The sequence below is a fragment of the Pseudomonas fluorescens genome, assembly GCF_002837185.1.
Classification (GTDB): domain Bacteria; phylum Pseudomonadota; class Gammaproteobacteria; order Pseudomonadales; family Pseudomonadaceae; genus Aquipseudomonas; species Aquipseudomonas fluorescens_AM.
The window spans coordinates 47,933-104,969 of record NZ_KZ477989.1 but is presented as its reverse complement, the minus strand read 5'-3'; the positions used below and the strand labels follow the sequence as shown (position 1 = coordinate 104,969).

48 protein-coding genes and 1 pseudogene are annotated in these 57,037 nt (G+C 61.1%); 30 read left to right on the top strand and 19 right to left on the bottom strand.

Annotated features, from left to right (window positions below; translation table 11 throughout):
• The first annotated feature begins 25 nt into the window (after positions 1 to 25).
• On the top strand, positions 26 to 304 hold the full coding sequence (locus CIB54_RS06500; RefSeq protein ID WP_065950521.1) for a hypothetical protein: 279 nt from the start codon (positions 26 to 28) through the stop codon (positions 302 to 304).
• On the opposite strand, the gene CIB54_RS06495 is transcribed toward CIB54_RS06500, so the two are convergent.
• Positions 301 to 774: a cyclic nucleotide-binding domain-containing protein gene (locus CIB54_RS06495; protein ID WP_065950520.1), complete on the bottom strand. Its 474-nt coding sequence runs from the start codon at positions 772 to 774 to the stop codon at positions 301 to 303. The two genes, CIB54_RS06500 and CIB54_RS06495, sit on opposite strands and share 4 nt — an antisense overlap.
• Positions 775 to 842: 68 nt before the next feature.
• On the bottom strand, positions 843 to 2,885 hold the full coding sequence (locus CIB54_RS06490; protein WP_101219150.1) for a S9 family peptidase: 2,043 nt from the start codon (positions 2,883 to 2,885) through the stop codon (positions 843 to 845).
• A 24-nt stretch (positions 2,886 to 2,909) separates the two neighbouring features.
• Here CIB54_RS06490 and CIB54_RS06485 point away from each other — a divergent pair, with 24 nt between their 5' ends.
• From CIB54_RS06485 to CIB54_RS06475, 3 genes are read left to right on the top strand one after another with little or no spacing between them, the layout of a single operon-like run.
• Complete coding sequence (locus CIB54_RS06485) at positions 2,910 to 3,437, top strand: MFS transporter (RefSeq protein WP_065950518.1); 528 nt, start codon at positions 2,910 to 2,912, stop codon at positions 3,435 to 3,437.
• Positions 3,438 to 3,467: 30 nt separating this feature from the next.
• Complete coding sequence (locus tag CIB54_RS06480) at positions 3,468 to 4,244, top strand: class II glutamine amidotransferase (protein ID WP_101219148.1); 777 nt, start codon at positions 3,468 to 3,470, stop codon at positions 4,242 to 4,244.
• A gap of 10 nt (positions 4,245 to 4,254) precedes the next feature.
• Entirely contained in the window at positions 4,255 to 4,797 is a 543-nt protein-coding gene (locus CIB54_RS06475) for a DUF2937 family protein (RefSeq protein ID WP_101219146.1), read from the top strand.
• A gap of 119 nt (positions 4,798 to 4,916) precedes the next feature.
• Here CIB54_RS06475 and CIB54_RS06470 read toward each other — a convergent pair whose 3' ends face one another.
• Positions 4,917 to 5,828, bottom strand: coding sequence for a LysR family transcriptional regulator (locus tag CIB54_RS06470; protein WP_101219144.1), 912 nt, complete (start codon positions 5,826 to 5,828; stop codon positions 4,917 to 4,919).
• A 177-nt stretch (positions 5,829 to 6,005) separates the two neighbouring features.
• On the opposite strand from CIB54_RS06470, the gene CIB54_RS06465 reads away from it, so the two are divergent.
• The 4 genes from CIB54_RS06465 to CIB54_RS06450 all read left to right on the top strand — a co-directional run bounded on the left by CIB54_RS06465 (position 6,006) and on the right by CIB54_RS06450 (position 9,040).
• The gene (locus CIB54_RS06465; protein ID WP_101219142.1) at positions 6,006 to 6,746 is read left to right on the top strand and encodes a 5-oxoprolinase subunit PxpA; all 741 of its coding nucleotides are present in this window, start codon (positions 6,006 to 6,008) and stop codon (positions 6,744 to 6,746) included.
• Entirely contained in the window at positions 6,743 to 7,447 is a 705-nt protein-coding gene (locus CIB54_RS06460; protein ID WP_065950513.1) for a 5-oxoprolinase subunit B family protein, read from the top strand. Before CIB54_RS06465 ends, CIB54_RS06460 begins: the two co-directional genes overlap by 4 nt.
• Positions 7,444 to 8,352 (top strand): 5-oxoprolinase subunit C family protein, encoded by a 909-nt coding sequence (locus tag CIB54_RS06455; protein WP_101219140.1) that lies wholly within the window; start codon positions 7,444 to 7,446, stop codon positions 8,350 to 8,352. Before CIB54_RS06460 ends, CIB54_RS06455 begins: the two co-directional genes overlap by 4 nt.
• Positions 8,353 to 8,500: 148 nt before the next feature.
• A complete protein-coding gene (locus CIB54_RS06450; RefSeq protein WP_065950511.1) occupies positions 8,501 to 9,040 on the top strand; it encodes a hypothetical protein in 540 nt (179 codons plus the stop codon).
• A 43-nt stretch (positions 9,041 to 9,083) separates the two neighbouring features.
• Here CIB54_RS06450 and CIB54_RS06445 read toward each other — a convergent pair whose 3' ends face one another.
• From CIB54_RS06445 to CIB54_RS06435, 3 genes are all read right to left on the bottom strand, one after another.
• Positions 9,084 to 10,262 carry a vWA domain-containing protein gene (locus CIB54_RS06445; protein WP_101219138.1) on the bottom strand — a complete coding sequence of 393 codons (1,179 nt, stop codon included), beginning with the start codon at positions 10,260 to 10,262 and terminating at the stop codon, positions 9,084 to 9,086.
• Positions 10,262 to 11,107: an AAA family ATPase gene (locus CIB54_RS06440; RefSeq protein WP_003189627.1), complete on the bottom strand. Its 846-nt coding sequence runs from the start codon at positions 11,105 to 11,107 to the stop codon at positions 10,262 to 10,264. Before CIB54_RS06440 ends, CIB54_RS06445 begins: the two co-directional genes overlap by 1 nt.
• Positions 11,108 to 11,318: 211 nt before the next feature.
• Positions 11,319 to 12,395: a DUF748 domain-containing protein gene (locus CIB54_RS06435; protein ID WP_065950509.1), complete on the bottom strand. Its 1,077-nt coding sequence runs from the start codon at positions 12,393 to 12,395 to the stop codon at positions 11,319 to 11,321.
• A gap of 125 nt (positions 12,396 to 12,520) precedes the next feature.
• On the opposite strand from CIB54_RS06435, the gene cysK reads away from it, so the two are divergent.
• Positions 12,521 to 13,495 (top strand): cysteine synthase A, encoded by a 975-nt coding sequence (gene cysK, locus CIB54_RS06430; RefSeq protein ID WP_065950508.1) that lies wholly within the window; start codon positions 12,521 to 12,523, stop codon positions 13,493 to 13,495.
• A 250-nt stretch (positions 13,496 to 13,745) separates the two neighbouring features.
• Positions 13,746 to 14,684, top strand: coding sequence for an aspartyl/asparaginyl beta-hydroxylase domain-containing protein (locus CIB54_RS06425; protein ID WP_101219136.1), 939 nt, complete (start codon positions 13,746 to 13,748; stop codon positions 14,682 to 14,684).
• 69 nt (positions 14,685 to 14,753) lie between these two features.
• Here CIB54_RS06425 and acnA read toward each other — a convergent pair whose 3' ends face one another.
• Entirely contained in the window at positions 14,754 to 17,495 is a 2,742-nt protein-coding gene (gene acnA / locus CIB54_RS06420) for an aconitate hydratase AcnA (RefSeq protein WP_101219134.1), read from the bottom strand.
• A gap of 191 nt (positions 17,496 to 17,686) precedes the next feature.
• Here acnA and rlmM point away from each other — a divergent pair, with 191 nt between their 5' ends.
• Both rlmM and tusA read left to right on the top strand, forming a co-directional pair.
• Entirely contained in the window at positions 17,687 to 18,763 is a 1,077-nt protein-coding gene (rlmM, locus tag CIB54_RS06415) for a 23S rRNA (cytidine(2498)-2'-O)-methyltransferase RlmM (RefSeq protein WP_101219132.1), read from the top strand.
• 125 nt (positions 18,764 to 18,888) lie between these two features.
• On the top strand, positions 18,889 to 19,143 hold the full coding sequence (tusA, locus tag CIB54_RS06405) for a sulfurtransferase TusA (protein ID WP_101219130.1): 255 nt from the start codon (positions 18,889 to 18,891) through the stop codon (positions 19,141 to 19,143).
• A 90-nt stretch (positions 19,144 to 19,233) separates the two neighbouring features.
• Here the strand turns inward: tusA and CIB54_RS06400 are convergent, their stop codons facing one another.
• Entirely contained in the window at positions 19,234 to 20,637 is a 1,404-nt protein-coding gene (locus CIB54_RS06400) for an MATE family efflux transporter (protein ID WP_065950503.1), read from the bottom strand.
• Positions 20,638 to 20,849: 212 nt separating this feature from the next.
• On the opposite strand from CIB54_RS06400, the gene pdxB reads away from it, so the two are divergent.
• A complete protein-coding gene (gene pdxB / locus CIB54_RS06395; protein ID WP_101219128.1) occupies positions 20,850 to 21,992 on the top strand; it encodes a 4-phosphoerythronate dehydrogenase PdxB in 1,143 nt (380 codons plus the stop codon).
• Between the two features lie 54 nt (positions 21,993 to 22,046).
• Here pdxB and CIB54_RS27425 read toward each other — a convergent pair whose 3' ends face one another.
• A complete protein-coding gene (locus CIB54_RS27425; protein WP_175413266.1) occupies positions 22,047 to 22,220 on the bottom strand; it encodes a PA1571 family protein in 174 nt (57 codons plus the stop codon).
• A 244-nt stretch (positions 22,221 to 22,464) separates the two neighbouring features.
• Between CIB54_RS27425 and CIB54_RS06390 the strand changes: the two genes are divergently transcribed.
• Positions 22,465 to 24,231 (top strand): ABC transporter transmembrane domain-containing protein, encoded by a 1,767-nt coding sequence (locus tag CIB54_RS06390; protein WP_101219126.1) that lies wholly within the window; start codon positions 22,465 to 22,467, stop codon positions 24,229 to 24,231.
• A 64-nt stretch (positions 24,232 to 24,295) separates the two neighbouring features.
• Positions 24,296 to 25,051 (top strand): annotated as a pseudogene (locus CIB54_RS06385) (Fic family protein); the annotation flags it as partial.
• 86 nt (positions 25,052 to 25,137) lie between these two features.
• Here the strand turns inward: CIB54_RS06385 and CIB54_RS06380 are convergent.
• Positions 25,138 to 27,066 (bottom strand): transglycosylase SLT domain-containing protein, encoded by a 1,929-nt coding sequence (locus tag CIB54_RS06380; RefSeq protein WP_101219124.1) that lies wholly within the window; start codon positions 27,064 to 27,066, stop codon positions 25,138 to 25,140.
• A 213-nt stretch (positions 27,067 to 27,279) separates the two neighbouring features.
• Between CIB54_RS06380 and CIB54_RS06375 the strand changes: the two genes are divergently transcribed.
• Entirely contained in the window at positions 27,280 to 29,199 is a 1,920-nt protein-coding gene (locus CIB54_RS06375) for an ATP-binding cassette domain-containing protein (protein ID WP_101219122.1), read from the top strand.
• 181 nt (positions 29,200 to 29,380) lie between these two features.
• Here the strand turns inward: CIB54_RS06375 and CIB54_RS06370 are convergent, their stop codons facing one another.
• Positions 29,381 to 29,821: a universal stress protein gene (locus tag CIB54_RS06370; protein WP_065950497.1), complete on the bottom strand. Its 441-nt coding sequence runs from the start codon at positions 29,819 to 29,821 to the stop codon at positions 29,381 to 29,383.
• A gap of 106 nt (positions 29,822 to 29,927) precedes the next feature.
• On the opposite strand from CIB54_RS06370, the gene CIB54_RS06365 reads away from it, so the two are divergent.
• The 7 genes from CIB54_RS06365 to CIB54_RS06335 all read left to right on the top strand — a co-directional run bounded on the left by CIB54_RS06365 (position 29,928) and on the right by CIB54_RS06335 (position 38,371).
• Positions 29,928 to 30,365 carry a hypothetical protein gene (locus CIB54_RS06365; RefSeq protein ID WP_101219121.1) on the top strand — a complete coding sequence of 146 codons (438 nt, stop codon included), beginning with the start codon at positions 29,928 to 29,930 and terminating at the stop codon, positions 30,363 to 30,365.
• A gap of 572 nt (positions 30,366 to 30,937) precedes the next feature.
• Positions 30,938 to 33,085, top strand: coding sequence for a fatty acid oxidation complex subunit alpha FadB (gene fadB, locus CIB54_RS06360; RefSeq protein WP_065950495.1), 2,148 nt, complete (start codon positions 30,938 to 30,940; stop codon positions 33,083 to 33,085).
• 29 nt (positions 33,086 to 33,114) lie between these two features.
• Positions 33,115 to 34,290: an acetyl-CoA C-acyltransferase FadA gene (gene fadA, locus CIB54_RS06355; RefSeq protein WP_024074080.1), complete on the top strand. Its 1,176-nt coding sequence runs from the start codon at positions 33,115 to 33,117 to the stop codon at positions 34,288 to 34,290.
• 98 nt (positions 34,291 to 34,388) lie between these two features.
• A complete protein-coding gene (locus tag CIB54_RS06350) occupies positions 34,389 to 34,625 on the top strand; it encodes a DUF1653 domain-containing protein (protein ID WP_065886336.1) in 237 nt (78 codons plus the stop codon).
• A 114-nt stretch (positions 34,626 to 34,739) separates the two neighbouring features.
• Entirely contained in the window at positions 34,740 to 37,361 is a 2,622-nt protein-coding gene (gene topA / locus CIB54_RS06345) for a type I DNA topoisomerase (RefSeq protein ID WP_053136569.1), read from the top strand.
• Between the two features lie 191 nt (positions 37,362 to 37,552).
• Positions 37,553 to 38,074: a DUF6586 family protein gene (locus tag CIB54_RS06340; protein WP_065950494.1), complete on the top strand. Its 522-nt coding sequence runs from the start codon at positions 37,553 to 37,555 to the stop codon at positions 38,072 to 38,074.
• Between the two features lie 63 nt (positions 38,075 to 38,137).
• The gene (locus CIB54_RS06335; RefSeq protein ID WP_065950493.1) at positions 38,138 to 38,371 is read left to right on the top strand and encodes a hypothetical protein; all 234 of its coding nucleotides are present in this window, start codon (positions 38,138 to 38,140) and stop codon (positions 38,369 to 38,371) included.
• A gap of 21 nt (positions 38,372 to 38,392) precedes the next feature.
• Here the strand turns inward: CIB54_RS06335 and sulA are convergent, their stop codons facing one another.
• Both sulA and lexA read right to left on the bottom strand, forming a co-directional pair.
• Entirely contained in the window at positions 38,393 to 38,866 is a 474-nt protein-coding gene (gene sulA, locus CIB54_RS06330) for an SOS-induced cell division inhibitor SulA (protein ID WP_101219119.1), read from the bottom strand.
• A gap of 10 nt (positions 38,867 to 38,876) precedes the next feature.
• Positions 38,877 to 39,485, bottom strand: coding sequence for a transcriptional repressor LexA (gene lexA, locus CIB54_RS06325; RefSeq protein WP_017137423.1), 609 nt, complete (start codon positions 39,483 to 39,485; stop codon positions 38,877 to 38,879).
• A 263-nt stretch (positions 39,486 to 39,748) separates the two neighbouring features.
• On the opposite strand from lexA, the gene CIB54_RS06320 reads away from it, so the two are divergent.
• Positions 39,749 to 40,456, top strand: a complete 708-nt coding sequence (locus CIB54_RS06320) for a TetR/AcrR family transcriptional regulator (RefSeq protein WP_065950491.1) — start codon at positions 39,749 to 39,751, stop codon at positions 40,454 to 40,456.
• Positions 40,457 to 40,591: 135 nt separating this feature from the next.
• Positions 40,592 to 41,602, top strand: coding sequence for a beta-N-acetylhexosaminidase (gene nagZ, locus CIB54_RS06315; protein ID WP_101219117.1), 1,011 nt, complete (start codon positions 40,592 to 40,594; stop codon positions 41,600 to 41,602).
• Positions 41,603 to 41,703: 101 nt separating this feature from the next.
• Here the strand turns inward: nagZ and CIB54_RS06310 are convergent, their stop codons facing one another.
• The 3 genes from CIB54_RS06310 to mfd are packed head-to-tail and all read right to left on the bottom strand — an operon-like array spanning position 41,704 to position 48,428.
• The gene (locus tag CIB54_RS06310) at positions 41,704 to 44,391 is read right to left on the bottom strand and encodes a DEAD/DEAH box helicase (protein WP_101219115.1); all 2,688 of its coding nucleotides are present in this window, start codon (positions 44,389 to 44,391) and stop codon (positions 41,704 to 41,706) included.
• A 9-nt stretch (positions 44,392 to 44,400) separates the two neighbouring features.
• Positions 44,401 to 44,967, bottom strand: a complete 567-nt coding sequence (locus tag CIB54_RS06305; RefSeq protein WP_101219113.1) for a CsiV family protein — start codon at positions 44,965 to 44,967, stop codon at positions 44,401 to 44,403.
• Between the two features lie 11 nt (positions 44,968 to 44,978).
• Positions 44,979 to 48,428, bottom strand: a complete 3,450-nt coding sequence (mfd, locus tag CIB54_RS06300) for a transcription-repair coupling factor (protein ID WP_101219111.1) — start codon at positions 48,426 to 48,428, stop codon at positions 44,979 to 44,981.
• 340 nt (positions 48,429 to 48,768) lie between these two features.
• On the opposite strand from mfd, the gene CIB54_RS06295 reads away from it, so the two are divergent.
• On the top strand, positions 48,769 to 50,232 hold the full coding sequence (locus tag CIB54_RS06295) for a glyceraldehyde-3-phosphate dehydrogenase (RefSeq protein WP_101219109.1): 1,464 nt from the start codon (positions 48,769 to 48,771) through the stop codon (positions 50,230 to 50,232).
• 173 nt (positions 50,233 to 50,405) lie between these two features.
• Here CIB54_RS06295 and CIB54_RS06290 read toward each other — a convergent pair whose 3' ends face one another.
• A complete protein-coding gene (locus CIB54_RS06290) occupies positions 50,406 to 50,939 on the bottom strand; it encodes a chalcone isomerase family protein (protein WP_101219107.1) in 534 nt (177 codons plus the stop codon).
• Between the two features lie 215 nt (positions 50,940 to 51,154).
• On the opposite strand from CIB54_RS06290, the gene sthA reads away from it, so the two are divergent.
• Positions 51,155 to 52,549: a Si-specific NAD(P)(+) transhydrogenase gene (gene sthA / locus CIB54_RS06285; protein ID WP_065950484.1), complete on the top strand. Its 1,395-nt coding sequence runs from the start codon at positions 51,155 to 51,157 to the stop codon at positions 52,547 to 52,549.
• Between the two features lie 42 nt (positions 52,550 to 52,591).
• Here sthA and CIB54_RS06280 read toward each other — a convergent pair whose 3' ends face one another.
• Positions 52,592 to 53,314: a glycerophosphodiester phosphodiesterase gene (locus CIB54_RS06280; protein WP_101219105.1), complete on the bottom strand. Its 723-nt coding sequence runs from the start codon at positions 53,312 to 53,314 to the stop codon at positions 52,592 to 52,594.
• A 44-nt stretch (positions 53,315 to 53,358) separates the two neighbouring features.
• On the bottom strand, positions 53,359 to 53,937 hold the full coding sequence (locus CIB54_RS06275) for a PilZ domain-containing protein (RefSeq protein WP_101219103.1): 579 nt from the start codon (positions 53,935 to 53,937) through the stop codon (positions 53,359 to 53,361).
• A gap of 94 nt (positions 53,938 to 54,031) precedes the next feature.
• Here CIB54_RS06275 and CIB54_RS06270 point away from each other — a divergent pair, with 94 nt between their 5' ends.
• The 3 genes from CIB54_RS06270 to CIB54_RS06260 form a co-directional block, all read left to right on the top strand.
• Positions 54,032 to 55,282, top strand: a complete 1,251-nt coding sequence (locus tag CIB54_RS06270; protein ID WP_101219101.1) for a lipoprotein-releasing ABC transporter permease subunit — start codon at positions 54,032 to 54,034, stop codon at positions 55,280 to 55,282.
• A gap of 7 nt (positions 55,283 to 55,289) precedes the next feature.
• Positions 55,290 to 55,973: a lipoprotein-releasing ABC transporter ATP-binding protein LolD gene (gene lolD, locus CIB54_RS06265; RefSeq protein WP_198557186.1), complete on the top strand. Its 684-nt coding sequence runs from the start codon at positions 55,290 to 55,292 to the stop codon at positions 55,971 to 55,973.
• 61 nt (positions 55,974 to 56,034) lie between these two features.
• The coding region (locus CIB54_RS06260; protein ID WP_101219097.1) for a lipoprotein-releasing ABC transporter permease subunit at positions 56,035 to 57,037 on the top strand (1,003 nt) is incomplete at its 3' end.

Sequence of the window (57,037 nt, the reverse complement as noted above, 5' to 3'; positions counted from 1 at the left end):
TTCCGGTCAGGCCATGGAGCCATCGATGAAGTGCAGCATTCTAACGGTCATTGTGCTTGGCGCGCTCACATTGGGTGCGGCGCAGGCGCAGGAGTTGCAAACCGTGCCGGTCGCACCCGCGCCAACTCCCGGCGCGCCGGGTACGCCAACGCCCACGTTGTACCCGCAGGTCACGCCGCCCGTCGTGCCCAAGACCAACGGCTCGCCGCCCCTGGCGCCGATCGTGCTGCCGGCGCCGCCAAAGGACCAGACTGTCCCGGGCCTGCAGCAGAACGACAGCAAGCCGAAGACGCCCGGCGGTTAAAACTGTTGCGACAGTAATTGCCCATCCGCCATGCGCAAGCGCCTGGACAGGGCAATGGCAATCGCTCGGATGATCTTGGCCGCGACCCTGGGCGCTTCGTTGAGCATTTTTTCCAGGGCGTCCTTGCCCAGGTTCAGCAGCACGCAATCGGTGGCCGCAATGCAACTGGCCGATCGCCGTTCGCCGTCGAGCACCGCCATCTCCCCAAAGGCCCGGCCGCTGCGCAGGGTGGCGATGGTCAGGCGTTGACCGGCGGGGTTGGTTTTCTGCACCGCCACCTGGCCGCTGTGGAGGATGCACATAAAGGTTCCAGCATCGCCCTCGAGGAAAATCACCTCTCCCCCGGCAATGCTGCTGATATTGAAATAGCCCGCGGCAATATGAAAATCTTCCGGCAGCAGCGGGTCGAACAAACCGCAGTCCATGAGCATGTCGCGGATTTCGTCGTTAAGCAGGGTAGGTTGTGACATGGCGGCAATCTTGGTCCATCAATCCGGTAGGCGGTCCTGTGTTCAGACAGGGCCGCCTGACTAAGTTCTCAAATCAAGCCCAGCGCCTTGAACACAAATGCATATTCGAGCGCTACGTCACGTAATCCCTGGTAACGACCGCTCATGCCCCCGTGACCGGCGCCCAGCTCCGTCTTGAGCAGCAGCAGGTTATCGTCCGTCTTCGTGTCGCGCAGTTTGGCCACCCACTTGGCCGCTTCCCAGTACTGCACGCGGCTGTCGTTGTAACCGGCGATCACCAGCAGGTGCGGGTAGGCCTGGGCACCCACGTTTTCGTACGGCGCATACGCCTTGATGCGCGCGTACACCTCGGGCTCCTGCGGGTTGCCCCATTCGTCGTACTCGGTGATGGTCAGCGGCAGTTCGGGGTCGAGCATGGTGTTGAGCACATCGACAAACGGCACTTCGGCGATCGCCGCCTGGAACAGCTCCGGCCGTTGGTTGAGTACCGCACCGATCAACAAGCCGCCGGCGCTGCCGCCGCTGATCGCCAACTGGTTGGCGGTGGTCAGGCCCTGGGCGATGAGGTGTTCGGCGCAGGCGATAAAGTCGCTGAACGTGTTCTGTTTGTGTTCCTGCTTGCCGTTGCGGTACCAGGCTTCACCCAGCTCGCCACCGCCGCGCACATGCGCGATGGCAAACGCCACGCCTCGGTCCAGCAGGCTCAGGCGCGCGTGGGAGAACCACGGGTCCAGGCTCGATCCATACGCGCCGTAGCCATACAGGTACAGCGGCGTCGGCTTGCCGAGCTGGTCACGCTTGACCACCAGGCTGATCGGCACCTGGGTGCCGTCGGCGGACGTGGCCCACAGGCGCTGGCTGACATAATCGTCAGCGTTGAACACACCGAGTACCGGGGTTTGCTTGAGCACCTGCTGTGCACCGCTGGCCAGTTCCAACTGACGCACCTGGGCCGGACGGTTCAGTGCTTCATAGCGCAGGCGAATCCTGTCGCTGGCAAATTCCAGGCTGTTCTGTACGTAGAGGCTGTAAGCCGCGTCAGGCAGTTCCACGCGATAGGCGGCCACACCTTCAGGATGCACTTCGATCACCGGCAGGCCGCCGATGCGCAGGCTCAAGGTCATGGCACTGGCGTTGAGGCTGACGCCGTCGAGCATCACCTCGTCGCTGTGGGGGATCAGGTTCTGCCAGTCGGCTTCGGTGGGTACCGTGCCGGTGTCAGGCGCGACGAACAGCGCGTAGTTGATACCCTCGCGGTTGCTGCGGATAAACCAGGTCCATGCGCCATTCAGTTGGCCATGGTCGACATCGTATTCGTGGTCCTCGACCCGTGGCGCCAGGCAGGTGAAATCCAGGTGCGGCTGGTCGGCGTCGAGTGCCCAGATCTCGCTGGTGGTCTTGCTGCCCAGGGCCAACAGCAACTGGCGCTCGGAGCTGGAGCGGTAGCAATGCAGGAAGAAGCGTCCGTCGGGTTCGTGGAACACTTCCTGCGCCGCCGTGCCGTCCAGGCGGTAGCGGTAAAGCTTGTGCGGTCGGTGAGTGTCGTCCAGTTCGCCGAAAAACAGCGTGAGACTGTCGTTGGCCCAGGTCATGCTGCCGTCGCAGTTGTCGAATACCAGCTCACTGACCTTGTCGCTCGCCAATTCCTTCACGTACAGGGTGTAGATCTCTTCACCGGTGGTGTCGAGGCTGTAGGCCAGGCGCTGATGGTCGGGGCTGATGCTGAACGCGCCGAGGGAAAAAAAGCCGCCATTGGCCAGCACGTTCGGGTCCAGCAGCAATTCTTCGCTGCTGTCATCCACCTGGTTGCTGTCATCGGCCGGGCGCCGGCAACGGTAGTGACGCGCATATTCGTCACCGGCGGTGGTGCGTGTGTAGTACAGGTACGGGCCCCAGGGGGAGGGCAGCGACAGGTCGGTTTCCAGGATTCGGCCCTTGATCTCTTCGAACAGGGTGTCGCGCAGTGCCTGCTGGTCGGCGAGTCGGGCGTCTTGCCAGGCGTTCTCTGCCTTGAGGTAATCGAGGACCTCGCTGCTGTCACGTTCTTGCAGCCAGGCGTACGGGTCCGGGCCTGGGGCCTTGCGGGCGATCGGTGCGGTGGAAATAGGCATGGATAATTCTCTATCTGGCAGACGGTGGCCGGCATTGCAGCCGCGACACGCAAAAGCCGTTATCATAGCCGCCTCTTTGCCAGCCTTGCCATGGACACCATGACCGAGAACGACTATCTGACCGCTTGGGGCCTTTACGCCTTTGCTGCTTTGGGCTGCCTGTTGGTGTGGTGGCGCATGACCCGCTGGGTCTGGCGCTGGCTGCGCGAGCCGTTGCAGTTACTGATGGCGGTGCTGCTGCTCAGCCCCACCATCGTCGACCCGATCAAGACCCAGTTCGCGCCTGCGGTGGCGATTACCGCCCTGGACCTGCTGCTCAAGGTCGGCAACAACGCCTGGCGCGCGATCTCCGACCTGTTCATGTACACGATGATCGTATGTGCGCTGTACATCGTATTCGTGCTGATCCGCTGGCCCATCGAGCGCGCCGCCAAGGCGCGCCGTGAGCGCAAGGCGGCCACGGATGCGGCGCTGGCCGCCGAGCCGGAGGAAGACGAACCGTTCCGTCGCCCGGCCCCCGTCGGGGGCATGCGGGTCGAACCGCGTCTTTAACGTTGTCCGCCCTGCAGCGAGAGCCCTGGCATGTGTGAATTATTGGGCATGAGTGCCAACGTCCCCACCGATATCGTGTTCAGCTTCACCGGGCTGATGCAGCGGGGCGGGCGAACCGGCCCCCACCGCGACGGTTGGGGCATCGCCTTCTACGAAGGCCGTGGCCTGCGGTTGTTCCAGGACCCGGCCGCGAGCAGCGAGTCGGAAGTCGCCCTGCTGGTGCAGCGCTATCCCATCAAGAGCGAAGTGGTGATCGGCCATATCCGCCAGGCCAACGTAGGCAAGGTGAGCCTGGCCAATACCCACCCGTTCGTGCGCGAACTGTGGGGGCGCAACTGGTGTTTTGCGCACAATGGCCAACTGGCGGACTTCAACCCCCGCGCCACCTTCTACCGACCGGTGGGCGACACCGACAGTGAAGCGGCGTTCTGCGACTTGCTCAACCGCGTGCGCGAAGCCTTCCCGGAACCGGTGGATATCGAGCAGATGCTGCCGGACCTGATCGCCGCCTGCGCCGAATACCGCAGCAAAGGTGTGTTCAACTGCCTGCTCAGCGATGGCGACTGGCTGTTTTGCTACTGCTCGACCAAACTGGCGCAGATTACCCGGCGCGCGCCATTTGGTCCGGCCCGCTTGAAAGATGTCGACGTGATCGTCGATTTTCAGGCCGAAACCACCCCCAATGACGTGGTAACGGTCATCGCCACCGAACCTTTGACCGACAACGAAAACTGGACCCGCTACGAACCGGGCCAATGGAGCCTGTGGCGACGCGGTGAATGCGTCAGCCAGGGCGTTACCCAATAAGGAATCGACCATGTTGCTCAGCTATCTGCGGTTGGTGCTGTTTGCCATAGGCTTGTTGGTCGGCGTGCAAGTGCCGGGGTTCATCAACGATTACGCCAAGCGCGTCGAAGCCCACTTGATCGAGGCCCAGACAGGCCTGCGCGGGTTCGAGTCCACCGCGCAGCAGTTCTTCAACGGTGACATGCAAGCCCTGGTGGCGCATTACCGTGCCAGTGATGACCCGGTATTCCAGAGCGACGCCAGCAGCCTGGGCGCGATGCTCGACCGTCAGTTGGCATTGGACAAGCAATTCCAGGCCATGCAGGGCCCCTGGTACATTCGCGTCCTGCAAGTGGCGGTGGCGGCTGATCCGGATATTCGCCTGGAAACCTGGAACGGCTACAGCTACCAGATCCTGCTGACGCCCGAGGCCATGGGCTGGGGCCTGGGCGGGGCGATGTTGCTGTCGTTCGGTATCGAATGCCTGTACCGCCTGATCGACTGGGTGGTGCTGGGCGGCCGGCGCCTGCGCCAGAGCCGGCCGATTGAAGAGCGGGACCTCAAGGGGCTCTAAGTCCTGACACACATCCAATGTGGGAGGGGGCTTGCCCCCGATAGCGGTGGGCCAGCTAAACCTATGTTGGCTGACACACTGCCATCGGGGGCAAGCCCCCTCCCACATTTTGACCCGGTTTAACTCAGCACCATCCGCTCTTTACCGACCTGCTCGGCATAGCGAGCCACGACCTTCTGGCACAACCCCACAATCTCCTCCACCAACTCCACCCCCACGCGCCACGACACCACCACTTGCAGATTCGGCAGTTGCTGCGCCATCGGCAGCATTACCAGATCCCCCCGTGCCAGCTCTTCACTGACCAGCACCGGCGGCAGCGCGCCAATGCCAAACCCGTCGCGCAGTAACCGGGTGATGGCTGATACCGAGTTGACGCAGTTCATGCGCGGTGCGGCGACGCCGTTGGCCTGCATCAAACTCAACACATCCTGATGGGGGCAGGAGTTTTTCGAGTAGGTGATGATGCGTTCCTGGGCCAATTCGGCGAGGGAGGCGTAATCGCGGTTATAAATCGACTGGCTGGCGACAATCCAGGCCATGGGGTGACTGCCCAGTTCCAGGCTGCGCACGCTTTCCAGGCGCAGCAGGTCGGTCTGCAGGATCAGGTCAAGGAAGCCTTTTTGCAGCTGATCGCTGAGGTTCAACGCAGTATCGGCGACCAATTCGATTTCCACCCGCGGGAACAGGCTCATCAACTCGGCGACCAACGGGCTGAGCCAGGTGTGGATCACCGTGTCCATTGCGCCGATCCGAATCCGTCCGACCTTGCTGCTGGTGGTTTCCAGGGACTGCTTCAAGCCCTGCAGGGTCACCATCATCTGCTCGGCATAATCGAGCACCTTCAAGCCTTCCGGGGTCAGGCTCACGCCGCGCGAATCGCGCAGGAACAGCTTCACCCCCAACTCGCTCTCCAGCACTGCAATGCGGCTGGAGATCGACGCCTGGGTGGTGAACAGCTTTTCGGCGGTCAGGCGGAAACTCTTGAGCTTGGCCACCCAGACGAAGGTTTCGAGGAACTTCAAATTCATGGGATCAACTTTTTCTTATGCATGGATCGGTTTTTATTAGTTGGACGCCGCAGCGTGCCGGCGCCAAAAATCGAGCCGTTCCACGATAAGCGTCGTTGGGTTTCAGGACAACATCGTTGCGAGATGTTGGTAAAAGATCCCACACTACAAAAAAACAAAGCCTACAGGAGCGACCCCGTGAGCCGCCTGCTATTGAATTGCGACATCGGCGAGAGCTTCGGCAACTGGACCCTGGGTCTGGACGCCGAAGTCATGCCGTTCATCGACTGCGCCAACGTGGCGTGCGGCTTCCATGCCGGCGACCCGAGCATCATGCGCAAGACCGTCAGCCTGGCGCTCAAGCATGGCGTGCAAGTAGGCGCACACCCGGCCTATCAGGACCTGCAAGGTTTCGGCCGACGCTCCATGCAGTACACCCCTCAGGAAATCCAGGACTTGTTGCATTACCAGATCGGTGCGCTGGAGGGCATCTGCCGCGCCCAAGGCGGGCGCGTCAGCTACGTGAAACCGCATGGCGCCATGTACAACGACATGATGGCCAACCCCGCACAGCTGCGCGCGGTGCTGCAGGCCGTGGCTGCTTACGGCGACCTGCCGCTGATGCTGCTGGCCACGCGCGACAACAGCGCGGCCCAGGCCCTGGGCGATGAATACGGCGTGACCCTGTGGTTCGAAGCCTTTGCCGACCGTGCCTATGACAGCCAGGGCCATCTGGTTTCGCGCCAGTTGCCGGGCGCGGTGCATCATGACGCCGACACCATCGTCCAACAGGCCCTGACCCTTTCCCGTGGTGAGGCGCTGACTGCCAGTGACGGCAGCCCGCTGGTCCTGCAGGCCAATACGCTGTGCGTACACGGTGATAACGCCAGCTCGATGGCCGCGGTGCAGCGTATCCGCGAGGCGTTGAGGCCAGCATGAAGCCACGGATTGAAGTGGTGGCCATCGACTGCCTGATGGTGCGTTTGTTTGACGTGATTGCCGAAGCCAACATGCCCTGGATGCTTGCCGCCACCCAACGTCTGCGCAGCGGGTTCGGCAGCGCGCTGGTTGACCTGGTGCCGTCCTACACCACTTTGATGGTGCATTACGATCTCACCCTCCTGACCCCGGCCCAGGCACGGGCGTTGATCGACCAGGCCCTGACCGACCTGCAGCCCCAGGCCCAGGGCGGCGGCCGTTGCCATGTGCTGCCGGTATGGTACGACCTCAGCGTCGGGCCGGAGCTGAGCTTGCTGTCGCAGCGCAGCGGGCTGGCGGTCGCTGAGGTGATTCGTCGCCACAGCGACCACCTGTATCAGGTGTTCGCCCTGGGTTTCGCCCCCGGTTTTGCCTTTATGGGGCTGGTGGACGACATCCTCGCCACGCCGCGTCTCAACACCCCGCGCAAACGCGTAGCGGCCGGCAGCGTGGGTATCGCCGAGCGGCAAACCGCCGCCTATCCAGTGGTATCCCCCGGCGGCTGGAACCTGATCGGGCGCACCCCGGCCACACTCTTCGACCGCGAACGCGACGGCTACAGCTTGATGCAGCCCGGCGACACGGTGCGTTTCGAGGCGGTCAGCCACGCTGAGTTCGTCAACCTGGGTGGTGATGACGCGCCTCTGGAGGCGCACGCATGAGCCGCTTGATGATTGAGGCCAGCACACCGCTGTGCCTGTTGCAGGACGCCGGGCGTTTCGGCGTACGCCACCTGGGCGTGACCCAGGGCGGGGCGCTGGACTGGGTGTCGATGTCATGGGCCAATTGGCTGCTGGACAATGCCCTGGATGCGCCGGTAATAGAAATTACCCTGGGCGGTTTTACCGTGCAGGCCGAGGACTACTGCTTGTTGGCGCTGGCCGGTGCGGACCTGGGCGCCTGTATCGACGAGCGGGCCATCAGCCCCGGGCGCAGCTTTATCCTGCAAAAGGGCCAGCGCCTGCGCTTCACCCAACCGTTCAGTGGAGCACGGGCTTATCTGGCCGCGCCCGGTGGGTTTGATGCGCAGGCAGTGCTCGGCAGTTGTGCCACCGTAGTGCGTGAGGCATTGGGCGGGGTGGACGGGTATGGCAAGGCATTGGCCGAGGGCGGGCGGTTGACCTATTCCGGTACCGGGGGCGCGATGAAAGTGCTGGCTAACCCGGATTTGCCATCCGCTTCATCGCTGGACGTAATCCTGGGGGCGCAGATCGGCCAGTTCAGCGGGCAGAGTTTATTCGACGCCTTCAACACCGAGTGGGCTCTGGACAGCCGCGCCGACCGCATGGGCATGCGCTTGCTGGGCACACCCCTGCAGTACCAGGGGCCGTCGTTGATTTCCGAAGGCATTCCGTTGGGCGCGATCCAGGTGCCACCGGATGGGCAGCCGATTGTGTTGCTCAATGACCGGCAGACGATTGGTGGGTATCCGCGTCTAGGTGCGTTGACGCCGTTGGCGCTGGCGCGCCTGGCGCAATGCTTGCCCGGTGAGAAGCTACGGTTGGCGCCGATGGTTCAGGAGACTGCGCATCGGCAGCAGGTAGAATTCTTGCGCCGACTCATTTGAGCCGGGCGCGATGGGTTCCTGCGAAACCTGTGTTTCAAAAAGTGCGTTGCAATTTTCGGAAAAGTCTCATGATGATAGGGGGTTTGTCGTATGGCCCTACCGATGACGCAGTGAAAAGCTGGTGTTCCATTCGATACTGAGTTTTAACATGCGCTATTTGAAAATTTACGCACAAGACGTGCTTGATGATGATGTTCCGGACGTGGTGTATCTGGAGTTCCATGACGATACGCGTACGCCGACAATTTCCCACAGCGCCACGGCCTTTGATATTACCGATGATGGAAAGCTGGATTGGATAATTGCCGATGATGTGAATCAGGATGGCGTCATTGACGCGGTCGATAGGGCCCAAGCGATCGAACTGGCCCAGTTGTTTCTTGAGTTCAACTGGTACAGCCTGGATGAGCCGTTCGATAAATATCTGCAGGTGTTTGCTCGAGACTTTGACGACAACGGCGTGCCGGACACCGTGCGCCTGCATTTTCATCAGGGTGCGGGCGCGCCGTGCGATGAAAGCCTGGTCTACACCGCCGCATTGTATGCCGACGGGAATGGTCAGGGCGCGACGGCGATCTACCAGGACGTTAACAATGACCAGAAGGTCGACAAAAGGGACGCTGAACTGGTCAAGAAGTTTTCCACGCTGTTCCTGGCATTCGGCTGGATAGACGCCGAGCACTGCTGAAAACGGGCCCGCACACTACGCGGTGCGGGTCACTGGCTGAAGGCTATTTTGATAAAAAGCGCATGCCTTCTTCCAATCCGCGCAGTGTCAGCGGATACATCTGATCTTCGACCAACTCCCGCACAATCCCCGTTGACGCTGTATAACCCCAGGTATCCTTTGGGTACGGGTTAATCCAGATCAACTTCTTGTACTTGGCCATGAAGCGCTGCATCCACACGTAGCCAGCCTCTTCGTTCCAATGCTCGACGCTGCCGCCGGCCTGGGTGATTTCATAGGGCGCCATGGCCGCATCGCCGATAAAAATCACTTTGTAGTCGGCGCCGTATTTGTGCAGCAGGTCCTGGGTGGAGGTGCGTTCGGACGTGCGCCGCTGGTTGTTCTTCCATACCGACTCGTACACGAAGTTATGGAAGTAGAAGTACTCCAGGTGCTTGAACTCGGTTTTGCACGCTGAGAACAGTTCTTCGCAGGTCTTCACGTGGGCGTCCATCGAGCCGCCGATGTCAAACAGCAACAGCAGCTTGATGGTGTTGCGCCGTTCAGGACGCATCTGGATATTCAGCAGCCCGGCGTCGCGTGCGGTGTGGTCGATGGTGCCGTCGATGTCCAGCTCTTCAGCGGCGCCCTGGCGGGCAAACTTGCGCAGGCGGCGCAGGGCGATCTTGATATTGCGCGTGCCCAACTCAACCTGGTCGTCGAGGTTCTTGTACTCGCGCTGGTCCCAGACTTTGACCGCCTTGCCCTGGCGCTTGCCGGCATCACCCACGCGGATGCCTTCGGGGTTGTAGCCGCCGGAACCAAAGGGGCTGGTGCCGCCGGTACCAATCCACTTGTTGCCGCCGGCGTGGCGTTCCTTCTGTTCCTCCAGGCGCTTCTTGAATGCCTCGATCAGCTTGTCGAGGCCGCCGAGGGACTGGATCTGCGCGCGTTCCTCATCGCTCAGCGAGCGTTCGAACTCCTTGCGCAGCCAGTCTTCCGGGATCAGCGCCTGCAAGTGGTCATCGAGCTTTTCCAGGCCGTTGAAGTAGGCGCCAAAAGCCCGGTCGAACTTGTCGAAGTGCCGCTCGTCCTTGACCAGGATCGCCCGCGCCAGGTAGTAGAACTCGTCCATGTCGGCGAAGGTCACGCGCTGTTTCAGCGCGTTGATCAGGTCGAGCAGTTCGCGTACCGAGACCGGCACCTTGGCGGCACGCATTTCATTGAACAGGTTGAGCAACATTATCGATTACCGCGACGGCTCATGAATGCCAGACGTTCCAGGAGTTGCACGTCTTGCTCGTTCTTCACCAGGGCCCCGGCCAGTGGAGGGATGGCCTTGGTCGGGTCGCGTTCGCGCAATACCGCTTCGCCGATGTTGTCGGCCATCAGCAGCTTGAGCCAATCGACCAGTTCGGAGGTGGAGGGTTTTTTCTTCAGGCCTGGCACCTTGCGCACGTCAAAGAACACATCCAGCGCTTCGCTGACCAGGTCTTTCTTGATGTCCGGATAGTGCACATCGACGATTTTCTGCAGGGTCGTGCGGTCGGGGAAGGCGATGTAGTGGAAGAAGCAGCGGCGCAGGAACGCGTCCGGCAGCTCTTTCTCGTTGTTGGAAGTAATGATGATGATCGGGCGTTTCTTGGCCTTGATGGTCTCGTCGATTTCGTAGACGTAGAACTCCATCTTGTCGAGTTCCTGCAACAGGTCGTTGGGGAACTCGATGTCGGCCTTGTCGATTTCGTCGATCAGCAGGATCACTCGCTCTTCGGACTCGAAAGCCTCCCACAGCTTGCCCTTTTTCAGGTAGTTGCGTACGTCATGCACTTTGTCCACGCCCAGCTGCGAGTCGCGCAGGCGGCTGACCGCGTCGTACTCGTAGAGGCCCTGGTGCGCCTTGGTGGTGGACTTGATGTGCCAGGTGATCAACCTGGCGCCGAAGGACTCGGCCAGTTGCTCGGCGAGCATGGTCTTGCCGGTGCCCGGTTCGCCCTTGACCAGCAACGGCCGCTCCAGGGTGATGGCGGCGTTGACGGCCAGTTTCAGGTCATCGGTAGCCACATAGGCCTGGGTGCCTTCGAACTTCATCGGTCATTCCTCACATTCATCAATGCCCGACTATACCGCGCAGCCCCGGCGACTGTGAACGCAGACGGGTTATTCAGTCTCTGAATGGCCGGTCACGTCAGTCCGGTCAACGCAGTCAATGTGGCAGGGGGCTTGCCCCCGATAGCGGGGGGTCAGTCACAGATGTATAAACTGACACACCGCCATCGGGAGCAAGCCCCCTCCCACAGTTTTAATCGGCGCTAGGCTTGGGTTGTTCGTAGCGGGCATTGAAGGCCTGGATAAAGCCATTGCGCAGGATCGCGATCACCGCAGAAAACGCACTGACATTCTGCTGGTGCACGCTGCCGCTCAGCTCCACGCGGGTCGCGAACTGGTTCTTGCGCTGGTTCTTCAATACCGTCTCGCTGGCGCCGACCACGGCCTCCCAGATCGAGCGGAAGATGTTCTTGTCTTTGTTTTCCACGTCCTGCTGCCAGTCGAATACTTCGACATCGCGCAACAGTGGCTTGATGTAGCCGCTCAGTTGGCCTTTTTCCGCCTGGGCTTCGACCACCACATCGCCGGTGCCGGCCTTGAAGTCGAACTTGCCGTAGGCCGAGGCGAAGTCATTCATGCGCTTGAGTTGCAGGTCGCGGGCGCGAAAGCGGAACTCGAACTCTTCGAAATCACTCAGCGGGTCAAAGGTGGCGCTGGCTTCCAGTGGCGCCTGGCCTTGCAGCAGCGCCTTGCCCTCAAAGCGCGCGTCGCGCTTGCCCTGGACGTCCACCACGTTGGTCAGGTTGTAGAGACTGGCGTTGACCCCGGTGGCGTTGATATTCACCTCAGGCTTGGAGCTGAAGTTATGAAAGGCGATCTTGCCGTCTTCGATGCGCACTTCGTTGAGGGTGATCGGCAGCAGTTTGCTCAGTTGTGCCTGCCAGTCGGTGCCTTTACCGGTCTGGGACGCCTGCTTGTTGGCGCCGCCGTCGACGAAGTTGATCTCCGGTCGTACGAAATGCCCTTCGGCCACGACGGCATGGTCGTACCACAGTGAATGCCAGCTCACCGCGAACTCGATCAGTGGCGCCTTGACGAACGGCACCGGTACCTTGCCGTCCACCTTGACGATCTGCAGACCGTTGATCCGGTAGGCGCCGCGCCACAAGGCCAGGTCCACATCGGCAATTTCGCCACGGTAATCGCCCATGTCGGCGAGCTTTTCATTCAGGTAGTTACGCACCAGGTAAGGCAGCGCGATGTGTATGGCAACCAGGACCAGCACCAGCCCGGCGACGGTCCAGAGCGGCCAACTGTAACGACGTTTCATGGGGCAGTTCTCCTTGCTCGTAGGAGATTGACTGCTGCAAACGGCGCAACGTTCCTCCGACTGGACGCCTAGTGGCACGAGGCATACCCTTGGGGCCTTTCCGACATTGCCAAACAGGACCCGTCATGAGCCGCATCTTTGCAGACAACGCGCACTCCATCGGTAATACACCCCTGGTGCAGATCAACCGCATCGCACCGCGCGGGGTCACCATCCTGGCCAAGATCGAGGGACGTAACCCAGGCTACTCGGTGAAGTGCCGCATTGGCGCCAACATGATCTGGGACGCGGAAAGCAGCGGCAAGCTCAAGCCGGGCATGACCATTGTCGAACCGACCTCCGGCAATACCGGGATCGGCCTGGCGTTCGTGGCGGCGGCACGTGGCTACAAACTGCTGCTGACCATGCCCGCGTCCATGAGCATCGAGCGGCGTAAAGTGCTCAAGGCCCTCGGCGCCGAGCTGGTGCTGACCGAACCGGCCAAGGGCATGAAAGGCGCCATTGAGAAAGCGGGCGAAATCGTCGCCGGCGACCCGAGCACCTACTTCATGCCGGCCCAGTTCGAAAACCCGGCCAACCCTGCCATCCACGAGAAAACCACCGGCCCGGAAATCTGGAACGACACCGATGGCGCCGTGGACGTGCTGGTGGCAGGCGTGGGCACTGGCGGCACGATCACCGGTGTGTCGCGCTATATCAAGAACACCGCAGGCAAGCCGATCCTGTCGGTGGCGGTGGAACCGGCCGTGTCGCCGGTGATCACCCAGGCGCTGGCGGGTGAAGAGATCAAGCCCAGCCCGCACAAGATCCAGGGCATTGGCGCCGGTTTCGTGCCGAAAAACCTCGACCTGGCGATGGTCGACCGCGTGGAACTGGTCACCGACGACGAATCCAAGGCCATGGCCCTGCGCTTGATGCAGGAAGAGGGCATCTTGTGCGGCATCTCCTGCGGCGCCGCCATGGCCGTGGCGGTGCGCCTGGCTGAAAAACCGGAAATGCAGGGCAAGACTATCGTGGTGATCCTGCCGGATTCGGGCGAGCGTTACCTGTCGAGCATGCTGTTCAGTGACCTGTTCACCGACCAGGAAAACCAGGCGTGAATCGGCTGTAGGAGCGAGCGTGCTCGCGAAAAACCTGAGAGCGCCACGTTGAATCAGTCAACCCGCGTTATCGTTGACGTTCTTCGCGAGCAAGCTCGCTCCTGCAGGGGCAAGGCGTGTTGATCCAGGTCAGCCGGTCGGCATGGGCCTTCTGCATAATGCGCCAAGTGTTTATCATGGCCGGCTGCTACGTCTGGTTTCCCTGCGACGGGAAGCTGTTGGCCAGGCGCTTATCTTCAGGAGTTGCTGCATGACCTTTTCTTTGGCCGCCAAATTGTCGGTGTTGCTGCTGTTTATCGGCAGTACGCTGTATGTGCACCTGCGCGGCAAGGCCCGTTTGCCGATGCTGCGCCAGTTCGTCAACCATTCGGCGCTGTTCGCCCCGTATAACGCCTTGATGTACCTGTTTTCCGCGGTGCCGTCCAAGCCTTACCTGGACCGCAGCAAATTCCCGGAACTGGACGTGCTCAAGGACAATTGGGAAGTGATCCGCGAAGAGGCCATGCACCTGTTCGACGAGGGTTATATCCGCGCCGCCGAAAAGAACAACGACGCCGGTTTCGGCTCGTTCTTCAAGAAAGGCTGGAAGCGCTTCTACCTCAAGTGGTACGACAAACCGCTGCCATCGGCCGAAGCCCTGTGCCCGAAAACCGTGGCGCTGGTCAGCAGCATTCCCAACGTGAAAGGCGCGATGTTCGCGCTGTTGCCGGGCGGCAGCCACCTGAACCCGCACCGCGACCCCTTCGCCGGCTCTTTGCGCTATCACCTGGGGCTGTCCACGCCGAACTCCGACGACTGTCGCATCTTCGTCGATGGCCAGGTCTATGCCTGGCGCGACGGTGAAGACGTGATGTTCGACGAAACCTACGTGCACTGGGTGAAGAACGAGACTGAAAAGACCCGTGTGATCCTGTTCTGTGACATCGAGCGGCCGTTGAGCAATCGCCTGATGACCCGCATCAACCGTTGGGTCAGCAAGCAACTGGGACGCGCGACCGCGCCGCAGAACCTGGACGACGAGCGCGTGGGCGGGATCAACCAGGCGTACGCCTGGAGCAAGACCTTCAGCGACAGGTTCAGCGGCCAGGTCAAGCAGTGGAAGCGCAAGCACCCCAAGGCCTACCGCATTGCGCGGCCGGTGCTGGCAGTGCTTGTCCTGGTATTGCTGTGGAAGTGGCTGTTCGGCTGATTTGAAATTTGGAATACCGTCAATGTGGGAGGGGGCTTGCCCCCTCCCACATTGGTTTGGCAGTGTTGCTTAAGAGGCGATCAACTGGCGCAGCACATAGTGCAAGATCCCACCCGCCTTGAAGTATTCCACCTCATTCAAGGTATCAATCCGGCACAGCACCTCGATCTTCTCGCGGCTGCCATCTTCGCGCGTAATCACCAACGTCAGGTTCATCCGTGGTTCGATCTCGGCATCGGTCAGCCCGAGGATATCGATCTTCTCCTTGCCGGTGAGCTTGAGCGCCTTGCGGTTCTGGTCCAGCTTGAACTGCAGCGGCAGTACGCCCATGCCCACCAGGTTGGAGCGGTGGATACGTTCGAAGCTCTCGGCGATCACCGCCTTGACACCCAGCAGGTTGGTGCCCTTGGCCGCCCAGTCGCGGCTCGAACCGGTGCCGTATTCCTGGCCGGCGATCACCACCAACGGGGTGTCCGATGCCTGGTACTTCATGGCGGCATCGTAAATCGCCATCTTCTCGCCGGTGGGGATATACAGGGTGCTGCCGCCTTCTTCGCCACCGAGCATTTCATTGCGGATACGGATATTGGCGAAGGTACCGCGCATCATCACTTCATGGTTGCCGCGACGTGAGCCGTAGGAGTTGAAGTCCCGTGGCTCCACGCCTTGCTCGCGCAGGTAACGGCCGGCGGGGCTGTCGGTCTTGATGTTGCCGGCGGGGGAGATGTGGTCGGTGGTCACCGAGTCGCCAAGCAGGGCCAGCACGTTGGCACCCTTGACGTCTTTGATCACCGGCAGTGGGCCGGCGATGTCGTCGAAGAACGGCGGATGCTGGATATAGGTGGAGTCCTGCTGCCACACGTAGGTCGCCGCCTGCGGTACCTCGATCGCTTGCCACTGTTCATCGCCGGCAAACACTTCGGCGTATTCCTTGTGGAACATCCCCGTGGTGACCTGGGCCACCGCGTCGGCGATCTCCTGGCTGCTGGGCCAGATGTCCCTCAGGTACACCGGGTTGCCGTGCCGGTCGTTACCCAGCGGCTCGCTGCTGATGTCGATACGTACCGTACCGGCCAGCGCGTAGGCCACCACCAGGGGCGGCGAGGCCAGCCAGTTGGTTTTCACCAGCGGGTGCACGCGGCCTTCGAAGTTGCGGTTGCCGGACAATACCGATGCGACGGTGAGGTCGGCTGTCTGGATGGCTTTTTCAATCGGCTCGGGCAGCGGCCCGGAGTTGCCGATGCAGGTGGTGCAGCCGTAGCCCACCAGGTCGAAACCGAGTGTGTCCAGATAGTGAGTGAGGCCGGCCGCGTTGTAGTAGTCGGTGACCACTTTCGAGCCCGGCGCCAGCGAGCTCTTGACCCATGGTTTGCGCGTCAGGCCTTTTTCCACGGCCTTCTTCGCCAACAGCCCGGCCGCCATCATTACGCTGGGGTTGGAGGTGTTGGTGCAGGAGGTAATGGCGGCGATGACCACGGCACCGTTTTTCAGGCGATAGGTGTTGCCTTCGTATTCATAGTCGGCTTCGCCCACCAGGTCGGCATTGCCCACGGCGACACCGCCGCCGCCTTCGCTTTCCAGGCGGCCTTCTTCCTTGCTGGTGGGTTTGAATTGCAGGTCGAGGAAATCACTGAACGCCTGGCCGACGTTGGGCAGGGCGACGCGGTCCTGCGGGCGTTTCGGCCCGGCGAGGCTGGCTTCGACGCTGCCCATGTCCAGGGCCAGGGTGTCGGTGAAGATCGGCTCCTGGCCGGCGTGGCGCCATAGGCCCTGGGCCTTGGTGTAGGCCTCGACCAACTTGACGGTTTCTGCCGGGCGACCGGACAGGCGCAGGTAGTCCAGCGTTACCTCGTCGACCGGGAAGAAGCCGCAGGTGGCGCCATACTCCGGCGCCATGTTGGCAATGGTGGCACGGTCGGCCAGCGGCAGGTCGGCCAGGCCGTCGCCATAGAATTCGACGAATTTACCCACCACGCCTTTTTTGCGCAGCATCTGGGTCACCGTCAGCACCAGGTCGGTGGCGGTGATGCCTTCTTTCAATTTGCCGGTAAGCTTGAACCCGATCACTTCCGGGATCAGCATCGATACCGGCTGGCCGAGCATCGCCGCTTCCGCTTCAATGCCGCCCACGCCCCAGCCGAGTACGCCCAGGCCGTTGATCATGGTGGTGTGGGAGTCGGTGCCCACCAGGGTGTCGGGGAAGGCGTAGGTGCGGCCGTCTTCATCCTTGGTCCACACGGTGCGGCCCAGGTATTCCAGGTTCACCTGATGGCAGATGCCGGTGCCCGGTGGCACCACGCTGAAGTTATCGAAGGCGCTCTGACCCCAGCGCAGGAAGGCGTAGCGTTCGCCGTTGCGCTGCATTTCGATATCGACGTTCTGCTCGAAGGCGTCGGCGTTGCCGAACTTGTCGACCATGACCGAGTGGTCGATCACCAGGTCGACCGGCGACAGCGGGTTGATGCGCTGCGGATCGCCGCCGGCCTTGGCCACGGCGGCGCGCATGGCGGCCAGGTCGACCACGGCGGGCACACCGGTGAAGTCCTGCATCAGCACACGGGCGGGGCGGTATTGGATTTCGCGGTCGGACTGGCGTTCCTTGAGCCAGGCGGCGATGGCCTTGAGGTCGGTGCCGGTGACGGTTTTGTTGTCCTCCCAGCGCAGCAGGTTTTCCAGCAGCACTTTGAGCGACATCGGCAGCTTGTCCAGGTCACCCAGGCTCTTGGCGGCTTCGGGCAGGCTGAAGTAGTGGTAGGTGTTGCTGTCTATTTGCAGTGTCTTAAGGGTTCTCAGGCTATCAAGGGATGACATTACATGACTCCTTATGATCCGCACGGCCACGGACCTGACGGGACGAACAGAGCGTTCAACTTAGCGCTGTTTTCATTAGCAGGCTAATAACTGGACTCTATCGCTGAGTCCAAGGTTCCGAACTCGGCTATCATGCGCGCGTTTTCATGACAGGTATTGCGATAGAGCAATCCAGTTGCCAGGAGATTCAATTGAACACCCTTTTTATGCACTGCCGCCCGGGTTTTGAAGGCGAAGTCTGTTCCGAGATTGCGGAACATGCCGCGCGCCTGAACGTGTCCGGCTACGCCAAGGCCAAGACCGGCAGCGCCTGCGCCGAATTTGTCTGCACTGAAGAAGACGGCGCGCAGCGCCTGATGCACGGCCAGCGCTTCGCCGAGCTGATCTTCCCAAGGCAGTGGGCGCGCGGGGTGTTTATCGACCTGCCGGAAACCGACCGTATCAGCGTGATCCTCGCCCACCTGCGGGAGTTCCCGGTGTGCGGTAGCCTGTGGCTGGAGATGGTCGATACCAACGATGGCAAGGAACTGTCGAACTTCTGCAAGAAATTCGAAGTGCACCTGCGCAAGGCCTTGCTTAACGCGGGCAGGCTGGTGGACGACCCGAGCAAGCCGCGCCTGCTGCTGACGTTCAAGAGCGGTCGCGAAGTGTTCATGGGCCTGGCCGAGCCGAACAACTCGGCAATGTGGCCCATGGGTATCCCGCGTTTGAAGTTCCCGCGTGACGCGCCAAGCCGCTCGACCTTGAAGCTGGAGGAGGCCTGGCACCACTTCATCCCCCGCGAACAATGGGATGAACGCCTGCACGGCGACATGACCGGTGTCGACCTCGGCGCGGCCCCCGGTGGCTGGACCTGGCAGTTGGTCAACCGGGGCATGCTGGTGACCGCCATCGATAACGGCCCCATGGCCGAAAGCCTGATGGACACCGGTCTGGTGCAGCACTTGATGGCCGACGGTTTCACCTTCGTCCCCAAGCAACCGGTGGACTGGATGGTGTGCGACATCGTCGAGAAGCCTGCGCGCAACGCGGCGTTGCTGGAAACCTGGATCGGCGAGGGGTATTGCCGCGAGGCGGTGGTCAACCTCAAGCTGCCGATGAAGCAGCGTTATGCCGAGGTGAAGCGTTTGCTCGAGCGGATCGAAGACGGCTTCAAGGCCCGTGGCATTCGTGTGGAAATCGGCTGCAAGCAGCTGTACCACGACCGTGAGGAAGTGACGTGCCACTTGCGTCGACTGCTGGACGTAAAGAAACCCAAGAGACACTGATATCCAATGTGGGAGCTGGCTTGCCTGCGATAGCGGTATCACTGTCGAAATGTATGTTGAATGTGCCCCCGTCATCGCGGGCAAGCCCCCTCCCACAGGGAGTCGGGTTCGTTTAGGAGTGAAGTATGAGTCTTGAATTGCCCGTCGACGGCACCCTCGACGCCACCGGCCTCAACTGTCCGGAGCCGGTCATGATGCTGCACCAGCACATCCGTGACCTGCCGCCGGGCGGCCTGCTCAAGGTGATCGCGACCGACCCGTCGACCCGCCGCGATATTCCCAAGTTCTGTGTGTTCCTTGACCATGAACTGGTCAGTCAGCAGGAAGACGCCGGCACGTACCTTTACTGGATCCGCAAGAAAGCCGCCGAACCCTTGTAGGAGCGAGCTTGCTCGCGAAAAACGCTAACAATCACGCAGCGCTTCTGGTTTAACCCGGCGCTCTCAGGTTTTTCGCGAGCAAGCTCGCTCCTACACGGCGCGCGTAAGCGCGGTGCCTGCATGGATACGCCGGCGCGCACTGCGCGCCAGGCGCACCAGCAGCATGCCGGCCGCGCAACTCAGGCCCACGATCAGGCCCTGCCACAAGCCGCTTGGGCCGCTGGGTTCGCCCAGCCAGTCGGTCAGCCCGAGGGCGTAACCTACCGGCAACCCCACGCCCCAGTAGGCAAACAGGGTCAGTACCATGGTCACCCGTGTGTCCTGGTAGCCGCGCAGCGCGCCGGCGGCGGTCACCTGGATGGAGTCGGAGAACTGGAACAGCGCCGAGAACACGAGCAGCATCGATGCCAGGTGGATCACCACCGGGTCGGGGGTGTAGATCGCCGCAATCTGCTCGCGAAACACCAGCATCAGGCTGCAGGACAAGCAGGCATAGGCCAGCGCTGTGCCCATGCCAACGCCTGCGGCAAAGCGTGCTTCACGCGGTTCCCCACGGCCCAGGGCCTGGCCGACGCGCACGGTGACGGCCATGCTCAGGGAGTAGGGGATCATGAATACCAGGGAGCTGACATTCAGCGCGATCTGATGGCCGGACACCACCGTGGCGCCCAGGCTGCCCAGCAGCAGGGCAATGACGGCGAAGATGCTCGATTCGGCAAAGATCGCCACGCCAATCGGCAGGCCGATCCCCAGTACGCGTTTGATCACCGCCCATTGCGGCCAGTCAAAGCGCTTGAACAATTCGCTGCTCTGATACGCCGCGCCCCAGCGCGTCCACCCGGCCAGGCCGAGCATCATCACCCACATCGCGATTGCCGTCGCCCAGCCACAGCCCACGCCGCCCATGGCCGGCAGGCCGAGATGGCCGTAGATGAAGATGTAGTTCAGTGGAATGTTCAGCGCCAACCCGCACAAGCCCATGACCATGCTCGGCCGCGTACGCCCCAGGCCGTCACTGAAGCAGCGAAACACGTAATACAGCGCAATGGCCGGCATCCCGGCCGCGATGCCATGCAGATAGCCCATGGACGGCTCGATCAGGTCGGGCTCGACCTTCATTGCGTGCAGTATCGGCTCGGCGCACAGCAACAACAGGGCGCCGCACAGGCCCACCACTACGGCCAGCCACAGTGACTGACGCACCAGAGGCCCGATTTCGTTGAACTTGCCCGCGCCATAGCGCTGCGCGACTTTCGGCGTAGTGGCCAGCAGGGTGCCCGTCATCAGCAAGTACACGGGGATCCAGATCGAGTTACCCAGGCCAACCGCCGCCAGGTCCTGGGGGCTGACCCGCCCGGCCATCACCGCGTCGACAAAGCTCATCGCGGTGGTTGCCAGTTGGCCGATGATGATCGGCAGGGCCAGCGTCAGCAGGCCGCGCACTTCCCGGCGGATGCGGGCGGGGCGGGTGAGGGTAGCGGTGGCAGTGTTCACGTACAGATGTCCAATAAAAAGGCAGTCGCAAGGACGGCGGATTCTACGCTTTGACGCAAGGGTCAGGAAAAAACCTGTGTTGCTGATTTGTAATGCGACTACGCAGGCACCCCCTAACCCGTGTGGTAGAGGGCTTGCCCCCTCCCACAGGGATCCCGGGTGTCACTTGAATCCCATGCCTGTACACTGCTGATCCGCCAAAGGAGCCTGCCATGCTGATTGTTGCCGACGAAAATATTCCGCTGCTCGATGCATTCTTCCGAGGGTTTGGCGAGATACGCCGCGTGCCCGGCCGCTCGATTGATCGTGCCACGCTGGAGCAGGCCGATGTGCTGCTGGTGCGCTCGGTGACCAACGTCAACCGGGCCTTGCTCGAGGGTTCGAAGGTGGGGTTTGTCGGCACCTGTACCATTGGCACCGATCATCTGGACCTCGATTATTTCCGGCAGGCCGGTATCCAGTGGTCAAGCGCGCCCGGCTGCAATGCACGGGGCGTGGTGGATTATGTGCTGGGCAGCTTGCAGACCCTGGCCGAAATCGAAGGTGCCGACCTTACCGGGCGTACCTATGGCATCGTTGGCGCCGGTGAGGTCGGCGGGCGGCTGGTCCAGGTGCTCAAGGGCCTGGGTTGGAACGTATTGGTCTGTGACCCGCCACGGCAGATCGCCGAAGACGGCGACTACGTGAGCCTGCAACAGATCATCGAGCAGTGCGACGTGATCAGCCTGCACACGCCGCTGATCAAGTCCGGCAATGGCGCCACCTGGCATCTGTTTGATCGCCAGCACCTGGAACAACTCAAGCCCGGCGCTTGGCTGATCAACGCCAGTCGAGGCGCGGTGGTGGATAACGCCGCCCTGCGCGAAGTGTTGCTTGAGCGCGAAGATCTGCAAGCGGTACTGGATGTGTGGGAGGGTGAGCCGCAGGTGGATGCCGACCTGGCTGACCTGTGCGTACTGGCCACCCCGCACATCGCCGGCTACAGCCTCGACGGCAAGCAGCGCGGCACTGCGCAGATCTATCAGGCGTTCTGTGCCCACCTGGGCCAGGAGCCGAGCATTCACTTGAGCGACCTGCTGCCGCCACCGTGGCTGGCCGAGGTGCACCTGAACGCGTCGACCGACCCGGCCTGGGCGTTGGCGACCTTGTGCCGCAGCGTGTATGACCCGCGCCGCGATGATGCGGATTTGCGTCGCAGCCTTGTGGGAACGGTGGACGAGCAGCGCAAAGCCTTTGACTTATTGCGCAAGCATTACCCTGAGCGCCGCGAGATCGATGGCCTGAAGGTGCGCATCAACGGCGAGTCGGCCGTGTTGTCGAGCATGGTGGCCGCACTGGGCGCGGTCTGCGTTTAGACAGCCGATAAAAAACCCGGCCACCTGGGCCGGGTTTGAAAGAGCGTCGGCGTTTCAGCCTTGCTGCGCAGGCTTGACCAGGCGCTGTTCCAGTTCGCTGCACGCTTGCTGGATCATCTCTTCGGTAATCTGCACTTCGAGGCCCTTGGCATCGATGTAAGAGCAAGGCAGCTCCTGCGGTTGGCGGATCACTTCAATCTTGGCATCGCTGCTGTTCTGCAAGGTCATGGCCTGTCTCCTCATCAGGTTGTGTACCTACTTTAATTCCCCCGCGTGACCGAGCTATTACAACTCCATACACGTTCACCGGTTCGAACACCCAGTCCACCAGAAACCGGCACATATTTCCAGATCAGTCTTAGACCGATAGCCTCTAGCGGCCTCTATCGGCGGGCATAATTAACCTGACTCATTGTTATTTACACAAGTTCCCCCAATGTTGAGGGTCAGACTCCGTCAGTGGTGAAGCCCTATGTTTTCAACCCGTCAACGCCGCGCAATCCGCTTGGCCAGCCGCTTTATCGCGCCCTATCGCTGGCAGGCGCTGGGCGCCCTGCTGGCGCTGATTGTCACCGCCGGTATTACCTTGTCCATGGGGCAAGGCATACGCCTGCTGGTCGACCAGGGGTTCATGACCCAGTCCCCGCACCTGCTCAACCAGTCCATCACGCTGTTCATGCTGCTGGTGCTGGGCCTGGCGGTGGGTACGTTCACGCGCTTCTACCTGGTGTCGTGGATCGGCGAGCGCGTAGTGGCGGACATTCGCCGGCAGGTGTTCAACCACCTGATTTACCTGCATCCCGGTTTCTACGAGAACAACCGCAGCTCGGAAATCCAGTCGCGCCTGACCACCGACACCACCTTGCTGCAATCGGTGATCGGCTCATCGCTGTCGCTGTTCTTGCGCAATGCCTTGATGGTCATTGGCGGTATCGTGCTGCTGTTCATCACCAACCCCAAGCTCACCAGCATTGTCGTGGTGGCATTGCCGTTGGTGCTGGCGCCGATCCTCATCTTCGGCCGGCGTGTGCGCAGCCTGTCGCGGCTGAGCCAGGACCGCATCGCCGATGTCGGCAGCTATGTGTCCGAAACCTTGGGCCAGATCAAGACCGTGCAGGCCTATAACCATCAGGCGCAGGACGAACAGCGTTTTGCCCTGACCGTGGAGGAGGCGTTTGCCACTGCGCGCAAACGCATCCTGCAGCGGTCCTGGTTGATTACCCTGGTGATCATGCTGGTGCTCGGTGCCGTGGGCGTGATGTTGTGGGTCGGCGGGATGGACGTGATCAACGGGCGCATTTCCGGCGGTGAGCTGGCGGCGTTCGTGTTCTACAGCCTGATCGTCGGCAGCGCCGTCGGCACCTTGAGCGAAGTGCTTGGCGAATTGCAGCGGGCCGCCGGCGCGGCAGAGCGGATTGGCGAACTGTTGCAGTCGAGCAACGAAATCCAGGCGCCGGCCAGCGGCAGCGTGCGCTTGCCGGAGCGTGTCAGCGGGCGCATGGCGCTTGAGGACCTGCGCTTTTCCTACCCGTCGCGGCCAGACAGCTACGCCATCGATGGCCTGAACCTGACGATCAACCCCGGCGAAACCCTCGCGCTGGTGGGCCCTTCCGGCGCGGGTAAATCGACGCTGTTTGACCTGCTGCTGCGCTTCTACGACCCCCAGCAAGGCCGCATCCTGCTTGAAGGCCAGCCGCTGACCGAACTCGACCCGCTGGACCTGCGCCGCCACTTCGCCCTGGTCTCCCAGAGCCCGGCGTTGTTTTTCGGCAGCATCGAGGACAACATCCGCTACGGTAACCCCACCGCCACCCGCGAACAGGTCGAAGCCGCTGCGCGTATCGCCCATGCCCACGACTTCATCCTGCAAATGCCCGACGGCTACCAGACCCACCTGGGCGACGGTGGCCTGGGCCTCTCCGGCGGTCAGCGTCAACGCCTGGCCATCGCCCGCGCGTTGCTGGTGGATGCGCCCATCCTGCTGCTCGACGAAGCCACCAGCGCCCTCGATGCCCAGAGCGAACACCTGATCCAGCAGGCCCTGCCGCAATTGATGCAGGGCCGTACCACCCTGGTGATCGCACATCGCCTGGCCACGGTGAAAAACGCCGATCGGATTGCGGTGATGGACCAGGGCAAGCTGGTGGCCGTGGGCACGCATCAGCAGTTGATTGCGAGCAATCCGCTGTATGCGCGGTTGGCGGCGTTGCAGTTCAGTGATGGCGGGCAGGAGGAATGAAGCTGCAGTGTGCTTGCGCCTTAGGGCATCATATGGCCTTTCGATAAATGATCTGGATGAGGATATGAGCCGTTATCAACCTCCGTTGACGCTGACGACAAAGATGCTGGCTCTAGTGGCCGATATCAGTGAGCAGATCGGTCAGCTCTCGGCGGGCAATGATAGCCGCCAGACGCCTCAGCTGAGGCGCGGTAACAGGATTCGCACCATTCAGGCTTCGCTCGCGATCGAGAACAATACGCTCAGCGTCGAGCAAGTCACCGCTGTCCTGGAGGGTAAGCGAGTACTGGGCCTGCCACGGGAAATCCAGGAGGTGCGCAACGCCTTTGCAGCCTATGAGGCGATGCCGCACTGGACGCCGAGTGATCGTGCTGACCTGCTGAAAGCCCACGAACTGCTGATGTTCGGATTGATAGACGATGCCGGACGGTTTCGTCACTCGGGGGTTGGCATTTATCGCGGCGAGCAATTGGTCCATATGGCGCCGCCCGCGAGTCGCGTTGCGCAGCTGATCGATGATTTGCTGCAATGGCAGTCAGCTTCAGATTGGCACCCTTTGATCGCCAGTTGTGTATTCCATTACGAGTTCGAATTCATCCATCCCTTTGCAGACGGCAATGGACGAATGGGGCGGCTCTGGCAGACGTTGATACTCAGCCAATGGCGTCCGGCGCTCGCTTATCTGCCAGTGGAGGCGGTCATTCGGGATCAGCAGGATGCCTACTATGCTGCGCTTTCGGCGGCGGATCAGCAGGCAGAAGCGACGCCCTTTGTTGAATTCATGTTGCAAGCCTTGAGCCTGGCGCTGGCTGAGGCGGTGTAAAGCCGACTCATAAAAAATGCCCGCATCTCTCAATGCGGGCATTCCTCTTGAAGCTTCAAACTTGCCGCTTGAAGCTGCCCCTCTTACTGGTCATCAAAATACCGCTCATGCCAATCCACCAACGGCTGCGGCGAATTGAGCTTCTGCCCGTAGATCACTGAATAAGACAGCACGTTCTGCACATACTGGCGGGTTTCGTCGAACGGGATGCTTTCCACCCACACGTCGAAACTCAGGTGATCGGCACCGCGCAGCCATTGACGCACGCGGCCGGGGCCGGCGTTGTAGGCGGCGGAAGCGAGTACACGGTTGCCGTTGAACTGGCTGTGCACCTGGCTCAGGTAGGCGGCGCCGAGCTGGATGTTCTTGTCCGGGTCCAGTACCTGGGCCGGGGAAGCCAGGGGAATGCTGAACTTGCGTGCGGTTTCCTTGGCGGTACCGGGCATCAGTTGCATCAGGCCGCTGGCGCCGACGCCGGAGCGGGCATCGTCCATGAAGGCACTTTCCTGACGGGTAATCGCGAACACCCAGCTCGAATGCAGGCCGCGCACCTTGGCTTCGCGCACCAGAGTGTCGCGGTGGGCCATCGGGAAGCGGATGTCCAGGTCGTCCCAATATTGCGCCTGGCTGATCGTGCGGATCGCCGGGAAGTACCACTTCATGTCGTAGGCCAACTTCGCCTGCGCGACCATTTCATCACGGTTGAAGTGACGGCTGACGTGGTACCACTCGCGGCGGCCATCGACGATCTGGCCACGGGCATAGAACTCCAGGGCACGGCGCACGCCTGGGGTATTGCGCACTTTATTGACCAGCGCCTGGCTCATCACCAGCGGCTTGTTGTTCAACTGGTAAGGGGTCTTGGAACGGTCGGCGGCGAGGAAGCCGTAGAAGTCGCGCTCCTTGGCCACGTTTTTGTACAGCACCAGCGCCTGCGGGTTTTTCGGTTCGGCCAGCTCCAGGCTGCGCGCCTGCCAGTAGCGCCAGCGGTTGGTGGTGGCCAGGTCCTGGGGCAGCTTGCGGGTCAGTTGGTAGGCATCTTCCCAGCGCGCCAGGCGCAGCAGCAGGCGCAGGCGCCATTCCGAAACGGTGTTGTCACGCAACTCCGGGTCGTACTTGGTCATTACCTCCAACGCACGAGGGTCGTAGCGACGGGCGAGCGTCAGGCCGATTTCCCGGGCAATCGAGACTTTTTCGTCACGGGAGAAGTGCATGCTGCTGGCGTAGCCGTCCAGCAGGGCCATGGCCTTGTCCGGGTCCTGGCGGGCCAGTCGGCGCAGGCCCAGGCCCACGGCGTCGGACATGGCCTCGGTGGCCGGCAGGAAGCGCGACGGGTCGCTGAGCATGTCGGGTTTTTGCGCCACGTCGATCATCAGGCGGCCCTGGGCGCCGAGCGTCGGCAGGGTTTTCACCAGGCTGTTGGCCAGTGCGTAGTTGCGTGCTTCGGCGGCAAGCTTGGTGCGGTCCCAGATTTTTTGTTCGGTCAACTGACCGTCAGATGCCCATTGGCCAAAGGTCACATCACAGGCGGCCGGCTGGGATTTGCCGGTCATCCACAGCTTTTCGGCGGTCTTGTAGCCCTCGGCCTTGAGGTTGTGGGTCAGTTGGTACTGGCCATGCAGGCAGTCCAGCTCGACGAAGTTGAGCTTGGTATCGTAGTACTTTTCAAAGGTTTGCCAGTCACCCCGTTCGGCCAGCCAGCGCAACCAGCGCAGCTTCATCCAGTTGGCTTGGGGCAGGTCGCCGTTTTTGGCGAGGAACTGTTCGATTTCCTGGTTGCTCGCGGTTTTAAGCCGCGCGGTCAGTTCGTCATACGCCAGGTACGGCGTCAGCGGGTAGTCGGCCAGAGCCTGGCTGTATTGCATGTACGGGCCACTGTCACCCTTGGCGAGGGCGCGCTTGGCTTCATCGTAATATTGACGTTGGGTGGTGAGGTCCACGGCCTGGGCAGATTGAACGGCGGTGGCGGAAAGAAGCAGGCAGGATAAAAAGTTGAAAAGGCGACTGCGCATGAGACGTCCGTGCAGAGAAATCACGACTAGCACCGGCATCGCCGACACTGATTGCCCCTAGCTTAGCCTTTTGCCAGCGACCGGCGAAAGCTTTGCCGGCCGGTTGGTTCAAGTTCGCGGCAAATGTCCTGCAGAACGTGTCGGCAGCGAAAATGCAGGCCGCATCCCACCCTCAACTCAGGTAGAATGCGCGCCCAGTTTTTGGAGAAGCGTATGACCCTGCTCAAATTCAGCGATGTGTCCCTTGCTTTCGGCGCTATGCCGTTGTTGGACAAGGTGTCCTGGCAGATCGCCCGTGGTGAGCGGGTGTGCATCATCGGCCGCAACGGCACCGGCAAGTCGAGCATGATGAAGCTGGTAAAAGGCGACCAGAAGCCCGATGAGGGCTCTGTCTGGCGCGCTCCCGGCCTCAAGATTGGCGAATTGCCGCAGGAATTGCCGGTAGCCGACGAGCGGACAGTGTTCGACGTGGTTGCCGAAGGCCTGGACGGGGTTGGCGAATTGCTTGCGCAATACCATCACCTGGCGCAGAACTGCGTCACCGAAGCCGACCTGGACAAGCTGATGCATGTCCAGCAAGACCTCGAAGCCCGCGATGGCTGGCGCTTGCAGCAACTGGTCGACAGCACCCTGAGCCGCCTGCAACTGCCGGCCGACAAGACCCTCGCCCAGTTGTCCGGCGGCTGGCGTCGTCGCGTGCTGCTGGCCCAGGCCCTGGTGTCCGAGCCGGATCTGCTGCTGCTCGACGAACCGACCAACCACCTGGATATCGGCGCCATTGCCTGGCTGGAAGAAGCCCTCAAGGATTTCCAGGGCGCCGTGCTGTTCATCACGCACGACCGTTCCTTCCTGCAAAACCTGGCCACCCGCATCCTCGAACTGGACCGTGGCGGCCTGATCGACTGGAACGGCGACTACGCCAGCTTCCTGGTGCACAAGGAAGCCGCACTCTCGGCTGAAGAGACCGCCAACGCGCTGTTCGACAAGAAACTGGCCCAGGAAGAAGTCTGGATCCGCCAGGGCATCAAGGCGCGTCGCACCCGTAACGAAGGCCGTGTGCGTGCGTTGAAAGCGCTGCGGGTTGAGCGCAGCGAACGTCGCGAACGCACCGGCAAGGCCAATATCCAGCTCGACACCGCCGACAAGTCGGGCAAGCAGGTGATGGTGCTGGAGAACGTCAGCTTCCATCATCCGGAAGGTCCGTTCCTGATCAAGGACTTCTCCATGGTCCTGGCGCGCGGCGACCGTATCGGCCTGCTGGGCGCCAACGGTACCGGCAAGACCACCTTGCTCAAGCTGATGCTCGGCGGTTTGCAGCCAACCAGCGGCACGGTGGAAGAGGGCACGCGTATCGACGTGGCTTACTTCGATCAGTTGCGCCACCAGTTGGACCTGGAGAAAACCGTGATCGACAACGTCGCCGAAGGTCGCGACTTTATCGACATCGACGGCCAGAGCCGCCACGTACTCAGCTACCTGGGCGACTTCCTGTTCAGCCCGCAACGTGCACGTACGCCGGTCAAAGCCTTGTCCGGTGGCGAGCGCGCGCGCCTGCTGCTGGCCAAACTGTTCAGCAAGCCGGCGAACCTGCTGGTGCTCGACGAACCGACCAACGACCTCGACGTGGAAACCCTCGAGTTGCTCGAAGAAGTGCTGTTGACCTTCAACGGCACCGTACTGATGGTCAGCCACGACCGGGCATTCCTCGACAACGTGGTGACCAGCACCCTGGTCTTCGAAGGTGAGGGCAAGGTACGCGAGTACGTCGGTGGTTATCAGGACTGGCTGCGCCAGGGCGGATCGCCGCGCCTGCTGGGCGTGACCGAGAGCAAGTCCGGCAAGGCCGACCTGACCTCTGCGGTCGTCGCGCCTGTGGCCGCCGCTGCTCCGATACAGGAAGCTGCGCCCGCCACCAAGAAAAAGCTCAGCTACAAGCTGCAGCGCGAGCTGGAAGCCTTGCCGGGTGATATCGATGCCAAGGAACAGCAGATTGCGGCAGTAGAGGCCGAGATGGCTGACGCCGGTTTCTACCAGCGCCCGGCAGCGGAAACCGCTGCGGTCATCGCCTCCCTGGAGACGTTGAACCAGGAGTTGGAAGCGCTGGTTGAGCGTTGGGCCGAGTTGGATGCCTGAGTGATCGGCCCGCAATGAAAAAGCCCGGCGCTGTTCTATGAGCGCCGGGCTTTTTCATATGAATGCGATTCAAGTGTGGGAGGGGGCTTGCCCCCGATAGCGGTGTACCCGTCAGCAGATATATCAACTGACAGAATGCTATCGGGGGCAAGCCCCCTCCCACATTGGATCGCCATCGATCTTACGAACTTTTAACCAACTTGACGGCCAGCACATCACACGGCGCGCCATGCAGCACATCATTGGCAGTGGAGCCCAACAGCAACGCCAGGCCATGGCGGCCATGGCTGCCGACCACGATCAGGTCGCAGCCTTGCTCCTTGGCCAGATGATGGATTTCCTGGCGCGGCTGGCCGTAGGTGAGGTGGCACGCGTCTTTAGTCAACTGAGGATATTTGACGATCAACCGCTCAAGACGCTCCTTGGCCTGGTCAAATTGCTGTTGCTGCAACTGGGAAAGATCCATGGGCACGTCGCCGCCGAAGGCCATGGCCATCGGCTCAACGATATGCACCAGCGACAGTTTGGCGCCATTGGCAATTGACGATTCCTGCGCGCGCTTGATCACTGGATCGCACTCTTCGGTCAGGTCGACGGCGACCAGAATATGGGTATAGGGCATGGGGCGTTCCTCCAGGGAGACTGCAATAGGTTCAGTATGGCTGCTTTCAAGCGGATCGGCTTGCGTCAGGTCAAATCCGCTCATCTAGAAATTCGGGAGTACACATATGACGGTCTGGATAGTGGTGTCAATCCTTGTTGTGGTGCTGAGCCCTTTGGCATGGCTGCGCCCCTCGCGCCACCAGAGCGGGCGCATGGCGCTGCGCATGGAGGCGCGCCGCATCGGGCTGGCCATGCAACTGGCGCCCCAGGAATGGCCGCACTGGCTCAAGCAAGAGCCGCCGAGCCCCTGCGCGCAGTACTGCCGGCCACGGCGCGGCAACGCGCCAGCCATCTGGAGTTACTGGCAGTGGGAACCGGGTGTGTGGGTCAACCAATGGCGCGAGGTGTGCGTGGATGAGAAGTTGTTGCCGCATTTTTCAACGATGCCGGCCAACGTCTACAAGGTCGAGGCGGACAAGCAAATGATCGCCTTGTACTGGGGCGAGAAGGGCGATGCCAGTGTGTTGAAGGATATCGACGCGCTGCTCAAAGCCCTGGCCTGATAGGACCCACTCATTGTAGGCGCGAGCTTGCTCGCGAAAAACCCGAGAGCGCCGCGTTAAAGCCGAGTTAGCTGCGTTATGGGTGGCGATTTTCGCGAGCAAGCTCGCGCCTGCAGAAAAACCGGAAGGCCGGGCAATAAAAAGCCCGACTCATCATCGGGCTGGAGCTGGCCAGGCAGGCCGGTAAATCCTCAGGTTGCGGTTAGCCTAGCCGCCAATCCCTTTCTGTACAGCCTTTTCCCGCATCTTTCCTATTATTGGTCCTGTGAATAGCTGGATATTGACGGCCTGCTATCCTGTGCTCCGGGTTCTGAACTGACTGGAAAGTCGCGTTTTTCCTAGCCTTTGGAGCGATTGACAATTGCCCGGAATTGGATGAAGGTGGCGTACCCAAATCAAACGGGCGTATGAATTGAGCGTTTGTCCTACAGACGGCTCTGACATAACCCCGACTATCGCACTGGCGGGTGTGCCTGGCGGATTGGCGTGAGCATTGATGCAGGTGTCAATGTCCAACCAGAGGCCAGCGTTCGGTGTGTACTGTTCAGCTTCCATATCGTGGAGATCAGTTGATGATTTACGAAGGTAAAGCCATCACGGTTAAGGCTCTTGAAAGTGGCATCGTCGAATTGAAATTCGACCTCAAGGGTGAGTCCGTCAACAAGTTCAACCGTCTAACCCTGAACGAACTGCGTCAGGCCGTAGACACCATCAAAGCAGATGCTTCGGTCAAGGGCGTGATCGTCTCCAGCGGCAAGGACGTGTTTATCGTCGGCGCTGACATCACCGAATTCGTCGACAACTTCAAGCTGCCCGATGCCGAGCTGGTGGCTGGCAACCTTGAAGCCAACAAGATTTTCAGCGATTTCGAAGACCTCAACGTACCCACCGTTGCTGCGATCAACGGTATCGCCCTGGGCGGCGGCCTGGAAATGTGCCTGGCGGCGGACTTCCGCGTCATGTCGACCACTGCCAAAATCGGCCTGCCTGAAGTCAAGTTGGGCATCTACCCAGGCTTCGGCGGTACCGTGCGCCTGCCGCGCATCATCGGTGCCGACAACGCCATCGAATGGATTGCCGCCGGCAAGGAAAACCGTGCTGAAGACGCGCTGAAAGTCGGCGCCGTCGATGCTGTGGTTGCCCCGGACAAACTGGCCGAAGCCGCGCTGAACCTGATCAAGGGCGCCATCAGCGGCGAATTTGACTACAAGGCCAAGCGTCAGCCGAAGCTGGAAAAACTCAAGCTCAACGCCATCGAGCAAATGATGTCGTTCGAAACCGCCAAGGGTTTCGTGGCTGGCCAGGCCGGCCCGAACTACCCGGCGCCGGTTGAAGCGATCAAGACCATCCAGAAAGCCGCGAACTTCGGTCGCGACAAAGCCCTGGAAGTGGAAGCTGCGGGCTTCGTCAAACTGGCGAAAACCTCGGCGGCCCAGAGCCTGATCGGCCTGTTCCTGAACGATCAGGAGCTGAAGAAAAAGGCCAAGGCCTACGACGAGATCGCCCGCGACGTGAAACAGGCCGCCGTACTCGGCGCCGGTATCATGGGGGGCGGCATCGCTTACCAGTCGGCGTCCAAAGGCACGCCGATCCTGATGAAGGACATCAACGAGCACGGTATCGAGCAGGGCCTGGCGGAAGCCGCCAAACTGCTGGTGGGCCGCGTTGATAAAGGTCGCATGACCGCTGCAAAAATGGCTGAAGTGCTTAACGGCATTCGTCCTACGCTGTCCTACGGCGATTTCGGCCACGTCGACTTGGTGGTCGAAGCCGTTGTCGAAAATCCGAAGGTCAAGCAGGCGGTATTGGCTGAAGTCGAGGCGCAGGTCAAAGACGACACCATCCTGGCCTCCAACACCTCGACTATTTCCATTTCGCTGCTGGCTCAGGCCCTCAAGCGTCCGGAAAACTTCGTCGGCATGCACTTCTTCAACCCGGTGCACATGATGCCGCTGGTGGAAGTGATCCGTGGCGAGAAGTCCAGTGAACTGGCCGTGGCCACCACCGTTGCCTACGCCAAGAAAATGGGCAAAAACCCGATCGTGGTCAACGACTGCCCGGGTTTTTTGGTCAACCGTGTGCTGTTCCCCTACTTCGGCGGTTTCGCCAAGCTGGTCAGCGCCGGTGTGGACTTCGTGCGCATCGACAAGGTCATGGAGAAATTCGGCTGGCCCATGGGCCCGGCGTACCTGATGGACGTGGTCGGCATCGACACCGGCCACCATGGTCGCGACGTCATGGCTGAAGGTTTCCCGGACCGCATGAAAGACGACCGTCGTTCGGCGATCGACGCGCTGTACGAGGCCAAGCGCCTGGGCCAGAAGAACGGCAAGGGTTTCTACGCCTACGAGGCCGACAAGAAGGGCAAGCAGAAGAAAGTAGCCGACCCGTCGGTGCACGAAGTGCTGGCCCCGGTCATCTACGAGCAGCGTGAGGTGTCGGACGAAGACATCATCAACTGGATGATGATCGCCCTGTGCCTGGAAACCGTACGTTGCCTGGAAGACGGCATCGTCGAGACCGCCGCCGAGGCCGATATGGGCCTGGTGTACGGTATTGGTTTCCCTCCATTCCGTGGTGGTGCGCTGCGTTACATCGATTCGATCGGTGTGGCCGAGTTCGTTGCCCTGGCTGACAAATACGCTGATTTGGGCCCGCTGTACCACCCGACCGCGAAGCTGCGTGAGATGGCCAAGAATGGCCAGAGCTTCTTCGGTTAAGCGCCCAATCGACTAGAGCGAGAATATTTATGAGCTTGAATCCAAGAGACGTCGTGATTGTCGACTTCGGTCGCACGCCGATGGGCCGCTCCAAGGGCGGCATGCACCGCAACACCCGCGCCGAAGACATGTCGGCGCACCTGATCAGCAAGCTGCTGGAACGCAACGTCAAGGTTGACCCGAACGAAGTCGAGGACGTGATCTGGGGCTGTGTGAACCAGACCCTGGAACAGGGCTGGAACATCGCGCGCATGGCGTCGTTGATGACCCAGATCCCGCACACCGCGGCCGGCCAGACCGTGAGCCGCCTGTGCGGTTCGTCGATGAGCGCGCTGCACACCGCTGCGCAAGCGATCATGACCGGCAACGGCGATGTGTTCGTGGTCGGCGGCGTGGAGCACATGGGCCACGTCAGCATGATGCACGGCGTCGACCCTAACCCGCACATGTCGCTGTACGCGGCAAAAGCCTCGGGCATGATGGGCCTCACCGCGGAAATGCTCGGCAAAATGCACGGCATCACCCGTGAAGCCCAGGACGCGTTCGGCCTGCGTTCCCACCAGCTCGCCCACAAGGCGACCGTGGAAGGCAAGTTCAAGGATGAAATCATCCCGATGAACGGCTATGACGAGAACGGTTTCCTCAAACTGTTCGACTACGATGAAACCATCCGTCCGGACACCACCCTGGAAAGCCTGGCGGCGCTGAAGCCGGCGTTCAATCCAAAGGGTGGCACCGTGACGGCCGGTACGTCGTCCCAGATCACCGACGGCGCTTCGTGCATGATCGTAATGTCGGCGCAGCGTGCCCAGGACCTGGGCATCCAGCCGCTGGCGGTGATTCGTTCGATGGCTGTGGCGGGTGTGGACCCGGCGATCATGGGCTATGGTCCGGTGCCGGCCACACAAAAAGCCTTGAAGCGCGCGGGCCTGACCATCTCCGATATCGACTTCTTCGAGCTCAACGAAGCTTTCGCCGCACAGGCCCTGCCCGTGCTGAAAGATCTGAAAGTACTCGACAAGATGAATGAGAAGGTTAACCTGCACGGCGGCGCGATTGCCCTGGGCCACCCATTCGGTTGCTCCGGTGCACGCATCTCCGGCACATTGCTTAACGTGATGAAGCAAAATGGCGGCAACCTTGGGGTTGCAACCATGTGCATTGGTCTCGGCCAAGGTATTTCCACCGTCTTCGAACGCGTTTAACCGTTCGCTTGACGGAAGCCGGGGCCCAGTGCCCCGGTTTTTGTTTTTTGGAATTTTTTAATATTTTTTTTCAACAAATTTTGTACGAGGGCCAGAGCATGAAAGTCGAACCAGGGCTCTACCAACATTACAAGGGGCCGCAGTACCGCGTTTTCAGCGTGGCACGGCATTCCGAAACCGAAGAAGAAGTGGTGTTTTACCAAGCCCTGTATGGCGAATACGGCTTTTGGGTGCGCCCCTTGAGCATGTTCCTGGAGACCGTCGAAGTTGACGGCGAGCAGGTCCCGCGCTTTGCTTTGGTCCAGGCAGAACCCAGTCTTTTTTCAGGGCAATAACCACAGGTCGCGCAGAATACTGCGCTTGACCTCATCTTGTTGCCACTATATATAGCGTTGCCGCGACAGGCGCCAACTGCCTTTCACTTCTCGAATTCAGGAATTTTCCGATCCATGGGCAAATCGCTGGTCATTGTGGAATCCCCGGCTAAGGCCAAGACCATCAACAAGTACTTGGGCAACGAGTACGTGGTGAAGTCGAGTATCGGCCATATCCGAGACCTGCCCACCAGCGGTTCGGCTAGCGCCAGCAAGGAGCCTGCCGCCAAGCGCGGCAAGGCGGCTGCGGGCGAAGGTCCGGTGCTCACCCCTAAAGAGAAAGCGCGCAAGCAGCTGGTCTCACGCATGGGTGTGGACCCGGACCATGGCTGGAAGGCCAAGTACGAAATCCTTCCGGGCAAGGAAAAGGTCATCGAAGAGCTGCGCCGGCTTGCCAAAGATGCCGACACCATCTATCTCGCAACGGACTTGGACCGCGAAGGGGAGGCTATTGCCTGGCACCTGCGGGAAGCCATCGGCGGTGACGACAGCCGCTACAAGCGCGTGGTATTCAACGAAATCACCAAGAAAGCCATCCAGGAAGCCTTCTCCAAGCCGGGCGAACTGGACATTGACCGCGTCAACGCCCAGCAGGCCCGGCGTTTCCTCGACCGCGTGGTGGGTTACATGGTCTCGCCGCTGCTGTGGGCGAAAATTGCCCGTGGCCTGTCCGCCGGTCGTGTGCAATCGGTTGCGGTGAAGCTGGTGGTGGAGCGTGAGCGTGAGATCCGCGCGTTCAACCCCGAAGAGTATTGGGAAGTCCACGCCGACCTCGGCACCGCCAAGGGCGCCAACGTGCGCTTTGAAGTGGCCCGCGAAAAAGGCGAGGCCTTCAAGCCGCTGAACGAAGCCCAGGCCATGGCTGCGCTGGAAAAGCTCAAGGCCTCCAGCTACAGCATCGTCAAGCGTGAAGACAAACCGACCAGCAGCAAGCCGTCGGCACCGTTCATCACTTCCACCCTGCAGCAGGCCGCGAGCAACCGCCTGGGCTTTGGTGTGAAGAAAACCATGATGATGGCCCAGCGTCTGTACGAAGCGGGTTACATCACCTACATGCGTACCGACTCGACCAACCTGTCGCAAGACGCGGTGGCGATGGCGCGTACTTATATTGAAAGCGAATTTGGCAAGAAGTACCTGCCGGAAAAGCCCAACGTCTACAGCAGCAAGGAAGGCGCACAGGAGGCTCACGAAGCGATTCGCCCCTCCGACGCCAACACCGAGCCCAGCAAGCTGAGCGGCATGGAGCGCGACGCTGAACGCCTCTACGAGCTGATCTGGCGTCAGTTCCTGGCTTGCCAGATGCTGCCGGCGCAATATCTGTCGACCACGGTAAGCGTGGGCGCCGGTGATTTCGAGCTGCGTGCCAAGGGCCGTATCCTCAAGTTCGACGGCTATACCCGTGTGATGCCGCAGATCGCCAAGCCTGGCGACGACGATGTGCTGCCGGATATGGCTCAGGGCGATACGTTGAAGCTGATCAAGCTCGACCCGTCCCAGCACTTCACCAAGCCGCCGGCGCGTTATTCGGAAGCCAGCCTGGTCAAGGAGATGGAGAAACGCGGTATCGGTCGTCCTTCGACCTATGCGGCGATCATTTCCACGATTCAGGACCGTGGCTACGTGGCGCTGCACAACCGTCGTTTCTATTCGGAAAAGATGGGCGATATCGTCACCGAGCGTCTGTCCGAGAGCTTCTCCAACCTGATGGACTACGGCTTCACCGCCGGCATGGAAGAGAACCTCGATGACGTGGCCCAGGGCGAACGCGACTGGAAAAACGTGCTGGACGAGTTCTACGGCGACTTCAAGAAAAAACTCGAAGTGGCCGAGAGCCCTGAGAGTGGTATGCGCGCCAACCAGCCGGTCATGACCGACATTCCGTGCCTCACCTGCGGCCGGCCGATGCAGATTCGTACGGCATCCACCGGCGTGTTCCTGGGGTGTTCGGGCTACAGCCTGCCGCCCAAAGAACGCTGCAAGGCCACCGTCAACCTGGTACCGGGCGATGAAATCGCCGCGGATGACGAGGGTGAATCGGAGTCGCTGGTGCTGCGTGGCAAGCACCGTTGCCCGATCTGCAGCACGGCGATGGATGCCTATCTGCTGGATGAAAAGCACAAGCTGCACATCTGCGGTAACAACCCGGATTGCAACGGCTACGAGATCGAAGAGGGCACCTACCGCATCAAGGGCTACGAAGGTCCGAGCCTGGAGTGCGATAAGTGCGGCAGCGAGATGCAGCTCAAGACCGGGCGTTTCGGCAAGTTCTTCGGTTGCACCAACCCGACCTGCAAGAACACCCGCAAACTGCTGAAAAGCGGTGATGCGGCGCCGCCGAAAATGGATCCGGTGAAGATGCCCGAGCTCAAGTGCGAGAAGGTCAACGACACCTATATCCTGCGCGACGGTGCTTCGGGCCTGTTCCTGGCCGCCAGCCAGTTCCCGAAAAACCGCGAGACCCGTGCACCGCTGGTGCTGGAGATCGTGCCGCACAAGGACGAGATCGATCCCAAGTACCACTTCCTGTGTGAAGCGCCGAAGAAGGACCCGGATGGTCGCCCAGCCGTGATCCGCTACAGCCGCAAAACCAAGGAGCAGTACGTGCAGACCGAAGTCGACGGCAAGCCTACCGGCTGGAAGGCGTTCTACGACGGTGGTAAGTGGAAGGTCGAGGACAAGCGCCAGGGCGCTTGATTGAGTAATCTGGGAAATACAAAGGCCGCCTTTATAGGCGGCCTTTTCTTGGTGTAGGAGCGAGCTTGCTCGCGAAGGTCGTTAACGATGACGCGAGAAATCTGATACACAGTGGTGCTCTAAAGTTTTTCGCGAGCAAGCTCGCTCCTACAAGCCAGCATCAGGCCTAATTCGTTGTGGAGATTGCCGTCATGGCCAACGAACTCTATACCCGTACCAATCAGAAAATTTATTTCGCGGGTTTGTCCCTGGAGGCCCTTGGCCGTGCCGAGGTGGGGAAGGAGATGAATGCCATCGCGCTGGTCCAGGCGGGGCGTGAAGCCGCTTTGTTTCACCTGTACGGTGCCTTGCTGGGGCTATGCCATGAAATCGCCGGGTTCTACCGCCTGCCCCAGGCAGGTTCGCCCCGTGCTGAAATGATCATGACCCGGGAAGTATTGGACACCATGGCTATCCCGGAATTGGCCGAGCTGGTGGAAATGGCCCAGAGCCCGGACAGTTGGGTAGCGCGCCTGCTCAAGGCACATGCCGACATGTTCCAGCCGCCCCGTGTCCCTCATGTACCCAAGGGTGACGTGACGCAGCCATTGATCATGGCGGTTTCGTTGGAAGCGGAGGAACCCAAGCCTTTGAGTCGCGAAGAGCTGGAAAGCTGGCGCCAGGCGCTGAAAAAGCTGGCATTGCGCTTTCGCGAAGGCCTGAACGAGTGCTGAGCGGGCAAGCCTGCACGCGACAACACTGATATAATCCCACGCTTTCGTGGAGAACAGACTTTTATGCCAACGTCCTTTCTGGAAATTGTTGAACTGCCTGACGGCCGAATCGAGCTGCGCCGGGCTGAGGACGAAGGTTCTCTGGTCACCCTGAACTTCTCCGAAGACGCAAAAGCGTTCCTGCAAGGCCAGCATGTGGAAGTGGCTAAAGCCATGTTGAGCGTCGGGGTGCAAATGGCCGGTCGCCTGGCTGAAGGCGAGCCGGAAAAGGACGATGGCCCAAGGGTTCTTCACTGAGCCCGGTGTAACCGTTCACCCTTATCCCAATCGAATATTCAAGCTCTGCGCATCACCTGTGTGAGCGGCACTGATCAACTGCTGCTTGGCCGTTGCGCTCAACGGGTTCAGCCAGCTCACCACGGTATGGCTGCGGCCCAGGCGCAAGGCTTCACAGGTCAACTGCTGGGCACTCTGTGCGCCCCTTGGCTGCAGCAACAGAATCCTTTCACGGTTGAGGCCGGCATCCCGTAGCCAAGCCTGGGTCAGGCTGGCGGGCGGGGCGATCAGGGTCAACCAGCGCGCGTCCTGCTCTTCACTGAGTTCGCGAAGGATCGGCGCCAGCAGGCTCAAGCAGCTCCCGGCAGCACCACGCAACGACAATTCACTGAATACCTCGGGTTCACAGCTCCAGGGAGCTTCGACCGTTTCCTTGAGGAGGGGCGCAAGGGGTTGAGCCATGAAGGCCTCGAACAGCGACAGTTGTGTGTGTTGTGGGGTGTGCACGAGCTGCATGATGTCTCCTTTAGCGGCGAATGACGCCGACACTCAAGCCTTCGATCACCAGGTCCTGGTCTTTGAGGTTCACTTCAATCGGCGCGAACTCCGGGTTCTCGGCCATAAGCCAGACCTTGCTGCCTTCACGCTTGAAGCGTTTGACGGTGACTTCATCGCCGATCCGGGCCACGACGATCTGGCCATTGCGGGCTTCGCGGGTGGTGTGAACGGCCAGCAGGTCACCGTCGAAAATGCCCACGTCCTTCATACTCATGCCGTGCACACGTAGCAGGTAGTCGGCACGAGGATGGAAGAAGGTCGGGTTGATGTTGCAGGACTCCTCGACGTGCTGTTGCGCCAGGATCGGTGCACCAGCGGCCACTCGACCGATGATCGGCAGCGTCGATTCGTCGGCCTTGGCTTCGAAACCAGGGATGCGTATACCGCGTGAAGCCCCTGGGGTCATTTCGATCGCGCCTTTGCGAGCGAGGGCCTTAAGGTGTTCTTCAGCAGCGTTGGGAGACTTGAAACCCAGTTCCAACGCGATTTCGGCGCGTGTCGGTGGATAACCGTTGTCATCAAGGCAGCGCTTGATAAAAGCCAGAATCTCAGCTTGGCGTGGCGTCAGTTTTAGCATGTTGATCGCTCTGTCTTTTTATACAGTGACTGGGATTATATACAGTGAATCGCGCTTGGCAATCATCCTTTTTTGCGCCTCCGCTGGACGGTCATTCATCCGCGTTACTGCAAGGCGAAGATAGCGCTGCCTACAGACTGTGGAGGATGTGATTAAATAGCGACGAAATAGATGACTGCCCGGCCGGAAAACGGGCGCGCAGGCTTGACAAGACATACCCTGAAACGTATGTTTCAAACAAGTGTTTGTCAGGCGGAGTAGCCATGGCCCAGTCGGAAACCGTTGAACGCATTCTCGATGCTGCCGAGCAGTTGTTCGCGGAAAAAGGATTTGCTGAAACTTCATTGCGGCTGATCACCAGCAAGGCCGGGGTCAACCTCGCCGCCGTGAACTATCATTTCGGCTCAAAAAAGGCCCTGATCCAGGCGGTGTTTTCGCGCTTTCTGGGGCCGTTCTGCGCCAGTCTCGACCGTGAACTCGAACGTCGCCAGGCTAAAGCCGATAACACGCCAAGCCTGGAAGAACTGCTGGAAATCCTGGTTGAGCAAGCCCTGGTGGTTCAACCGCGCAGCGGCAATGACCTGTCTATCTTCATGCGCCTCCTGGGCCTGGCGTTCAGCCAGAGCCAGGGTCACTTGCGACGTTACCTGGAAGACATGTACGGCAAGGTATTCCGTCGCTATATGTTGCTGGTCAATGAAGCCGCTCCGCGCATTCCTCCGATCGAACTGTTCTGGCGCGTGCACTTCATGCTCGGCGCCGCCGCCTTCAGCATGTCCGGGATCAAGGCGCTGCGCGCGATTGCCGAGACCGATTTCGGCGTCAATACGTCCATCGAGCAGGTGATGCGCCTGATGGTGCCGTTCCTCGCCGCGGGCATGCGCGCCGAAACCGGTGTGACCGATCAGGCCATGGCTGTGGCCCAATTGCGCCCGCGCAGCAAATCCACACCCGCCCTCGCCAAGGTTTGACCGTCGCGGGTGTGCGTGGCCGCTTGCATCCGCTAAGCTAGCCGCCATGCCGATTTCAGCTATTTACGCGCAACCCGTTGTACTTACCGTACCTGGTAGGAGTGACGGGTTGTGCGCGTTATTTAAGGAAGATTTATGACTGCTGCCCTGCAAGGTTCTTTGATGGTCGACGTTGCCGGTACCTGGCTGACGGCCGAGGATCGCCATCTGTTGCGCCAACCTGAAGTGGGCGGCTTGATCATTTTTGCGCGCAACATCGAGCACCCGCGCCAGGTCCGCGAGTTGAGCGCGGCGATCCGTGCGGTGCGCCCGGACCTGCTGCTGGCGGTCGACCAGGAGGGCGGACGCGTGCAGCGCCTGCGCCAGGGCTTCGTGCGCCTGCCGGCCATGCGCACGCTGGCGGATAAACCCAACGCCGAGTCCCTGGCCGAACACTGTGGTTGGATCATGGCCACCGAAGTGCTGGCCGTGGGCCTCGACCTGAGTTTTGCGCCGGTGCTTGACCTCGATTACCAGCGCAGCGCCGTGGTCGGCACTCGCTCGTTCGAAGGCGATCCCGAGCGCGCTGCCGTGCTCGCCGGTGCCTTTATCCGTGGGATGAACAGCGCCGGCATGGCTGCCACCGGCAAGCACTTTCCCGGTCACGGCTGGGCCGAGGCCGATTCCCACGTTGCGATTCCCAATGACGAGCGCAGCCTGGAACAGATTCGCGCCAATGACCTGGTACCGTTCGCACGCCTGAGCAGGCAATTGGCCGCCGTGATGCCCGCCCATGTGATCTACCCGCAGGTGGACAGCCAGCCGGCCGGTTTCTCACGCCGCTGGTTGCAGGACATCCTGCGCGGCGAGTTGCAGTTCGACGGGGTGATCTTCAGTGATGACCTGTCCATGGCGGGCGCCCATGTGGTGGGCGATGCGGCGAGTCGCATCGAGGCGGCGCTGACGGCGGGTTGTGACATGGGGCTGGTGTGCAATGACCGTGCGGCTGCCGAGCTGGCGCTGAGTGCGGCGCAGCGGATGAAGGTCACCCCGTCGGCGCGGATTGCACGTATGCGGGGCCAGGCAGTTGCGTCGACGGACTATAAGCAGGATCCGCGTTGGTTGACAGCGCTTAGCGCGTTGCGCGATGCGCAGTTGATCGACTGAAGACTGCGTCGCGTCTATCGGGGGCAAGCCCCCTCCCACATTTGAATGTATTCGCAATTCAATGTGTGGGAGGGGGCTTGCCCCCGATGGCGTTCCGACAGTCAGCGCTTTTCCTGCTTATTGGGCAACGGCGCAAACAGCGCCTCGATATCCTCATTACCCAACTGCCAGTCCCCAGTCGTACGCCCGTCCAGTACACCCGCTGCCAGGTCGGACTTCTCCTTCTGCAAGTGCTGGATTTTTTCCTCCACCGTCCCCCGGGCTATCATCTTGTAGACGAACACCGGCTTTTCCTGCCCGATGCGATACGCACGGTCGGTGGCCTGGTTTTCGGTGGCGGGGTTCCACCAAGGGTCGTAGTGGATCACGGTGTCGGCTTCGGTCAGGTTCAGGCCGACGCCGCCCGCTTTGAGGCTGATCAGGAAAATCTGCAGCTTGCCGCTCTGAAAGTCCTTCACCGGTGTGCGCCGATCACGGGTCTGGCCGGTCAGCAAGGCGTAGGCGATTTCGCGTTTCTTCAGTTCAGCCTCAATCAAGCTCAGCATCGACGTGAACTGCGAGAACAACAGTATCCGCCGCCCCTCGGCAAACAATTCCTCAAGCATCTGCATCAGGCTGTCGAGCTTGCCCGAGCTGCTGCCGCGGGCGGGTAGAGTGGCGTCGTTGACCAGGCGCAAATCGCAGCACACCTGGCGCAATTTGAGCAGTGCCTCAAGGATGATGATCTGGCTGCGGGCCACGCCCTTGCGGGTAATCTCGTCGCGAACCTTTTTATCCATGGCCAGGCGCATGGTTTCGTACACGTCGCGCTGTGCTTCATTAAGATCGACCCAGTGAATGATCTCGGTCTTGGGCGGCAGTTCCGTGGCCACCTGCTCTTTGGTGCGGCGCAGCAGGAACGGTTTGATCCGACCGTTGAGGTGCTGCAATCGCACTTCACTGGCGCGTTTTTCAATCGGCACGCGGTAATCGCGGTTGAAGCTTTTCACGTCGCCCAGCCAGCCCGGCAGCAGGAAGTGGAACAGCGACCACAGTTCGCCCAGGTGGTTTTCCAGTGGGGTGCCGCTCAGGCACAGGCGCTGCCGTGCATTCAGCTCGCGGGCCGCTTGAGCCGCCTTGCTGGTGGGGTTCTTGATGTATTGGGCTTCATCGAGAATCAGCACGTGCAAGGGCAGGGCGGCGAGATGTTCGATGTCCTTGGGCAGGAGGGCGTAGGTGGTCAGCAGCAGGTCGTGGTCCTGCAGATTGGCGAAGTGCTTCTTGCGCCCGGCACCGTAAAGCGCCAACACCTTCAGTTGAGGGGTGAAGTGCGCCGCCTCATCGAGCCAGTTGGGGATCAGGCTGGTGGGCATCACCACCATGCACGGCCTGTCCAGACGACCGGCGGCTTTCTCGGTAAGAATATGCGCAAGGGTCTGCAAGGTTTTACCCAGGCCCATGTCATCCGCAAGAATTCCACCCACCTCCAATTGGCGCAGCGACTGCATCCAGCTCAGCCCTTCCAGTTGGTAAGGGCGCAAGGTTGCATTCAAGCCTTCAGGCGCCACACAGGTGAAATCCTTGATGTCACGCAGACGCTGGGCAAAGTTGCGGATCTTCTCGCCGCCTTCCCATTGCAGCGGCAGGTCTTCCAGCGGGTTCAGGCGAATCGCATCGGCCTTGGCCAGGCGCAACGTGGTGCTGCCGGCTTCCTGCAGGTAGAACTCGCCGAGCGTCGCCAGTACCGGTTTCAAGCGTCCATAAGGCAGCGCCACCTGCAGCGGACCGTGGCCGTTGGGCAGGCTGGGAATATTCACCAGGATGAGTTCATCATCGCGACGTCGGGCGAGTTTTTCCGGATTGAGGATCTCGGTGTGGGAGCGCATCAAGTTGAGCAGGATCGGCAGCAGGCTCAGCCGTTCGCCGTTGACGATAATCCCAAGCTCCAGGTCGAACCAGTCACGCTCGGGGGCTTCATCGACGCTGGCGTACCAGTCGTCTACCGGGCTGAGGTCGAAACCGAAGTCTTCATCGATCTGCAGCTCCCAGTCCGCGGCCCGCAGCGCGGGGGATGCGTTGAGGGTGAAATTCAACCAGGCGCTGTCATTGACCATCTCGAACAGTTCGCCGGCACTCTCCGGCAGTGCCTTGCTCTGGCGCGTGGCGATCTTGAAGCCGAGCAGGCGCAGTTGCTCGCGATACGCTTGTTCCAGCTCCGGATGGCGCTTGATGCGCAGGCTCTGGGTTTCCTGGCGCACGATGATGTCGGCGTTCTTTTGCCCGCTGACATAATTGCCCAGATAGTTGAACGACAGCGCCGCGCGATGCTGGATGTAACGCTGCATCTTGCCATTGCGCGGCTCGAACGCGCTGAACTCCACACTGGCCAGCCACAGGCGCGGCACGGGGCGCACATCCTCCATGACCACCTGCGGCAGCACCACGCGGTTATCCAGTACCGCCTGGAGTTTGCCCAGCAACTCGGCGTCCTGGGCCGCCGCCGGGTAGGCCAGGGTTTCCTGGACCTTGAGCAGCACTGCAGCGATATGTTTGCAGTTGGTGTGCACCGGGCAGGTACAGCGGCTGTCCACCAGAATCAGCATGCCCTTGGCCGATTCGCGCAACGAGATGGTTTGCCGGTACACGTTGCTGCCCGACCCTTCGCAACTGGCGGTGATAGTGCTGTCGCCGGACTCGACGATGCGCACCCGATTCTCCAGCGCATAACGCCGCCCGCGCTCCAGGCTTTGTTCCTTGAAACGATTGGCCCAGGAAGGGGCCAGGGGTTTGGTCAGTGATGACGGGGGCATGGCGCTGGATCAGTCCTGCAGGTCGGGCGGTGGTGCGCTGGGCGGCTTGGCGGTCAGCGAGGTGATCTTGATCAGCAGCGCCAGGTGGCCGCCATCCAGGTAGTTGAGCTGGTTGTTCTTGGTGCGTACATCCTTCTGGCTCAAGTGTTCGCTGGCGATCACGCTGCCGTTGCTGTCGAACTGGTTGATCCAGAAGTCGGCATCGATGTCGGTGAAACGACCCAGCTGCAGGTTCAGCACACCCTCGATAGGGAATTGGCCGAACTGCTCCTGGCCATCGGTGATGGCGATCTTCACTGGTTGCTCGCCCAGGTTCTGTTCCCAGGCTTTGTGCGCGAGCACGGTGTAGTTGGAATCGGCGCGCAGCTTGTCGACGATGTTACCCAGGCGCGGCGGGCTCATCCGCTCGCCCAGGCGCGGCGCACCGCCATCCCAGTTTTCCGGGGCCGCGCGGCTGTTGATCACAGGCTCCGCATTCTGGCGCACCAGGATCATTTCCACGTGGTAGGGGCTGTCGGCAAAGGCTGAAGGCGCGAGTACCACCAACAACAGGCTCAGAATGCGGAACACGCGCATGGAGGCGTCCTTCAAGCGGATTTCGGAATGAGGCGCTCAAACAGCGCCTCCAGGGTATTGAAGCGTTCTTCGGCACGTTCCATCGGCACCATGAACTTGAACAGCGTAGCCCCTTCGAACTTGTAGCGGTTGGGCTGGCCCTGGATCAGCTTGATCAGTACCAACGGGTCCACCGGCGTCTGGGCTTCGAATTCGATACGCCCGCCTTGCGGCCCGGCGTCGACCTTCTTGATGCCCAATTGCTCGGCCTGCAACTTGAGCAGGGTCAGGCGCACCAGGTTCTTGGTCGGCTCCGGCAACAGACCGAAGCGGTCGATCATTTCCACTTGCAGGTCCTTGAGACCTTCTTCGTCGGTGGCCGAGGCAATGCGCTTGTACAGGATCAGCCGCGCATGCACATCCGGCAGGTAGTCTTCGGGAATCAGCGCTGGCAGGCGCAGGTTGATTTCCGGGCCACCGCCCAGCGGTTGATCGAGGTTCGGTTGCTCGCCCTTGCGAATGGCTTTCACCGCGCGTTCCAGCATCTCCATATAGAGGGTGAAACCCACCGCCTGGATCTGCCCGCTCTGGCCGTCGCCGAGCAGTTCGCCGGCGCCACGGATTTCCAGGTCGTTGGTGGCCAGCACAAAGCCTGCGCCCAGGTCCTGGGTGTTGGCGATGGCTTCCAGGCGCTTTTCCGCATCGCTGGTAATTTGCTGGCGCGGCGGCGTCAGCAGGTAGGCATAGGCTTGGTGGTGGCTACGCCCGACGCGGCCGCGCAACTGGTGCAACTGGGCCAGGCCGAACTTGTCGGCGCGCTCGATGATGATGGTGTTGGCGCTGGGCACGTCGATACCGGTCTCGATGATGGTCGAGGCGATCAGCACGTTGAAGCGCTTGTGGTAGAAGTCGCTCATCACCTGTTCGAGTTCGCGCTCGCGCATCTGCCCGTGGCCGATGGCGATACGCGCTTCCGGCACCAGTTCGGCGAGGTCGGCGGCGCACTTCTCGATGGTCTTCACATCGTTGTGCAGGTAATACACTTGGCCACCGCGCAGCAATTCGCGCAGCAGCGCTTCCTTGACCGTGCTTTTGTTCTGTTCCATCACGAAGGTGCGCACCGACAGGCGGCGCGCCGGCGGCGTGGCGATGATCGACAGGTCGCGCATGCCCGACACCGCCATGTTCAGCGTGCGTGGAATCGGCGTGGCGGTGAGGGTGAGGATGTCGACTTCACTGCGCAGGGCCTTGAGTTGCTCCTTCTGGCGCACGCCGAAGCGGTGTTCTTCGTCGATGATGACCAGGCCCAGGTTCTTGATCTTCACATCGTCCGACAGCAGCTTGTGCGTGCCGATCACGATATCGATCTTGCCTTCGGCCAGGTCGGCAATCGCGGCATTGACTTCCTTGGCCGATTTGAAGCGGCTCATCACTTCCACCGTCACCGGCCAATCGGCAAAGCGGTCGCGAAAGCTGTTGTAGTGCTGCTGGGCGAGCAGGGTGGTTGGCACCAGGATCGCGACTTGACGGCCACCGTGCACCGCAATGAAAGCTGCGCGCATCGCCACTTCGGTCTTGCCGAAGCCCACATCGCCGCACACCAGGCGGTCCATCGGCTTGGGCGCGAGCATGTCGGCGCGCACCGCTTCGATGGTGGTCTGCTGGTCGGGGGTTTCTTCGAAGGCGAAGCCGGCGCTGAAGGTGGCGTAGTCGGCTTTCGGGTCGGCGAACGCATAACCTTCGCGCGCGGCACGGCGGGCGTAGATGTCGAGCAATTCGGCAGCCACGTCGCGCACCTGTTCGGCGGCCTTGCGCTTGGCTTTCTGCCAGGTTTCGGAGCCCAGGCGATGCAAGGGCGCCAGCGCGTCATCGCTGCCGGTGTAGCGCGCGATCAAGTGCAGGCTGGCCACCGGCACGTAGAGCTTGGCGCCTTCGGCGTATTCCATGGTAAGGAATTCGGCGGCCTGGTTGTCGATTTCCAGGGTTTGCAAACCGAGGTAGCGGCCCACGCCGTGGTCGATGTGCACCACGGGCGCGCCTTCGCGCAGTTCGGTGAGGTTCTTGATCACCGCATCGTTATTGGCATCGGCGCGTTTTTCGCGGCGGCGACGCTGCATCACGCGTTGGCCGAACAGCGGGCTCTCGGCGATCAGGGCCAGGGCCGGATCATCCAGCGACAGGCCTTCATCCAACGGTGCGATGGTGATCGCCAGGCGTTCTTTACTGTTTACAAAATCCGGCCAGCTGTCGACGGTCTTCGGTCGCAGCTTCAGGCGCTCCAACAACTCCAGCAGCACCTCGCGGCGGCCGGCGGACTCTGCGGTAAACAGCACGCGGCCAGGGAAGTCGCCGAGGAAGTTGGACAGCGCCTCCAGCGGCTGTGTGGCTTTGGCCTGGATAGCCAAATCCGGCAGCGCCGCTGCGGGGAAGCGCTCGCGGCCACTGCCGGCGTCCACATCCTGCTGGCTGGCCACAACGCGCGGCCAGCTTTTCAGGCGGGCGAAGCAGTCTTCGACCGGCAGGAACAATTCGGCAGGCGGCAATAAAGGCCGGGACGGGTCGACGCGGCGCTCTTCGTAGCGGTTGCGTACGTCGTTCCAGAAGTTTTCCGCCGCCTGTTCGATGCCCGGCAGCGAGAACACCTGGGTGTCCTGGGGCAGGTAGTCGAAGAGGGTGGAGGTTTCATCGAAGAACAGCGGCAGGTAGTACTCGATACCGGCCGGGGTAATCCCGCTACTCAAGTCCTGGAAGATCGGGCAACGGCGGAAGTCCACGTCGAAGCGCTCGCGAAAGCGCGCCTTGAAACGCGTGACCGCGTCTTTTTGCAGGGGAAATTCCCGTGCCGGCAGCAACTTGATCGACTCGACTTTATCGATGGAGCGCTGGTTTTCCGGGTCGAAGGTGCGCAGCGTTTCGATCTCGTCATCGAACAGGTCGATGCGATACGGCAACTTGCTGCCCATCGGGAACAGGTCGATCAGCGCACCGCGCACCGCGAATTCACCATGCTCGTACACGGTGTCGACGCAGCGGTAGCCGCTGGCCTCGAGGCGCGTGCGCATCTGCTCCACATCAAGCTTCTGGCCGATGTCCAGCACCAGGCTGCTGCCGAGCAGGAATTTGGTCGGCGCCAGGCGATGCAGGGCAGTGGTGATCGGCACCACCAGCACGCCGTGAGCCAGTTCCGGCAGGCGGTACAGGCTGGCGATGCGCTGGGAAATGATGTCCTGGTGCGGCGAGAACAGGTCGTAGGGCAGGGTTTCCCAGTCCGGGAAATGCAGCACCGGCAAATCGGGGGCGAAGAAGCTCAGCTCCTGCTCCAACCGTTCGGCGCTTTGGCTGTCCGCGGTCAGCAGCAGGGTAAAGCGCTTGGCTGCACTGGCAGCCTCGGCAATGGCCAGGCTCAGGGCGGCACCGGGCAGGTTGCCCCAGTGCTGTTTACCTGCCGCGGCAGGGAGTAGCGGTAGACGCAGAACGGGCACGGAAGGTTGAGCTCCAAGCGTTGCGACAAAGTCGGTAATTGTAACGGCCAGAGGTGCCGCCTGTCAGTTGCTGACTGTGCCTATTACGGTTTGTTGGAAATGTAGTGGCTAAGACAAACAATCGTGGGTTTTGACTCAATATGTAGTGCCAAAATGCGCGAATGTTTAGGAGGGTTACGGACAAGTCGGCCTGCTCGTGAAACTAGTGGCCTTCTGGAACCCGCGTATTTCCTGGGCTGTAGCGCGGTGGTATTTTTTTGCAAGGGGTTTTTGTTGCCTGTCGCGCATTGCTCAACGGTCAGTCGGACGACATAATGTAGCCCCTTTTTTCAGCCCCTACATGTGGAAGGTTCCCGTGACTCAGAAGCCCGACCAGTGTCTTGGTGAATGGATCGACCGTGAAGCACTCGCTGAAGCGATGATTCCGCTTATCGGTCAGCTGTACCGCAATAACAATGTGGTGAGCTCGATCTATGGCCGCAGCCTGATCAACCAGTCCGTCATCGCGATTCTCAAGGCGCACCGCTTTGCGCGCCACCGTTCTGCCGACGACAGCGAACTCTCCGTCCACGAAACATTCCCACTGCTCAAGGCCATGAGCGAGCTCAAGCTCGGCGCGGCTTCGGTCGACCTGGGCAAGCTGGCCTACAAATTCCGCAAGGAAGGCGCGGGTCGCAGCGCCGAGCAGTTCGTGCGTGAAGAAATGACCGAGGTGGTCGGCCAGCAAAACGCCGCTGCCCGCAAAGGCACCGACGTGGTGCTCTACGGCTTCGGTCGTATCGGCCGCCTGCTGGCGCGCATCCTGATCGAAAAAACCGGCGGCGGCGACGGCCTGCGCCTGCGTGCCATCGTCGTGCGCAAAGGCGCCGAGAACGACCTGACCAAGCGCGCCAGCCTCTTGCGCCGCGATTCGGTACACGGTCCGTTCAACGGCACCATCGTCATCGACGAAGCAAACAACACCATCACCGCCAACGGCAACCTGATCCAGGTGATCTACGCGAAGAACCCGTCCGAGGTGGATTACACCCAGTACGGCATCAAGGACGCCCTGCTGGTGGACAACACCGGCGTATGGCGCGATGCCGAGGGCCTGGGCCAGCACCTGGCCTGCCCGGGTGTCGACCGCGTTGTTCTGACCGCGCCTGGCAAGGGCAAGCTCAAGAACATCGTGCACGGTATCAATCACGCCGAAATCACCGCTGACGACAAGATTGTGTCCGCCGCTTCCTGCACCACCAACGCCATCGTGCCGGTGCTCAAAGCTGTGAATGACAAGTTCGGCATCGTCAACGGCCACGTCGAGACTGTTCACTCCTACACCAACGACCAGAACCTGATCGACAACTTCCACAAGGGCGACCGCCGTGGCCGCAGCGCCGCGCTGAACATGGTGATCACCGAGACCGGTGCCGCCACCGCTGCCGCCAAGGCCCTGCCTGAGCTGGCCGGCAAGCTGACCGGTAACGCGATCCGGGTACCGACGCCGAACGTGTCGATGGCCATTCTCAACCTGAACCTTGAGAAAGCCGCCACCCGCGAAGAGATGAACGAGTACCTGCGCTACATGGCGCTGCACTCCGATCTGCACAAGCAGATCGACTTCGTCAATTCCCAGGAAGTGGTGTCTACCGACTTCGTCGGCTCGCGCCACGCCGGTGTGGTGGACGCCGAAGCGACCATCAGCCAGGACAATCGCGTTGTGCTGTACGTGTGGTACGACAACGAGTTCGGCTACAGCTGCCAGGTGGTTCGCGTGATGGAAGACATGGCCGGGGTCAACCCGCCGGCGTTTCCGCGCTAAGCCTGAGTGTTGAATGAAAAAGGCCCCGACTGGTTCGGGGCTTTTTTATGCCTGCGGGTTTTGTGGTGCCTGGGAGGGCCTCATCGGGGGCAAGCCCCCTCCCACATTGGTATGTGTTCGCAAATCAAACTGTGGGAGGGGGCTTGCCCCCGATGGCGGTGTTAAGGCCGACCCTAATTGAGCAACTGGCCGCGCAACTCATCAGACAGCCCACTGGGCGCCAGCCAGATGCCCAGGTAAGCCCTCGCCAGTGCGTCATCGCCACTGCTGAACACCACCTGGCCATTGATCTCCAGGTTCAAACCACGGCCCGGGCGAAAATCCAGGGCATAGCGGTCACCGCTGCGAATATCCCGAAAGCGGGCGTGTAGCTTGTCTATCTCTGGATTCAAGCCGGCATTGGCTTGCTGGCGTTCCAGGGTGGCGCTGGCCGCCTTGATCACATCCGCGCGATCGATGTTGCGAAAGTAATACAGCATCAGGCGCAACGCTTTCTGTTGGTCCCAGGCTTGCTTTGCGGTCAGATCAGCCGGCGCGTACAGCGCCGCCGCATACACATCCGCCCAGAGATAATTGAGCACCGCCTGGTTTTTCAGCGCCAACCCCTCGACCTGCGCGGGGAAGCCAGCCTGCTTGAGTCGATCTGCATCACTGGCCTGGGCCGTGATCGACATCATCAGCATCAAACCGATAAAGAGTTGTCGCATAATGGCTGATCCTTGAATCGACGCTGCTTTGCGCCCTGTTAGTATGGCAACACTGGCCTACGACGCGACCAAGGGTTAATGTGCGCGGCGTTGAGCCTTATATAGACTGTGCCCCGGTTCACACACTTGAGCCAAATTGTCCTTCATGCCCGCTGGCCGCGGCATGATTTAGCCAGGCGTCCAACCGTACGCCTGGCCTGTTCTGAGGAGTACGCATGGCTGTCTACAACTACGACGTGGTGGTACTGGGTTCCGGCCCGGCTGGAGAAGGCGCGGCGATGAACGCTGCCAAGGCAGGACGCAAGGTGGCGATGGTCGACAGCCGTCGCCAGGTCGGCGGCAACTGCACCCACCTGGGTACCATCCCGTCCAAGGCGTTGCGTCACTCCGTGCGCCAGATCATGCAATTCAACACCAACCCGATGTTTCGGGCGATTGGTGAGCCGCGCTGGTTCTCGTTCCCGGACGTGTTGAAAAGCGCCGAGAAAGTCATTTCCAAGCAAGTCGCGTCGCGCACCGGCTTCTATGCCCGCAACCGCGTCGACCTGTTCTTCGGCACCGGCAGCTTCGCCGACGAGCAGACCGTCGAAGTGGTCTGCGCCAACGGCGTGGTCGAGAAACTGGTGGCCAAGCACATCATCATCGCCACCGGCTCGCGCCCATATCGCCCGGCGGACATCGATTTCCACCACCCGCGTATCTACGATAGCGACACCATCCTGAGCCTGGGTCACACCCCGCGCAAACTGATTATCTACGGCGCCGGCGTGATCGGCTGTGAATACGCCTCGATCTTCAGCGGCCTGGGTGTACTGGTGGAGCTGGTGGACAACCGTGACCAGTTGCTGAGCTTCCTCGACTCGGAAATTTCCCAGGCGTTGAGCTACCACTTCAGCAACAACAACATCACCGTGCGTCACAACGAAGAGTACGAGCGCGTTGAAGGCCTGGACAACGGGGTGATCCTGCACCTCAAGTCCGGCAAGAAGATCAAGGCCGATGCCTTGCTGTGGTGTAACGGGCGTACCGGCAACACCGACAAGCTGGGCATGGAGAACATCGGGGTCAAGGTCAACAGCCGTGGCCAGATCGAGGTGGACGAGAACTACCGCACCTGCGTGACCAACATCTACGGCGCCGGTGACGTGATCGGCTGGCCAAGCCTGGCCAGCGCCGCCCATGACCAGGGCCGCTCGGCGGCCGGCAGCATTGTCGACAACGGCAGCTGGCGCTACGTGAACGACGTGCCGACCGGGATCTACACCATTCCCGAGATCAGCTCGATCGGCAAGAACGAGCACGAACTGACCAAGGCCAAGGTGCCGTACGAAGTGGGCAAGGCGTTCTTCAAGAGCATGGCGCGTGCGCAGATTGCCGGTGAGCCGCAAGGCATGCTGAAGATCCTGTTCCACCGTGAAACCCTGCAAGTGCTCGGCGTACATTGCTTCGGCTACCAGGCGTCGGAGATCGTGCACATTGGCCAGGCGATCATGAATCAGCCGGGTGATCTGAATACGCTCAAGTATTTCGTCAACACCACGTTCAACTACCCGACCATGGCCGAAGCCTATCGGGTAGCGGCCTACGACGGCCTCAACCGGCTTTTTTGAGCGGCTCCGGCCGGTGGCCTGAGCCGGCCGGGGAGACCGATTTCAGTAATTCCCGAGGGTGGCAGTGGCCAAACCGGGAAAGTCTGTAATCAGGCTATCTACGCCGAAGTCGGCGAGCCTGCGCATCAGCGCAGGTTCGTTGACCGTCCACACGGATACATGCAAACCCTGGCGCTGGGCTTTTTCCAGCCGCTCGGGGGTGCACAGCGTCCAGTTCAACGCCAGATACTCACAGCCATAGTTCTGCGCGACCTTCAACGGGTCGAGCCAGGCATATTCGGCAACCAGCCCGCGTGACAGGTCGGGTGTGAGTTCAACCGCCGCTTTGAGCACTTCCCGCGAACTTGAGGTGACGGTGACTTTGTCCATCAGGCCAAAGCGCACGGCCATCTCGCGGATCGCCAGCACGGTGGTGGTGGCGCGGGTGCGCGAAGCGCTTTTGACTTCCAGCTGCCAGTGGTCGAAGTCGCACTTTTCGAACAATTCCTCCAGGCGCGGAATCGGGCAGGGGCTGACCCAGCCCGGGCCGCCTTTGCGCGCATCCATGTTCACCAGGTCCGCCGCCGAGTACTCGACGACTTTGCCGCGTCGGTCGGCCGTGCGCTTGAGGGTGGGGTCGTGGATGACCATCAGTTCGCCGTCCATGGACAGGTGCAGGTCCAGTTCGCAGCGGCGTACGCCGTGCTTGAGGCATTCCTGAAAGCTGGTCAGGGTATTTTCCGGTGCTTCGCCTTTGGCACCGCGATGGCCGTAAATCAGGGTCACAGTTGCTCCTTTGCGCCAGGATGGCTGGCGTCGTGAATACGCATTCAGAGATCGTCGTTTTGTTCTCGCGCCAGGCGGCGTTCCTGGGCCTGTTTCTGCAGGATGTAGCGCGCCAGCAGCTGGCGTTGGGCGTCGGTCATGGATTCGAATTCCGTGCCCACATCGAAGCCGTCGCCCTTGGGATCGCAATGGGTCACTCGCGCGCGCAACAGCAGGCCGAGCGCCTGGGGCATCAGCACCAGCTTGACCGCCAGGTGCGTGTCGGGAGCCAGCGGCGTAGGGTGCTGGAAGTCGATGCCGCCTTCGGAAAGGATCACCGGCTGCGGCGCGCCTACCTCACTGAGCAGCCCGCGGGCCATGACCTGGCTGAGCAGGTCCAGGCGCTTGTTCTGCACTTTGAGGAACGCCGCCAGGCTGCGGTCTTTTTCGTTGATCTGGCGCAGCAGGTGCTGGGCTTCGAATTCGCTGAGGTGCAATTCACTGAGCAGATTGAACAGCGGCGAATCATCCAGCAACACTTCCTTGCTCGCCGCGTCGGGAGCCGACAGGCTTTTGATTTGGAGTGCGATCATGTCGTCGATACGGTAGTATTCGCGGCGCTCTTCTTCATCTAATGTCGACATGGCGAACCCCAGGTAACGGTAATGGTCTGAGTGTAAAGCTGCTGACCAGACCCCGCCACCGGGACGTCTTCTTTTCCTCCGAACAAGCCCCGACATGTTCAGACCTCTCTTCGTATTTATCGGCACGCGTTATACCCGTGCAAAGCGTCGCAATCATTTTGTGTCGTTCATTTCGCTGACCTCGATGATCGGTCTCGCCTTGGGCGTGGTCGTGATGATCGTGGTGCTGTCGGTGATGAACGGCTTCGATCATGAGATGCGCACCCGCGTGCTGGGCATGGTGCCCCACGCGACCATCGAGGCCGAAGCGCCCATCAGCGATTGGCAAAGCCTGGCCGCCAAGGTCAAGCAGAACCCCAAGGTGCTGGCCGTTGCGCCGTTTACCCAGATGCAGGGGCTGCTGACCAATGACGGCAAGGTGCAGAAGATCCTGCTCAATGCCGTCGACCCGGCCCAGGAGCGCAACGTCTCGATCATCGACAAGTTCATGCTGCAGGGCAGGCTCGATGACCTGGCGCCCGGCAGTTTCGGCATCATCATCGGCGACAAGGCGGCGGCCAAGCTCGGTGTGAGCGTTGGCGACAAGCTGACCTTCGTCGCGCCGGAGGTCACCGTGACCCCGGCCGGCATGTTCCCGCGCATGAAGCGTTTTACCGTGGTCGGCACCTTTCATGTGGGCGCCGGCGAGATCGACGGCTACCTCGGCTTGACCAACCTCACTGACCTGGCCCGCCTGCACCGCTGGCAGCCGGACCAGGTGCAGGGCCTGCGCCTGAAGTTCAACGACCTGTTCGATGCGCCACGCGGCGCCTGGGAGATTGCCCAGCATCTGGGTGAATCCGAGTACTACGCCCGCGACTGGACCCGCACCCACGGCAACCTCTACCAGGCCATCCGCATGGAAAAAGCCATGATCGGCCTGCTGCTGTTGCTGATCGTCGCCGTGGCCGCCTTCAACATCATCTCCACGCTGGTGATGGTGGTGAATGACAAGAAGGGCGACATCGCCATCCTGCGCACCCTGGGCGCCACGCCGGGCCAGATCATGGCGATCTTCATGGTGCAGGGCACGGTGATCGGCGTGGTCGGCACCCTGATCGGCACCGCCGTCGGCATTCTCGCCGCGTTGAATGTCAGCGCCGCCATCGCCCTGCTTGAACAAGTGCTCGGACACAAATTCCTCAACGCCGACGTCTATTTCATCGACTACTTGCCCTCCCAGGTTCAGGCCCAGGACGTGCTGATGGTGGGCGGTGCCGCGTTGGTCCTGAGTTTCCTTGCCACCCTGTATCCAGCCTGGCGCGCGGCACGTACCCAGCCAGCACAGGCATTACGTTATGAGTGAATCGGGCATGAGTGAAAAAGCAATCCTGAGCTGCCGCAACCTGGGCAAATCCTACGAGGAAGGCCCGGAATCCGTGGTGGTGCTGGCCAACCTGCAACTTGAACTGCACCCCGGCGAGCGCGTGGCGATCGTCGGCAACTCCGGTTCCGGTAAAAGTACCTTGCTCAACCTGTTGGGCGGCCTCGACACGCCGTCCCAGGGCAGCGTATGGCTGGCCGGTGAAGAACTCTCGGCCCTGAATGAAAAGGCCCGTGGTCAGTTGCGCAACCGCTCGTTGGGTTTTGTGTACCAGTTCCACCACCTGCTGCCGGAATTCACCGCCCTGGAAAACGTGTGCATGCCACTGCTGATCGGCAAGACCGCGATCCCCGAGGCGCGCCAGCGTGCCACCGCCTTGCTGGAGCGCGTCGGCCTCGGCCATCGCCTGGAGCACAAGCCGGCCGAGCTGTCCGGCGGTGAGCGCCAGCGCGTGGCCATCGCCCGTGCGCTTGTGAACAACCCAGGCCTGGTGATGCTCGACGAGCCCACCGGCAACCTCGACTCCCACACAGCCCAGGGCATCAAGGACTTGATGCTGGAGCTGAGCACCCAGATGCGCACCGCGTTCCTGGTGGTGACCCACGACATGAGCATGGCCCGTCAGATGGACCGCGTACTGCATTTGCAGGAAGGTCATCTGGTCGCTATCTGACCGGCTGCAAGCCCGGTTTTTCGAGGCCGGGCTTTTTTATTTTTTCAGGCGGTGCACGCGAATGTTCAGACCGTTATCGATTTTCATCGGCACGCGCTATACCCGCGCCAAACGCCGCAACCGTTTTGTCTCGTTTATCTCGATGACCTCGATGATCGGCCTCGCCCTGGGCGTCTTGGCGATGATCGTGGTGCTCTCGGTGATGAACGGCTTCCAGCGCGAAATGAGCTCGCGCATCCTTGGCATGGTGCCCCACGCTACCATCGTCGGCGTAAAGCCGATCGATGACTGGCAGCCGGTGGCCGCTGCCGCGATGAAGAACCCGCAAGTGACGGCGGCGGTACCGTTCACACAGATGGATGGCATGTTCTCCTATAAAGGCGCGATGCAGCCGATTGAGATCAGCGGCGTCGACCCGGCCCAGGAAGGCAAGGTGTCGATCGTGGCCCAGCATATCGTGCGCGGCAAACTGGACGACCTGAAACCCGGCGAGTTCGGTGTGGTGATCGGCGACATCACCGCGCGCCGCTTTCGCCTGAACGTGGGCGACAAGCTGACCTTGATCGTGCCGGAAATCAGCACCGCGCCGGGCGGCATCACGCCGCGCATGCAGCGTTTGAACGTGGTGGGTATCTTCAAGGTGGGTGCCGAACTGGACGGTTCCATGGCCTTGATCAACATGGCCGACGCGGCCGAAATACAGCATTGGCAACCCAACCAGGTACAGAGCGTGCGCCTGGCGGTGACCGACCTGTACGCGGCGCCCAAGGTCTCGGCGGATATCGCCGCCAGCCTCGGCGCGGCGTACAAGGCCGACGACTGGACCCACACCCAGGGCAGCCTGTTCAGTGCGATGAAGATGGAAAAGACCATGATCGGCCTGTTGCTGCTGATGATCGTCGCGGTGGCCGCCTTCAACATCATTGCCACCTTGATCATGGTGGTGAACGACAAGGGCGCCGACATCGCGATCCTGCGTACCATCGGCGCCACGCCTCGGCAGATCATGGCGATCTTCATGGTGCAGGGCACGGTGATCGGCGTGGTCGGCACCCTGATCGGCG

What these genes read in the sequence shown, in the direction of transcription:
- CIB54_RS06500 (WP_065950521.1), top strand. Translation starts at nt 26, where the DNA reads ATGAAGTGCAGCATTCTAACGGTCATTGTGCTTGGCGCGCTCACATTG.
- CIB54_RS06495 (WP_065950520.1), bottom strand. Translation starts at nt 774, where the DNA reads ATGTCACAACCTACCCTGCTTAACGACGAAATCCGCGACATGCTCATG.
- CIB54_RS06490 (WP_101219150.1), bottom strand. Translation starts at nt 2,885, where the DNA reads ATGCCTATTTCCACCGCACCGATCGCCCGCAAGGCCCCAGGCCCGGAC.
- CIB54_RS06480 (WP_101219148.1), top strand. Translation starts at nt 3,468, where the DNA reads ATGTGTGAATTATTGGGCATGAGTGCCAACGTCCCCACCGATATCGTG.
- CIB54_RS06475 (WP_101219146.1), top strand. Translation starts at nt 4,255, where the DNA reads ATGTTGCTCAGCTATCTGCGGTTGGTGCTGTTTGCCATAGGCTTGTTG.
- CIB54_RS06470 (WP_101219144.1), bottom strand. Translation starts at nt 5,828, where the DNA reads ATGAATTTGAAGTTCCTCGAAACCTTCGTCTGGGTGGCCAAGCTCAAG.
- CIB54_RS06460 (WP_065950513.1), top strand. Translation starts at nt 6,743, where the DNA reads ATGAAGCCACGGATTGAAGTGGTGGCCATCGACTGCCTGATGGTGCGT.
- CIB54_RS06455 (WP_101219140.1), top strand. Translation starts at nt 7,444, where the DNA reads ATGAGCCGCTTGATGATTGAGGCCAGCACACCGCTGTGCCTGTTGCAG.
- CIB54_RS06450 (WP_065950511.1), top strand. Translation starts at nt 8,501, where the DNA reads ATGCGCTATTTGAAAATTTACGCACAAGACGTGCTTGATGATGATGTT.
- CIB54_RS06445 (WP_101219138.1), bottom strand. Translation starts at nt 10,262, where the DNA reads ATGTTGCTCAACCTGTTCAATGAAATGCGTGCCGCCAAGGTGCCGGTC.
- CIB54_RS06440 (WP_003189627.1), bottom strand. Translation starts at nt 11,107, where the DNA reads ATGAAGTTCGAAGGCACCCAGGCCTATGTGGCTACCGATGACCTGAAA.
- CIB54_RS06435 (WP_065950509.1), bottom strand. Translation starts at nt 12,395, where the DNA reads ATGAAACGTCGTTACAGTTGGCCGCTCTGGACCGTCGCCGGGCTGGTG.
- cysK (WP_065950508.1), top strand. Translation starts at nt 12,521, where the DNA reads ATGAGCCGCATCTTTGCAGACAACGCGCACTCCATCGGTAATACACCC.
- CIB54_RS06425 (WP_101219136.1), top strand. Translation starts at nt 13,746, where the DNA reads ATGACCTTTTCTTTGGCCGCCAAATTGTCGGTGTTGCTGCTGTTTATC.
- acnA (WP_101219134.1), bottom strand. Translation starts at nt 17,495, where the DNA reads ATGTCATCCCTTGATAGCCTGAGAACCCTTAAGACACTGCAAATAGAC.
- tusA (WP_101219130.1), top strand. Translation starts at nt 18,889, where the DNA reads ATGAGTCTTGAATTGCCCGTCGACGGCACCCTCGACGCCACCGGCCTC.
- pdxB (WP_101219128.1), top strand. Translation starts at nt 20,850, where the DNA reads ATGCTGATTGTTGCCGACGAAAATATTCCGCTGCTCGATGCATTCTTC.
- CIB54_RS27425 (WP_175413266.1), bottom strand. Translation starts at nt 22,220, where the DNA reads ATGACCTTGCAGAACAGCAGCGATGCCAAGATTGAAGTGATCCGCCAA.
- CIB54_RS06390 (WP_101219126.1), top strand. Translation starts at nt 22,465, where the DNA reads ATGTTTTCAACCCGTCAACGCCGCGCAATCCGCTTGGCCAGCCGCTTT.
- CIB54_RS06380 (WP_101219124.1), bottom strand. Translation starts at nt 27,066, where the DNA reads ATGCGCAGTCGCCTTTTCAACTTTTTATCCTGCCTGCTTCTTTCCGCC.
- CIB54_RS06375 (WP_101219122.1), top strand. Translation starts at nt 27,280, where the DNA reads ATGACCCTGCTCAAATTCAGCGATGTGTCCCTTGCTTTCGGCGCTATG.
- CIB54_RS06370 (WP_065950497.1), bottom strand. Translation starts at nt 29,821, where the DNA reads ATGCCCTATACCCATATTCTGGTCGCCGTCGACCTGACCGAAGAGTGC.
- CIB54_RS06365 (WP_101219121.1), top strand. Translation starts at nt 29,928, where the DNA reads ATGACGGTCTGGATAGTGGTGTCAATCCTTGTTGTGGTGCTGAGCCCT.
- fadB (WP_065950495.1), top strand. Translation starts at nt 30,938, where the DNA reads ATGATTTACGAAGGTAAAGCCATCACGGTTAAGGCTCTTGAAAGTGGC.
- fadA (WP_024074080.1), top strand. Translation starts at nt 33,115, where the DNA reads ATGAGCTTGAATCCAAGAGACGTCGTGATTGTCGACTTCGGTCGCACG.
- CIB54_RS06350 (WP_065886336.1), top strand. Translation starts at nt 34,389, where the DNA reads ATGAAAGTCGAACCAGGGCTCTACCAACATTACAAGGGGCCGCAGTAC.
- topA (WP_053136569.1), top strand. Translation starts at nt 34,740, where the DNA reads ATGGGCAAATCGCTGGTCATTGTGGAATCCCCGGCTAAGGCCAAGACC.
- CIB54_RS06340 (WP_065950494.1), top strand. Translation starts at nt 37,553, where the DNA reads ATGGCCAACGAACTCTATACCCGTACCAATCAGAAAATTTATTTCGCG.
- CIB54_RS06335 (WP_065950493.1), top strand. Translation starts at nt 38,138, where the DNA reads ATGCCAACGTCCTTTCTGGAAATTGTTGAACTGCCTGACGGCCGAATC.
- sulA (WP_101219119.1), bottom strand. Translation starts at nt 38,866, where the DNA reads ATGCAGCTCGTGCACACCCCACAACACACACAACTGTCGCTGTTCGAG.
- lexA (WP_017137423.1), bottom strand. Translation starts at nt 39,485, where the DNA reads ATGCTAAAACTGACGCCACGCCAAGCTGAGATTCTGGCTTTTATCAAG.
- CIB54_RS06320 (WP_065950491.1), top strand. Translation starts at nt 39,749, where the DNA reads ATGGCCCAGTCGGAAACCGTTGAACGCATTCTCGATGCTGCCGAGCAG.
- nagZ (WP_101219117.1), top strand. Translation starts at nt 40,592, where the DNA reads ATGACTGCTGCCCTGCAAGGTTCTTTGATGGTCGACGTTGCCGGTACC.
- CIB54_RS06310 (WP_101219115.1), bottom strand. Translation starts at nt 44,391, where the DNA reads ATGCCCCCGTCATCACTGACCAAACCCCTGGCCCCTTCCTGGGCCAAT.
- CIB54_RS06305 (WP_101219113.1), bottom strand. Translation starts at nt 44,967, where the DNA reads ATGCGCGTGTTCCGCATTCTGAGCCTGTTGTTGGTGGTACTCGCGCCT.
- CIB54_RS06295 (WP_101219109.1), top strand. Translation starts at nt 48,769, where the DNA reads ATGTGGAAGGTTCCCGTGACTCAGAAGCCCGACCAGTGTCTTGGTGAA.
- CIB54_RS06290 (WP_101219107.1), bottom strand. Translation starts at nt 50,939, where the DNA reads ATGCGACAACTCTTTATCGGTTTGATGCTGATGATGTCGATCACGGCC.
- sthA (WP_065950484.1), top strand. Translation starts at nt 51,155, where the DNA reads ATGGCTGTCTACAACTACGACGTGGTGGTACTGGGTTCCGGCCCGGCT.
- CIB54_RS06275 (WP_101219103.1), bottom strand. Translation starts at nt 53,937, where the DNA reads ATGTCGACATTAGATGAAGAAGAGCGCCGCGAATACTACCGTATCGAC.
- CIB54_RS06270 (WP_101219101.1), top strand. Translation starts at nt 54,032, where the DNA reads ATGTTCAGACCTCTCTTCGTATTTATCGGCACGCGTTATACCCGTGCA.
- lolD (WP_198557186.1), top strand. Translation starts at nt 55,290, where the DNA reads ATGAGTGAAAAAGCAATCCTGAGCTGCCGCAACCTGGGCAAATCCTAC.